Raw genomic sequence first — 57,671 nt, 5'->3', positions numbered from 1 at the left:
TGCACCGGACGATCCGGATTATTGACAATCTCGTTCAAACGATCCAAATTGCTAAACAGAAGATGGGCACGTTTGTAAGTGGCAAAACGCCGGGCAAAACCGATAGTCAAAATATCATCCCGCAGCTTATCTTTAATCTCTACCAACTCTTTCGGGGTAAAATAGGCCGTATCTCCTCCATCGGCTAAACGACGTTTAATATGACGTATCAACCGGCTCCTCAATACTCCCCGTACTCCCATGATCCGTTCGCTATCCACCTGATATATCCCTTCAAAGCAGGAGCGGTCGTAATGATGGGTTTTAAACTTCTCCCCGAAAACCTCCTGATGAATCGCTTTCCATTCGGGAGCTGTCCAAGTAGGGTAATGGACTCCATTCGTCACATAACTGATATGCAGCTCTTCAGGCATATATCCCGGCCACAAGCCTTTAAAAATCTCCCGGGTGACCTTCCCGTGCAACCAACTGACCCCATTCACTTCCTGGGATAAATTAGCCGCCAAAAAGCTCATGGAGAATTTTTCGTTCGGATCTCCCGCATTGATTCTTCCTAAAGCCAACAACTGTTCCCAAGTTATTTTCAACCGGTCGGGAAAATAGGAAAGATACCCCCTCAACAAATTCTCCGTGAAAGCATCGTGTCCTGCCGGCACGGGCGTATGCGTCGTAAACAGCGATGACGCGCGAACGACCTCCATCGCCTCGGAGAAAGCAAGGTTCTCATTCTCCACGTACTCCCTCAACCGTTCCAACCCAGTAAAAGCAGCATGCCCCTCGTTACAATGGTATACATCAGCAGAAATATTCAGCTTACGCAAAGCCTGAATACCTCCCAACCCCAATAACAACTCCTGCTTCAAACGGTTTTCCCAATCTCCGCCATATAAATAATGTGTTATACAACGATCACCTTCCTGGTTATCCTCGAAGTCGGTATCCAACAAATAAAGCTCCACTCTCCCCACATCAACCCGCCAAATCCGGGCCGATACGTTACGTCCCGGAAAAGCCAGGCTTACCGTCAACCAATTCCCCTCTTTATCCCGTACGGGATTAACCGGAATTTTCATAAAATCTTGCGCTTCGTATTCCGCTTCCTGATTCCCTGCTGCCGAAAACTTCTGTGTAAAATAACCGTAACGATACAACAAACCGACACCCGTGATCCGGGTTTGCTTGTCGCTCGCCTCTTTCAAATAATCCCCTGCCAATACCCCGAGTCCGCCGGAATAGATTTTCAAAGAAGAATGCAACCCGTATTCCATGCTAAAATAAGCGATAGAAGGATCGTTCATTTTCTTTTTTCCCTCCATATAATCCTTAAATTTAGCATAAACTCTCTCCAAACGCTGTACGAACTCCTCGTCCTTCTCCAACTCTTTATAACGGTTCAAAGAGATCTTATCAAGAAGGGCTATAGGATTATGCCGCGTCAACATCCACTGCAAGGGATCTACACTCTTAAACAAATCCACGGCCTCCTCATTCCAGCACCACCACAGGTTATCGGCTAATTGTTCCAAGGCGCGCAAGCGTTCCGGAATAGACCTGTGAATGATCACACTCACCCAGGTCGGCGTAGTGTTAATCATCTGTTTGTCGATAAACGCCACCTCTTCCGCCTCGTTCACAGGCATATCCTCAATTCTTAAAGCTACCTTCTGCAAAGCAATTTCGTATGCCTTATGATAATAAGTAATCAGATGTTCCCATAAAGCAATCCGGGACACCTCTTTTGCATTTTCTTGGTAGTTAAGGTATTTATCCGGTGTCAGTACGGCTATATCCTTTATTTTATCCGCTATTTCGTGCACGACAACTTCATTATTCCGGTCGTCCCGAGCAATAACGTCTATTCCGGGGTGCTCTTTGGAATAATGAGTCTCCACCCATAATCCGAAGCCGGCCAAAGTCGTTGTTATCGTGGGAACCTTAAATGCCAGACTCTCCAAAGGTGTATACCCCCAGGGCTCGTAATAAGAGGGGAACACCGTCAAATCCATGCCCACCAACAGATCATAATAAGGTACGTCGAATACCCCGTCGCTCCCGTTCAAATAGCTGGGACTGAAAAATACTTTTACCCGATCCTCTTCCCGGTTCAACAGTTGTTCCTCGGCAACCTTCGACAATACCGGATCATGATCCGGATCTGTCAACAGATGTGTTACGTAAGGATGTACGACCTCAACAGCCTGATACGGCTTCTCCATGTTATTTATCAGCTCTGCATTCACCCCTTGATGCCCGGCCGGAACCAAGATGAATGCCACGATTTCTCTCGTGTTGCCCTGATCCCGGTTCAAACGTCCCAAAGCCTCGATAAATACATCGATTCCTTTATTCTTAAATTCGTAACGTCCGCTGATTCCAACGATAAAGGCCTCCTCAGAAATAGCCCTCCCGGATAATGCCTGAGCTACTTTCAATAGTCTCTTTCTTCCGGCTTCTCTCTTCTCCGAGTAAATACCATCCGGGGGAGTGAAACTATTTTCAAATCCGTTCGGGGTAATCATATCGACTTTTTTCCCGAGAAAATGAGCACACTCTACAGCCGTAATCTCACTTACCGTTGTAAAACAATCCGCAAATTCGGCCGCCTTGCTCTCCATTGACTGCTTCGCTTCCACCCGAAAACGATGAGCGACCTCAGCAGGATTATACTGTTGTATGTGATCGTACAAAGGCAGTCCGTTTCCCGCAATACTCCGTCCCAACACGGTGGCATGAGTGGTAAAAACACATCCCACCTGTGGAAGAACGTCTTTTAAATAGAGAAGACCGCTGCCCGTCATCCACTCGTGAAATTGAGCAATGACATGTTGGCGGGAAGAGGCATTGTAGCGTACAAAACTCTCTATGACTTTTCCTGCCGTGTAACCGAACAGAACAGGTTCGATATAATCCCATTGTCCGGTTAAGGAGTCCAATCGGAATTTTTCCCAGAAAGAGGTCAATATCTGATCTTTTTGGGCAATGAATGTGGTAAAATCAACTAATATCACCACCGGATTTCCCGCGATATTCCAACGCCCGACTTTTATTCGCAACCCTTCACGGGATACTTTGGCCCTCCACGATTTAAACAAATGCGGATCCTCCGTAAACTCCGGATTCGGTTCATTGTACCTCCATACATCCGGCCCTATCAGGATATGATTATTTTTGAACTCTCGGGCCATACTTAAGGCTTTCGTGGAAATAACAGTGTGTATACCACCAACTTTATTACACACCTCCCAACTCACCTCAAACAAATAGGCGGGATTTTTCAATTTTATATTGTTCATGTTTTAATTTTAAATTACAAATACAGATCGGCATTACTACACCGCTAACCCATACATCGTAGCTTTTGGTTATTTAAGATTATTTTTTCTTTTTAGTTACCGTATTCTTCGTTTTCTTCTCTACTTTTTTCCCCTTATCTTCTAACTCCTTTCCAGCTTTTACCTCCTTTCCAGCTTTTTCCGCAGAAACGACATACGTTTTCTCTTTAGGCTTGGTAGATCTTGCAACCTTCTTTTCGGGAGGTGTTTTACCCTCCTGCATTATTTCTCTCTTCGATACAATATTACTCTTTTTTTCCAAATCATCAACCCTTATGATAAAATCACTCAATACATTCATATAATTAACAAAGGCTTCATAAGGCGATTCGTATGGCGAACTATGACGACGAAAATCTCCATCGGAAAAAAGCTTGGTCCCCATATAATAAAAATGATCGCTTGCCTGCAGACGTTTATAATCCTCATTCAATACGGGATCATTTATACGCTTCACTCTCTTCTGAATCTTATACAACTCTTCAAAAGCCTCGGCCTGCAACTCATTACCCAACCATCCGGTGATATCCCGTTCTTCATCTGCCCAGGATATCGGGAAAGGTACATGCAAAGGAGCTACCGGCTGATGTTTCTTAACAACCTCTTTAGGAGTCAAGAATTCAAAATCAGTCGAAGCAAACACAGCCTCAGGTAAATGCCGCATAAAATCAAAAATACCGCTCTCTTGTGATTGATACTCTCCAAAAGTTTCATAATTCATAAACAAATTGACGATTTCACTCTCCCGGACACTCTCTTTTAACCAACCGGCATACTTTTCCGCTGTCAGAGGCCATTCGCTCCAGCTCCGATCCGAAAAACGCATGGTAATATCATCACTCAACCTGGAGTTTTTCAATAACAATTTTAATTTGGGATTGATCGAATTGGTATATAGAAAATTCGGACTCTTCCATCCCAACACGTGTTTTGCCCCATCCGTCAACATGGCTTCATACCCCATTGCCGCCACTCGCTCGCCAATCTGATCCGAATAGATCAAAGAGGAGTTACGCAAGGTTACCGGACGTTGTCCGAACAACTCTTTTACCTTGCGCGCATGCTGTTTCACCTGGGCTTCGAATTCATCGGTAGAGGACAACGAGGCCAAGGAATGGGCGTAAGTTTCCGCCAGAAATTCAACGCATCCCGTCGCCGCCAATTGCTTAAAACTCTCGATCACCTCCGGAGCATGTAATTCGAATTGCTCCATAGCAGAACCCGAAATAGAAAAGCTTATTTTAAAATTACCCCCGTAACGTTGGATCAACTCTAACATCAACGCATTCATCGGTAAATAACAATTCTCCGAGACTCGGCGTATCGTGGAACGATTGATATAATTATCAAAATAATCACTGCGTTTCCCAATATCAAAGAAACGGTATTTTCTTAGCCGAACCGGCTGATGTATCTGGAAATAGAAACATAATGTCTTTCTCATAACCTTATATTTTATTTATTTTTATTTACTTACAACCTCTTTCATCCCTTTCCGTCCTCAACGTCCCGCGTTAAACTCATTAACAAGCTCTTCATAAATGAATTTAATTTTTAAAGCCGCATTTCTCCATTTCAATTGATTTACTTCACCCAATCCCTCACGGCCTGCTACCACGGACAATGCCGGATAAGCCAGCAGGCCGTATATGGCATCGGCCATAGCATCCACATCCCAATAATCCACCTTTATCGAATGTTTTAATACCTCTGCCACACCCGATTGTTTGGATATGATGGTCGGCACTCCGGAACGCATCGCCTCCAACGGCGTAATACCGAACGGTTCAGATACGGAAGGCATCACGTATACATCACTATAAGCAAACATCTTCGGAACCTCCTCACCATACAGGAAGCCGGTGAAATGGAAATGAGTAGCCATCTTCAATTGTGCCACCCGGCGAATCGAACGATTCAACATATCCCCGCTTCCGGCCATAACGAAACGTACGTTCGGATAACGTTGCAAAACTTTATAAGCCGCCTCTATAAAATATTCCGGTCCTTTTTGATAGGTGATCCGGCCTAAAAAAGTAACGATTTTCTCTTTCACGCCGCGTTCCACCTCGACCTCTTCACGAGACTGAAAATCTACCGCATTATGAACGGTCACCACCTTCTCCGGATTTATCCCGTACCGATTAATGACTATATTCCGGGTCAGATTGCTCACGGTAATCACCCGGTCAGCTTCCTCCATACCCTTGCGTTCAATATCGTACACCTGCTGGTTCACCCGTTCACCGCTACGGTCAAATTCCGTCGCATGTACATGGATCACCAAAGGCTTGCCCGATATCTTTTTGGCCACGATCCCGGCGGTATAGGTCAACCAATCATGGGCATGGATCACATCGAACTGCTCTTTGGCGGCAACCGTCCCGGCAACCATCGCGTAACGGGCCACCTCTTCCATCAAATTAGCTCCATATTTGCCGGAAAACTGAAATTTATTTCGAAAAGATATTTTCTCCTCTTTTTCCCCGACCTTCAACGTTTGATGAACACTTCTTTCAAATGCCTCCGGATCGAGATAAGGAACCAGATTGGAATCAATCTCCATAAAATGAATATTCTTCCAATACTCTTCCAGATCGGAACACGTATTCACGACCTCAACATCACTCGCATTAATAATTCTCACGGCACTTTGATCCTCATCTCCCCCGGCTTTCGGCATCACAAACATTATTTCGACCCCGTATTCGGCCAATCCTTTCGTTAAACCGAAAGAGGCAGTTCCCAATCCTCCCGAAATATGAGGAGGAAACTCCCAACCAAACATCAATACTCTTGTACTCATATCATAACTCGATTTCAAAATTTGAGAATCCAGACACGAAACTTCCGTTCTTATTTCCGTTTTCTCTCAAATTTTTTGATTAACGCTAAACTTCTTAACACCTCTCCGACACTCCATGCCTGAGAGATACATCCACCAGGCCTGTGAATGGGGTCTCCGTCATACACTTCCGCGATAGAACAAACTCCGTAAGTGGTCATATCTTCCTCGAATCCGGCCAGTAGCTCTTTCACCGCAGGCAAAGCCTGCTTCCCCCTCAGTTTCAGACTGGCCTCGATGTAAGGACCGATCAACCACGGCCAAACCGTTCCCTGGTGATAAGCCGAATCCCGTTCATTCTGATCTCCCTCGTAACGTCCCTTATATGAAGCACTTTTAGGCGACAACGTACGTAATCCCTTGGGTGTTAACAACTCGCGGCGTACCACATACAACACCCTCTCTTTCATATCATCGCTAATCGGGGAGTACTCCAAAGAACAAGCTATAACCTGATTCGGACGAACCAAGGTATTCTGACCGGTATGATCTACATAATCGGCAAGGTATTTTCCCTCTTCATACCAGAATAATTTATTGAAGCTCTCCCGAATCTTTTCCGGCATTTCTTTCCATTCTTCCACGAAGCGGCGATCGGCAGCTTCCTCTGCCAGGCGCAAACTGTAACACACGGCATTATACCACAAAGCATTGATTTCTACGGCATAACCACCCCGAGGAGTTACCGGTATTCCTTTCACGATAGCGTCCATCCAAGTCAGGGCTTTACCGGGTTGTTCGGCCCAGATTAAACCGTTCTCCTCCATCTTCACCCAAGGATTCGTACCGTACCGGAAAGCCTTCAATATGGCTTTCATCTTACTCCCGTAATTTTTCCAGATAAATCCCTTCTTTTTCATCGCATCGTCCAATTGCTGAAGCGTCCAAAAAAACCACATCGGAGCATCTACCGAATTGTACGCCGCATCCTGACGCTTTCCGATATTCGGGAACAATCCATTATGCAATTGACGGACCATCGTATCGATCACCTCCTTACAACTTTTTATATCCTGTTCGGCAGCCAAAGTGATTCCGGGTAAAGCGATAAAAGTATCTCGCCCCCAACGCCCGAACCAGGGATAACCGGCTACCACTTCCGTATCCTTACCGTCATGAACAATAAATTGAGAAGCCGAGTATTTCAGACAATTCTCGAAATTATCCCTCGGCATACGCAGATCCACCAACCGTTGAAACTTACGCTTCAGGACGTTCGGATTGACCTCCTCCACAGAAGCCGAGAAAACGATACTCTCCCCTTTTTTGATCGGAACTTCAAAATAACCGGGGACAAATAAATCCTCCCGATAGTCATACCCCCTTGCTTTCTCTTCCAGATATTCGATATTGTAATACCAATCCGGCACTGCCACGAACTCATTCGGTTTACTCAATTGCATATTCAATGAGGGAAACCCAACATATAACCTCGACCTTATCCCGTTAGTAACCGATTCGTATTTCGTATTGGCCATCATATTGGCCTTACTCAAATCATGCACATTCCGATACGCCAAAAAAGGTTTTAAACGCAACAACGTATCCGAATGAGCATCTACCAATGTATAGCGGATCATTACTTGTGCCTCGTTATGCACCATGATCAACTCTTTCTTCAGAACCACTCCTCCTACCCGATAGAGTAACGTCCAAACAGGCTCATACTCACAATCGACAATATACTTATGTCCCCGGGGATCATACACGCCGGGGTATTTATGAATACCCAAATTAAACGATTGACCATGCTGTACGATAGTCTCATCCAACGAAGAGAGCAACACATGGTTCATACCGCCGAATTCTTCGATCGGAAGTATCAGTAGACCATGATACTTTCTCGTATTACAACAAACAATAGTTGTTGACGCATATCCCCCCGCCCGATTGGTCGCTAAAACCTCCCGGTGCAGAGCATACTCTAAATTGACTAACTCTTCTTTATTGAATTTTAAATATCCCATAATCTGCCATTTAATATATCAAAATCAATTATTATTACCTTCTTATCACGAACGATGCATAACAAATGCACTCCGGGCGGGAAGATACAAACTCAGTTGGCTTCTACCGGGAGCGATATAACGCGTAAAATGTTCCACGTTCTCGTCAATCCTTCCGAAACCGTCAAACAACGCACTATCCGTATTCAGTACCGTCATATACTTTCCCGGAGGAGCATCGAATTGATAATCCATAAAAGAAACCTCAGGATTAAAATTAAAGACGAACAAAAAATCTCCCCGGGTAAAAATCAAAATCTGCCTCTCGTTATCCCTCACCAAAGGAGAAGGATATCCCACAAATAGCTGATTCTCTTCAACGAAATGAATCATAGCCCGATCAAAAGCATTCAAAAAACGAAAACGTAACTGCTCATCATCGACCAAGCTCCATAATCTCCGGGCATGATCGTAACTCCAATTATTCCCCTCTCGCGGGAAATCAATCCACTCCGGATGCCCCCACTCATTCCCCATAAAAGAAAGATAACCGTCTCCTGCCGTTCCTATCGTCACCAAACGAATCATCTTATGTAAAGCAATACCCCGGTCAATGTGTATATTTTTATTAAAAACACTCATCGAAGAGTATATAGCCTTATCGACCAACCGAAAAAAAATTGTTTTATCACCGACCAAAGCCTGGTCGTGACTTTCGGCATAGCTAATCGTATGTTCCTCTTTCCGTTTATTGGTCAGTTCGTAAAAAAGATCCCCCACGTGCCATTCTTCATCTTTCCTATCCTTCAACAACTTTATCCAGTAATCCGGCACCCCCATACTCATACGAAAATCGAACCCCAATCCTCCTTCTTCTACCGGAAAAGCCATACCCGGCATTCCACTCATATCTTCGGCTATCGTAATCGCCTCCGGATTTACCTGATGAATCACCCGGTTGGCCAAACCCAAATAAACAATAGCATTTTCATCCTGATCGCCGTCATAATACATCCGGTAATCCGTGAAGTCCCGATTGATCCCATGATCCCAATATATCATACTCGTAATCCCGTCGAAACGAAAACCGTCAAAATGGAATTCATCCAACCAATATTTGCAATTGGATAACAGGAAATTAATCACCTGATGCTTGCCGTAATTAAAACAACGGGAGTTCCATAAAGGATGATATCCCTGTTCTCCGGGGTAAAAGAACTGGTCGTACGAACCGTCAAAACGACTTAATCCCTCCATCTCATTATTGACAGCATGCGAATGAACAATGTCCATAATAACCCGTACACCCATTCCGTGAGCGGCATCAATCAAAGCTTTCAACTCCTCCGGAGTCCCGAATCTGGAACTAACGGCAAAAAAATTAGATACCTGATACCCGAAAGAACCATAGTAAGGATGCTCCTGAATTCCCATCAATTGCAAGGTATTATATCCCAAATCCACCATACGGGGAAGCACAAATAAACGGAACTCCGTAAATGTGGAAACCCTCTTGTGTTCGGTAGACATACCCACGTGCGCCTCGTATATCAAAGGGTGAACAGTACGATGAGGAGATTTATATTTCATGCGATACGGATTCTTCGGGTCCCATACCTGAGCACTGAATATTTTGGTATACTCGTCCTGAACCGCTCTTCTGACATGAGTAGGGATACGCTCTCCCGCTCCGCCGTCCCACTCCACCAACAAACGATAAAGCATCTCATGAGACAAAACACTTTCCGGCAATACGATCTCCCAATCCTCACTATTTATTTTTTTTAAGGCATAGTCCGGATGTTTCCGCCAATCGTTAAATACCCCGATCAAATACACAGCCGTAGCATGCGGCGCCCATTCCCTGAACACCCATCCCCGGTCCGTTTTGTGAAGACCATAGTATAAATAAGAATTACACAGGTCGGCCAATCGCGTTGCCCTACTCGTGAATTCCTTCTCCAAAGCAAGTATCCGTTCATGTCTTTCCTGAATAACCTTCGCAAAAGGCTCCAATAATTTATCTTGATTCACGAGTTCCGGTTTCATATAATTGATCTAATTTAATTTTTTTGAATAATCACTTCCCTGCTTCAAATAAACCATTTTTGCATTACGTTGGGATGTATCTTCTGTTACATTTTTATTACTTAATTACGAAGAATTGAGTCATTTAGTTGTATTATAAACCTTTTTTATTTTGCGGGAATTTTAATTTTACTCCTTTCTTTATTTCCCTGAAGAGTTTTTTTCTGAAATAACCTAAATTGGTTACAAGATAACAATATTTAAGCCAACAAGAGTAGATTATACCAATTTTAACATATTATATTTTAAGAAAAGATTAATATATCCATTTACATATATTTACAATCATTTTTTCATCAAACTCCAAGCTACAATCTTTATTTTTTTATTTTTGTCCCAAAATCGCACGGAATGAAAAAAATCTTATTAAATACGGCTTATTTCCCTCCAATACAATACTTATCTAAAATAAAAGATTACGAAGAAGTTATTATCGAACAATACGAACATTACGGAAAACAAAGTTACAGAAACCGCTGTGACATCATGACCGCCAACGGAGTGATGACCTTATCCGTTCCGGTAATAAAAGCAACGAGTAAAAAGATATTAACCAAAGAAACTTGTATAGATTACTCCACCTCGTGGCAAAAACTTCATTTTAAAGGTATTGAATCCGCTTACAAAAATTCTCCTTATTACGATTATTACATGGACCATTTCACCTCTTTTTTTACAAAAAAAGAGAAATACCTGCTCGATCTGAACATGAAGATAATACACGAAATTCTCGATATCCTATCTTTAAATAACACGATCGCCCTGTCGACAGACTACGTCAACACTCCCGACCATTGCGACGATTTCAGGGATGTCATTCACCCCAAACCGTCCAGGCGCAAATTTAACGATCCTTTTGTTGCCAAACCCTACCATCAAACTTTTGCCGAGCGTTTTCCGTTCGCCCCAAATCTCAGTGTCATGGATCTTCTCTTTAACGAAGGTCCCGATGCCACTCTCTATTTATAGCAAAAAATCCATATACACGGGAACCAAAAATACCCGGCCCAGCGACTCTTCTACCTGCGATGCAATAATACGATATTTTCCACATGATGCGTATGCGGAAACATGTCTACCGGTTGCACTGCCATTACTTTATAATCAGCATCCATCAGGTGAAGGTCGCGTGCCTGTGTTGCCGAATTGCAGCTGACATAAACGATACGCTCCGGCGCAGCATTCAATATGGTATTTACCACATCCGGATGCATTCCGGCACGCGGAGGGTCGGTAATAATCACATCGGGTTTGCCGTGACGGGCGATAAAAGCCTCGTTTAAGACCTCCTTCATGTCTCCCGCGTAGAAAAGCGTGTTGGTAATCCCATTGATGGAAGAATTTACTCTGGCATCTTCGATAGCTTCCGGAACATATTCAATTCCGATCACCTTATGGGCATGACGAGCGATAAAATTAGCAATCGTACCCGTTCCCGTGTAAAGATCGTAGACAGTTTCATCACCCGTTAACCCGGCCAAGTCCCGGGTTTGAGCGTACAGGTTATAAGCCTGTTCCGAATTGGTCTGATAAAATGATTTCGGGCCGATCTTAAACTTCAACTCTTCCATTTGTTCGTATATGTGATCCTCACCATGAAAGCAAATTACTTCCTGATCGGTAATCGTATCGTTCAACTTCTCGTTTATCACGTACATAAGAGAAGTAATTTCCGGAAAAGCCCCGACCAAATGTTGAAGTAAACACTCCCTTGCCTCCCGCTCTTCGTGTCCAAAAGTAATAATAACCATGATCTGGCCCGTGGAGGAGGTACGAATAATTAAGGTACGCAAAAATCCTTTTTGTTCCCGTATATTATAAAAACTCAAACCTTGGGCAACGGCATAATCCCGTATAAAGTTACGAATGGCATTGGACGGTTCCTGCTGCAAATGACAGGTTTTAATGTCCACCACCTTATCGAAAAGCCCCGGGACATGAAAACCTACCGCCGGAGAGCGTTCGATCTCCTGGTCGCAACCGATCTCTTCACGAGTCAAAAAACGCTTGTCCGAGAATGTAAATTCTAATTTGTTCCGGTAATGCCGGGTTCGCGAGGAACCTATAATCGGACATATATTCCGGAGCTCAACCTTTCCGATTCGTTGCAGATTATCTACGATCTCCTGTTGCTTAAAATCCAATTGCCGTTCGTAAGGCAGATTCTGCCACTTGCAACCGCCGCATATTCCGAAATGAGAACAGAAAGGCTCTGTCCGGATATCGGCATATTTCTTCACATTCACCACGAAACCTTCCAAAAAACTTTTTCGTTTCCTGGTTACCTGAACATCGACAACATCACCGGGAACGGTATTGGGAACAAATAACACTTTTTCATCCACGTATGCGATGGATTTACCTTCCGCTGCAATTTTTTGAATTTCGATATTTTCCAGTAACGGTTTCTTTCCTCTACCCATAAACTTAAAACACTTCAAACTTCAGATTAATACTCTCAAAATTTTGAAGGGCAAATATACAAATTAAAATGAAACAGAAGACCGGAAAGGCAAAATAGCCCGATCTGTTACGACATTAGTTTCTCTTTCAATATCCGAACTCCTTCGGACGCTCCTGTCTCTATAAATTCGATTCTGCTGTTTTTCACGCTCTCCGGAATCTTAGGATCGATAAGCAAAATACGACATCCGGCCGGAGCGTAATGCAACAAACTCGCCGCAGGATATACGGCAAGAGAGGTCCCGATAACAACCAATATATCAGCCCGGGATACTAATTCTATCGCCGGCTCGATATTCGGCACGGCTTCCCCGAACCAAACGATATGCGGACGAAGAACGGATCCGTCTTCTCCTTTTGTTCCCAATTTCAACTCCCAACCTTCCAGATCATAAATAAGAGTCGGGTTTTTGCTACTTCTGACTTTTTTCAATTCACCGTGAAGATGTAGTACTTTCGAACTCCCGGCCCGCTCGTGCAAATCGTCTATATTCTGGGTAATGATTTGAACATCATACTCCGTTTCCAATTCAGCCAATCCGTAATGGCCGGCATTGGGTTTTGCCTCATAAAGTTGTTTCCTGCGTTCGTTATAAAAACGATTGACTAATTCGGGATCACGCTCCCAAGCTTCCGGGGTACACACATCCATGACATTATACTCTTCCCAAAGACCGTCGCTATCCCTGAAAGTCCGAATGCCACTCTCCGCACTCATTCCTGCCCCTGTTAAAACTACTAACTTCTTCATGATCAAATCAATTTTACGATTCATAATGTCATGCAAGTTAACTAAAAAAATCATTTCATTATCTCGAAACTTTCTCTATTTTCGCGATAATTAATACGAACTGGAATAAAAGTTCATTTTTCAGTTTCTCAATTTTATTACGATGGAGTTTGGTATAGCTGATTTGAGTATAGTGCCCGTGAGGCGGGAAAAATCGGAACGAAGCGAAATGACCTCCCAAATTTTATTCGGGGAGATCTACGAAGTTTTGGAAAAGGAGGATAGCTGGCTGTATATACGATTATCGCATGATAATTGTGAAGGTTGGATCGATCGGAAAATGCATAAGGAGGTAAGCCCATCCTACGTCGAATCTTATCGTTCGTCCGATCAATTGATTATGGAAGAAGTATTCAACTTGGTACTAAAAGAAGGGGATTGGGGCAATAAGTTAATCGTAGCGGGCAGCGTATTGCCTTTATACGACGCCTACTCGAAGAAAATGAAATTGGGAGAAGACGAATACGCGTTGATCGGTACATTGAAAGAGATAGGCATTGACAACTTGAGGGATCTGCTTATCCAATACGCATTGATGTACTACAATACCCCCTACTTATGGGGAGGGCGTACTCCGTACGGAATCGATTGTGCCGGATTGTCTCAGATCGTCTACCGAATGATCGGTATGAATTTACCCCGAGAGGCGGAACAACAGGTCATGAAAGGACAAACTCTTTCTTTTATCGAAGAGTCCTTACCGGGGGATCTGGCCTTTTTCGGCGACGAGGCAGGAGCCATTACCCACGTGGGAATCTTATGGGAACCTGGACGCATAATCCATGCTTCCGGCCGGGTACGGGTCGACAAAATCGATCACCATGGTATTTTTAACGAAGAAACCAAACGCTACACCCACGCGCTAAAGCTGATCAAACGCTACATTAATTGACAATTGCAAACTAAAAAATTGAGGGATTAAGCGATTCGGCGATTGAATGATTCTTTGATTTAGCGATTAAAAAGATTGACGATTATTAGATTTTTATCTTCAACTTATGACCGGGTTTTAAATTTTTCACGGTTTTATCGGTAAGCCCGTTCCACCTCATGATATCCTTATTCGTGATCCCCGGATATTTCTTGGCTATATTCCACAGGTTATCTCCCTTCTTCATCACGTAGATTTCATATTCTCCTTCAATCAAGGGCTCCGTCTCCACCTCCGCGTTGGAAGCCATTCCAGCGTATTTCGCATCAGCCTTGTTCTGGTAAGTTTTCACCTTATCCTTAGGCACATAGACGACCAATTTCTGACCTACACGGATTAAATTTCTGCTCATATTGTTCCAATACTTCAAATCCGCCAAACGTACATGAAAGGTATTGGCAATCCCCCCCAGCACATCCCCGCTCTTCACCACATAAATCAATTTCGCTTTATTACTGGGAGGAGCATAGGCATAGTGTTTAATCCGATCTCTCGGGTTAGCCGTCCGGTCGCTATCATCGAAATAATAAGAGCGATTATAAGCAAATATTGTATCCTGTTTATCGATAAACTCTCCGACATAGTTATAAGGCATTCTTAAAGCGTAAGATTTTCCGTATCCTGCAGGGATAACATCCCGTCTATATTGAGGATTCAAATCCCGCAACTGCTCGATCGAAATATCCAAAAGTTTGGAAATCTGTTCAAAATGCAATCCTTCGTTTATCATAATACTGTCGCACATCACGGGCAACTCGTTAGCGACAGGATAAATCTGATGCGCTTTATGATAGTTAAACACGTACATCGCCGCTATAAATGCCGGTACGTATCCCCTGGTCTCACGAGGCAGACGATAATAAATATCCCAATAATTCTTCTTCGCCCCGGAACGACGAATAGCCTTATTCACGTTTCCGGGACCGCAATTATAAGCCGCGATAACCAAAACCCAATCTTTGTAAACACTATACAGATCCTTCAGAAAACTGACTGCCGCTTCCGTAGATTTTACCGGGTCTCTCCGTTCGTCCACGAAAGAGTTTATCTCCAAACGATACATCTTTCCCGTCCCATGCATGAATTGCCATAACCCGCAAGCACCGGCACGAGAGAAGGCCCTGGGGTTCAGTGCACTTTCTATGACCGGAAGGTATTTCAACTCGAGCGGTAAGCCTTCCCGGTCCAGAATCTCTTCAAAAATGGGGAAATAATATTCGCTTAATCCCAACATAGCACCTACCTGAGCCCGGCGTTTTAGCGTGTATAACTCGATATAGTTCTTTACTATTTCATTAAACGAAACCCGTATAGCCGAATTCATGGAATCCAATCGACTGAGATAAATGGAATCGGGCAAAGAAGAAAAAGCCTCCTTTTGCTCCAACATGTTCAAGGTATCTCCCAATTCCGGTTTACTCACATACCACTTCTGGTATAATTCGTCTAATCTCCGGACAAAAGTTCCCGGAATGGAATCTGTAAGTAAAACCAAAGGAGGATTTAATAATTTAGGAGCTTCCGTTTGAATCTTCACGGAATCCCTATCGTGTCCCTTCACGGTAAGAACACCACACGATAAGATACATAACCACAAGAACACCCAGCGCATGCTTTTAAAAATTAAATGTTAATGATATTCCGACATTTCCCCCGGTTACAGGCGAAAAACCGGTAGTAGGACGAATCGACATAGACAAATCGTCATTGATTTCATAATCATAGAAATGAGCAAAAACCGTAGCATCGATAATCTGAATGATATAGATAGCTCCCGAAACGATGTACAGCAAATCTCGATTTCGTTTATAGTAATCTTTCTTATTTTTCAACTGATCTTTCAATCGTTGTTGTTGAGAAGGAGTAAAATCCGCCGCCGAATTTCCTGCAATCATCAATTTATCCCAGGTATTGTCTGTAGGGTAAGGTGTTTCGGGATCCTCGCTTTTTCTATCTAAATAATTCGTGTAATCCAAAAAAGCCGTCTTATACTTTCGGAAATATTTCGAATTCCAAGAGAGTCCGTAGACCGTCGCCCCGATACCCCCGTATAAAATGGGCACCTTCCACCATTGTCCGTTGTAAATCTGAGCCGATCCCGGCAGAACCATCGCCATAATCGTCGCCTTATGCGGGGAATGAGGCTTTAAATTTTTCATTTTCTTCTTATAAACAAATGCCTCCTCACCTCCGACACGTACGGAATCCTCACTGATAATAGTATCGGTTACCTGTGTTAACAGGTATACGCTCTCTCCCCGGGCATCCGTACCCAGAAGAAGTAAAATCCCACATGCGATTAAAAATATTTTTTGTAAAACAGCCTTCACGATATAAACTTATTTCGCACTCAGTTTATCCAGTAAACCGACAATGCGTTCCAACTCACCATCCGACTTAAAAGATATGACAATTTTTCCTTTTCCTTTCTCGTTTCTCTTTAAATCAACCTTCGTCTCGAAATAACGAGAAAGATGACTTTGCAATTCGTTATAATCATCGATTGTTTTTACCTTCGACTCTTTTTTATCGACCTCTTCTTCTTTTTTGGGATTCATCAGTTCCCGGACTATCTCCTCGACCTTTCTGACAGAGAAATCATATTTCATAATCTGTTCGAACACCATATATTGGGTATCGGAATCCTCTATATTCACAATAGCCCGGGCATGCCCCATACTAATCTTTCTCTCTTTAATCGCCAATTGTATCGGAGCAGGTAATTTCAACAGGCGCAAATAATTGGATATGGTCGTTCTCTTCTTGCCGACCCGTTCGCTCAAAGCGTCTTGGGTCAGCCTACACTCTTCCAGCAAGCGTTGATAACTGATCGCTATTTCGATGGCGTTCAAATCCTCCCGCTGTATATTTTCAATCAAAGCCAGTTCCAATACCGTATCTTCCTCCGCTTTCCGAATATAAGCCGGAATGGTCTCCAATCCGGCAATCTTGGATGCCCGGTAACGACGCTCTCCGGCGATAATCTCGTACTTCCCGTCACCGATCTCTCGCACGGTAATCGGTTGAACAATCCCGATAGATTTTATAGAAGCTGCCAATTCATTTAATGCTTCCTCATCAAAAGAGGTCCTCGGTTGATGCGGATTAGGACGGATATCACTTAATTTTAACTCCTCTTGCATAGACGACCCGCTTCCACCCCTCGGCTTAATCTCTTCCGCCGCATCCTGAAGCAAAGCCCCTAATCCTTTTCCTAATGCATTTTTTTTTGCCATCAGCTTATTATTTATGATTACACGTCCAAACAATTTAAAACTTCACATGAATTCCTTTTCGGCTAAGCTCTTCTATTCTTCTCCAGCAATTCGTTTGCCAAACTCAGGTAATTCACCGTCCCTCGACATTCGGCATCGTACAGTACGACCGGCTGTCCGTAACTGGGAGCTTCCGCCAGCTTCGTGTTTCGCTGGATCATCGTATCGAAAACCATATCTTCGAAATGTTTTTTTACCTCGGAAGCCACCTGATTAGACAACCTCAAACGAGCATCGTACATGGTTAACACAAATCCCTCGATCTCCAAGGAGGTATTCAAACGCTTTTGAATGATCTTTATCGTATTCAACAACTTACCCAATCCTTCCAAAGCCAAATACTCGCATTGCACGGGAATAATCACCGAGTCGGCAGCGGCCAGCGAGTTCACGGTCAACAACCCCAGTGAAGGCGAACAATCGATCAGTATGTAATCGTACTTCTCCCGAACACCGGCCAATACCCTTCCCATAACACTCTCTTTATCTTGAAAATTCAACATCTCCAATTCGGCTCCGACCAGGTCGATGTTAGAAGGCAATATATATAAATTCTCAATTTCCGTATTTAGAATAGCCTTCTCCGGCTCTATCCCCTCCACCAAACATTCGTAGATAGTGGCCTTCAACTCTTTTAAATCATACCCCACGGCCGTCGTCGCGTTTCCCTGCGGATCAGCATCCACCAACAAAACCTTTTGCTCCAAAACAGCCAAACTCGCTGCCAAGTTCACAGAAGTCGTCGTCTTTCCTACCCCCCCCTTTTGATTCGCTATAGCTATTATTTTTGACATAAGACTATAATTTTCGATTGTGTGGTAAAAATACAATTAAAATAAATACACTACCGATTTTTAACGGATTTTTTAATAACAACCCGAACTTTTTTATTAACAATCATTACCTTTACAGCCCATAAAAAAAATCGCTTTATCATGAAAGATTCCTTAAAAGAGATAACAGAAGCACTTAATAGACAAAAAAATACACAAAAAGCCCGCGATCTTGCCCGTTTTTTTAAAACCGGTAAAGGAAAATACGGGGAAGGAGATCTTTTTATAGGAATCCCGATACCGCAAATCCGAGACATCGTAAAAATATACCAGCATACCCCCCTGCCCGTAGTACACGAGTTGTTACTCTCGCCTATTCACGAATACAGGATGACAGCCGTCTTGCTCCTGGTCCATCGTTTTGAAAAAGAGAAAGATCAACAGAAAAGAAAAGAGTATGTCGATTTCTATATTCAACATGTCGATCACCTGAACAACTGGGATTTGGTCGATTTAAGCTGCTATAAATTACTGGGACGCTGGCTCGAAGACAAAGAGAAAACATTACTCTATGAATGGGCCCGAACCGGCCACCTGTGGAAACAACGTATCGCCATCGTCTCTTGTATGTATTTCGTGAAAAGAGGAAAATTCGAAGAGTGCTTAGAGATCGCGGATATTTTGCAATTCCACTCCCATGACCTGATCCACAAGGCAGTAGGCTGGCTTTTGAGAGAGGTCGGTAAAAAGGACCGGCAAATCCTTACCGATTACCTCACGCCGAGGTACCGGCAAATGCCGAGAACCATGCTGCGTTACGCGATCGAACACTACCCGGAGGAGAGCCGGAAAGCTTTTTTAAAGCGGGAAAATTAAAACTTATTTGACTCTTTTTTATAACTCGTTATATCTTAAACTCGAATTTACTCATGATTAGTTTTTTACAAGTAAATAATTTAAGCAAACGTTTCGGCGAACAACTTCTATTCGAAAACCTCTCTTTTGGTATCGGCAAAAACCAAAAAGTTGCTTTAATCGCTAAAAACGGCATGGGTAAATCCACTATGCTAAAAATCATTGCCGGGAAAGAGATCGCGGATGCCGGCACGATTATCTTCCGCAACGATATTACGGTCGGTTATTTAGAACAAGATCCCCAGCTGGAACCCGAGAACAACGTGTTCGAGGAGGTCTTCAATTCGGACTCTCCTTTATTGAAAGCGATAAGAAATTACGAAGAAGCCGTAACCAATAACGATTCTGAAGCCATAGAGGAACTAATCCCGCAAATGGATGCGTTAGCCGCATGGGATTACGAGACACAGGTAAAGCAAATACTTTCCGAACTTAAGATAAACAAGTATAGTCAACGCATCAAAGAGCTCTCCGGCGGACAGAAAAAACGAGTCGGCTTAGCGAAGATACTGATCAGCAATCCCGATTTCCTAATCTTAGACGAGCCTACCAATCATTTAGACGTGGAGATGACCGAATGGTTGGAGAGCTACCTGGAAAAATCGAAAGTAACCCTGTTAATGGTCACCCACGATCGTTACTTTCTGGATCGAGTATGCGACCTGATTATAGAAATCGACGATTTCGGCCTTTACGCGTACAACGGCAATTACTCCTATTATCTTGAAAAAAGAGAAGAACGTATCGATGCCCGAAACGCTTCCATCGATAAAGCTAAAAACTTGCTCCGAACGGAGCAGGAATGGATGCGCAGGATGCCGCAGGCCCGAAGCCATAAAGCACAATACCGAATAGATAATTTTTACAAGCTGAAAGAGGTCGCCGATCAACATACCGAACAACAACAACTGGAACTCGATATTCGAGGAAAACGGCTGGGTAAAAAAATCCTGGAATTGGAACATGTCGACAAAAGCTACGGGGATCTTTGCATTCTAAAAGATTTCTCTTACAAATTCGTTCGAGGAGAAAAAATCGGAATTATCGGAAAAAACGGCATCGGCAAGTCGACATTTTTAAATATCATCACACAAACGACTAAACCGGACTCCGGACAAATTGAAATCGGAGAAACCGTCGTTTATGGCTATTACAAACAATCCGGAATCACCTTCAAAGAAAACGATCGTCCGATCGATATCGTCAAAAACATCTCTGAAAAAATAGATTTGGGCAATGGCCGAATCATGTCGGCCTCCCAGTTTCTGGAATATTTTCTATTTTCCGATAAACTACAGTACTCTCCGGTCTACAAATTAAGCGGAGGAGAAAAACGTCGTCTCTACTTGCTAACCGTATTGATGGGTAATCCGAATTTCCTCATACTCGACGAACCAACAAACGATTTGGATATCGTAACTTTAAACGTTTTGGAAGAATACCTGAAAGCCTTTCAAGGATGCCTGATCATTGTTTCACACGATCGTTTTTTCACCGACAAAGTAGTAGATCGGGTATTTGCATTCGAAGGCAACGGTATAGTTAAAGACTTTCCCGGCAATTACACCCAATACAAAAATAAAAAAGAGGAGGAAGAACTGCTCCAGAAACAGGAAGCGAAAAAGAGCGTTCCTAATGCAAAAACCGTCGACCGGGAAAAAGAGAAAAAACGTAAACTCACGTTTAGCGAAAAGAAAGAGATGGAACAACTGGAAATCGCTATGGACCAACTGAATGCAGAAAAAGCAGAACTGGAAACAGCATTAAATACCGGAAAACTAACCACGGATGAACTGATCAAATTCTCTCAACGCATTTCGGAGATTATAAACCTATTGGACGAAAAAGAGATGCGCTGGTTGGAACTCAGCGAAATACCCAATTAGTAAGATTTTCCCCATCAAGGGGCTTCCGACATCATCGCTATTTCAAAGGATTCGTTGTGCAAAAATTCCTTTTTAATATTTTTGGAAAAAAAATATTACATTTGTCCGTTGTGCAACAAAAATTCACGTTAATTGAAATAGGTCATGGAATACATCCCAACGATTTTACAACATTTCGGTATATACTCGGAAAGCATCACTAAACTAATACAATTTCTTATTCAAGCCTTTATTATGGGATTAATTGGATGGTTCGTCTACATTATATCCAAAAAATGGCTGGCTAAAATCATCCTGAAGATCGTACATCGCACGGCAACTCAATGGGATGACCTATTACTGGACCAACACTTTTTCAATCGCTTGGCATTATTAATCGTTCCGGTCGTCATTCAGTTGATTTCCACTCAAATCGGATGGGAATATGCCGATATCATAAACCGCCTGATAAACGTGTGGATTGTCATCTCCATTTTATTGGTATTATCCTCTATCATGGACGGGATCAATCGCATATACGAAAGTTATCCCATGGCTCGAAACCGTCCGATTAAAGTCTTTATTCAGGTCATCAAGATATTTTTCTACAGCATGGCCACCATCATTATTATCAGCATATTACTAAATAAATCACCACAAGCTCTACTCGTGGGATTAAGCGCCTTTGCCGCCGTACTGATGCTGATCTTCAAAGATTCCATCCTCGGATTCGTGGCCGGCGTTCAGCTGATTGCCAACCGGATGGTTCGCATTGGAGACTGGATCGTTATGCCCAGCCATAATACGGACGGCGAAGTCTTGGAGATCAACCTGACCACGGTAAAAGTACAGAACTGGGACAAAACCATATCCACCATCCCGACTTATAAATTAGTTTCGGAATCCTTTACGAATTGGAGAGGCATGGAAGAATCCAAAGGACGAAGAATCAAACGTTCCGTGAACATCGATATTTACTCTATCCATTATTTGAGCAAAGAAGAGTTAAACACCCTGAAACAATCCCAGTTACTGAAATCCTACATAGAGAAAAAAGAGGCCGAACTTGCCGTTCATAATGCCAACCGTCATAATCTTCTGGACGAAAGACGCCTGACCAATATCGGCACGTTCCGGGAATACATGGAGTCATGGATCAACGCCAACCCGGACATCAACATAGAAATGACGCATATGGTACGCCAACTTCAACCGGGTCCGACGGGAGTCCCCCTCGAGATTTACTGTTTTTCCGCCAAACAGAGTTGGGTGGAGTACGAACGGGTACAATCGGATCTTTTCGACCACCTGTTTGCCATACTTCCGCTATTCAATCTGAAAGTATTTCAGTACCCCGGTAAATTAGACTACCCGGCAAACTAAGTCAGAATCTTTTCCGGAAACAAACATAAACAGAGAGATACCGATATGTTTTATTGAGAACAATCGACACCGGATATCGAACGGGAAAAATCCCGCGGCCGATAACGTGAAACGGATAAAATTATTTAAAGCGTAAGGGTAAAAGTCGTCTCTCTACCGTATATGGAATTAACCTTTATATTTCCACCGTGAACCCGCATGATTTGCCGGGCGACACTTAAACCGATACCGGAGCCTTCCGTTTTCGTCGTGAAAAAAGGGACAAAGATTTCATTCATGACTTCCGGTTTTATTCCCGGTCCGTTATCCTTAATCTTAATCCACGCACATCCCTCTTCTCCTTTTCCCGCCGACACGAGAATACGCCCGTCGGAGCGTTCCCTCAAAGCATAAAAGGCATTCTTCAGCAAGTTTAACACCACCTGTCCCAACAGATTCGGATCCGCATATATTCTCAAACCTTCGGGTTGAATCGTAACCTCCAGCCTTACGGCTGAAAAATTAATCTCCATACTACATAAAATAACCATGCGATGGATAAATTCGTTCAAATCGACCAACTCTTTTTCCGGTTTCGGGATCCGCGTAAATTTACGATAGGATTCCACGAAAGAGATCAGTCCTTTCCCGGTCTCCCCAATCACTTTCAAACCGTTCATGGTATTGCGTTTTAACTCTTCGTCCGGCATCTCTCCTTCCCGATACAAAGATAACAAGGTATCGCTCAAGGAAGTCACCGGTGCGATGGAGTTCATGATTTCATGAGAAAGTACCCGGATCAAACGGATCCAGGAATCGATCTCCTTCTCATCCAACTCGTTCTCTATATCATTTATAACCAATAGCATGATCGGTTTATCACGCAATACGATTCGGCTTGAACGAACCAACAGCTGAATTCTCCCCCGTTCCGTAGTATATGCTACTCTCCGGCTCTCTCCCGGCTGAATATTCCGGAAAAGTTCCTGCAAATCCCAAGAGACCTTATGCAATTGATCGATATGGGTAAACACCTCCAAACCGATCAATTTTAAGGCCACTCGATTGCAATCGGTAACAAACCCCTCTTTATCCATCACCACGATCCCGGAACTGACACTGTTAATAATCAACTCATAAAACTTTTCACGTTGTTGTACCTCCAACCGGGTATTTTGCAAAATATCCTTCATCCGGTTCAACATGACATTCAACATACGCTCCGAAGGCAAGCCCTCTCTCTCCGGGAAATGAATGGTAAAATCATCGTTCTCCAAAGAACCGAAAAAATAAGTCAACTTACGATTAACATGGTTTATTGAATTAAATATCGAAACGACACACAACACCATCAATCCGGTTACAAATGCCGCCCCGACATAACTCTTTTCCGATATTAAAATATACGTCCCGACGCTGGAGATCAACGCTATCAGCAAATAAAAAAACAGACGAAAAGAGTAATACCGGGACATTCCGTTACAAGTTAAATTTTTTTATCTTATTGTATAATGTCTGTCGGGTAATCCCTAACTGTACGGCTACCGTCGATAAATTACCGTCGTTGCGTTCGATTGCCCGGCGAATCATCTCTCTCTCCATCTCCTCCAAAGTAGAAACCGTGTTCTCGAGCTGATCCGTCGTAGGTTTAAACAAAAAATCTTCCGGACGTAATCCCTCTTCGTCACACATAATTACCGCTTTTTCAATAGCGTGTTGTAACTCTCTCACGTTTCCGGGCCAAGCATAATTCAACAAACGAGCCTTGGTTTCTTCCAGCAGATACAATCCCCGTTTACCGTATTTGGCCTCGTATTTCCGCAAAAAGAAATCGGACAATAAAAGGATATCCTCCCCCCGTTCCCGCAAAGGAGGAACCACGATATGAATCGTGTTGATCCGGTATAAAAGATCTTCCCGAAACAACCCTTTTTCCACCATCTCCTGCAAATTACTATTTGTGGCACAAATCAACCGGATATCGACATCTATCGGTTTATTGGAGCCCACCCGGGTGATCTTTCTGCCCTGTATGGCCGCCAGTAATTTCGATTGCAAGGCATAGGAGAGATTACCGATCTCATCTAAAAACAACGTCCCTCTATGCGCCGCCTCGAATTTACCGGAACGATCTTCGCGGGCATCCGTGAAGGCACCTTTTACATGACCAAACAACTCGCTTTCAAACAAGGTTTCCGTGACGGCTCCCATATCCACGGAGATCATTACCTCCTCTTTTCGATTCGACAAAGCATGCAGTTCCTTGGCGATCATCTCCTTACCCGTTCCGTTCTCTCCGGTAATCAATACATTGGCATCCGTGGCCGCAACTTTCACGATCAGATCGTGTACCCGCCGCATGACCGGAGAATCTCCCCATACTCTCTCTTGGTCTCCGTCCAACTGACGTTTCAATACCCCCTCCTTCTCCCGAAGTTGTTTCACCTCCTGCCGGGTTTGGTTCAACCGATAGGCAGCCAATAACGTCGCCACCAACTTGGCGTTATCCCAAGGCTTGACCACAAAATCAGTAGCGCCTTCTTTCACCGCTTTCACGGCCAACTCAATATCCGCATACGCGGTGAATAAGACCACCGGCAAATCCGGAAGTCGTCTTTTAATCTCCGTCAACCAATACAAGCCTTCGTTTCCGCTATTTATTCCGGCAGCAAAATTCATATCCAATAAAACGACATCCACATTTTCACTCTCTAATATAGAAAGAATCCGGTTAGGGTTACCAGTAGGAATTACTTTTCGGAACACCCCCGCCAACAACATCTCGATTGCCGTCAAAACTCCTTTATTATCATCTACAACTAATATCGTTCCCTGCTTGGTCATATCCATAATTTTACATCACATTACGCTTCCGTATTCTCCATTCTATTTGCCGTTTCGGTGACGACCTGACCGTCGAAAAGGTTTACCACCCGATGAGCGTAGGATGCATCGTGCTGGGAGTGGGTCACCATAACAATAGTCGTTCCTTCCCGGTTCAATTCGGTTAGCAGATTCATAACCTCCGCCCCGTTTTTGGAATCCAGATTACCGGTAGGCTCATCGGCCAGAATCAACTTCGGATCGGCAACCACGGCACGGGCAATGGCTACCCGCTGTTGTTGTCCTCCCGACAACTGCTGGGGAAAATGTTTGGCCCTATGGCTGATATTCATTCGCTTTAAAATAGTCGTTACCAGCTCTTTTTTCTCCGAACTTTTCTTTTTCAAATAGATCAAAGGCAGTTCTACATTTTCATAAACATTCAATTCATCGATCAGGTTAAAACTTTGAAATACAAAACCGATATTTCCTTTACGTACCTTGGTTCTATCTTTTTCCTTAAAATGTCCCACCTCCTGGCCGTTAAAATAATAATTTCCCTCCGTAGGATTATCCAACAAACCGATAATATTCAATAACGTTGATTTACCGCATCCGGAAGGACCCATGATGGCAACAAATTCTCCCTCTTTCACATGAAGAGAAACTTTATTTAAAGCGGTCGTCTCTACCTCCTCGGTACGAAAAACCTTACTTAAATTCTCAATCTTTATCATATACATTTACTTACGAATAAAACATATTCGAAAGATTACCATAAGCATGCCAAAACAGACATACATCTTATTATCAATACATTAACTTACGAGTGATTCTCCCAAGTGTAAAAAAAATAGACAGCACTGTCCTATTTTTTTACAGGACGACATCTCCCATGAAAATATATACTTCTGATTATAAATACGTTACATCTATGGCATAAGTTTAGCATCAGGGAGGACAAAATAAAACAAAAAAATATGATTCTGAAATTATACCTCTTGTTATTCCTCTGCTTTCTGTTAAAAACTTACAGAATGGAAGCTCAAACCGTAAAATGGAATCTTCAGGAATGCATTAATTACGGAGTGGAACACAGTCTAACGATGCAACAAAAAAAACTACAAAACGATAACAATCGTCTGGAAGTAAGGGATGCCGTTTTAAACCTGCTCCCCTCCGTAAGCGGCATATCCCCGGGATTAAGTTATAGCTTCGGAAGAGGTATTGATCCCGAAACCAACACTTACGTAAATACCCGTTACATGTCGTTCGGCGGTTTCGGATTCGGAACCGGAATAACGGTTTTTGCAGGATTTAGCGGTATTAATCGGATAAAAATCGCTAAAATAAGCCGTCTGATGGGACTGAAAGAGACAGAGAACCAAGCCAATCAAATCGCGATCCAGATCATGCATGCTTTTTTCAACTACCTCTACATGAAAGAAGAGGTGCATATCACGGAAGAACAAGTCGAAAACTACCGGATGCGATTGAAAAAAATAGAACGGGAATGCGATTTAGGCAAAAAACCGAAAAGCGATCTTTACGAGATGCAGGCACAACAAGCTTCTATGGAGTTTTTACTGGAATCTTCCCAGAATAACCTTCAAAATGCACTGGTTAACCTGAAATATCTGATGAATTATGAAGAAGAGGATGAGTTTATGGTAGACACTCTTTCATTTGAAGATTTTTCCCTCGAACAACACTGTTTTGATATCGATGACATCTATCACAAAGCCATGGAGGAACTTCCGGAAATCACCATCGCTAAATATTCTGTCCGTACAGCTAAATTAAATCTGATGACGGCACAAGCTAACCTCTATCCCTCCATAAGCATGGGGGGAAGCATCTCTTTCGGAAGCTATTCAGATCATGTAAGTGAATCTTTCTGGAATCAGATCTTCGACCGGAACAGAATAGGAAAAGGTTTTAGTATCAGTATGAGCATTCCGTTCTATTCCGGCTTAAGCAAACGCTCAGGACTAAAAAAAGCCAAGAATTCGTTAACGGCTACGGAAATTCAATTTCTTCAAACCCAAAGAGAATTGTACAACGAGATCCAAAAAGCGTTGCAGGAATTGGAATCTTGTGCTCAGCGCTACCGGATATCCCTCCAACGGGAAAAGTTTTCAACCCTTTCGCAAAGTGCCGCTCAAAAACGATACGAACAAGGCCTGATCACGATCATCGATCTTAACAACACTTCCAATAATCAATTAGAAGCCAGATCGGAAGTACAGAAAAGTAAATTCAATTATATCATGCAAAAAAAGATGATCGATTTTTACCGGGGGATTCCATTACAAACCCAAGTGACCTCCCCCGATAATTTTAATTTTAGCAATTACAAATAATAGGAAACAAATACATCATGGACAGACCCATTGAACAAAAAAAAGGTTTAAAGAAAAAACATATACCTTACCTGGCCGGAGTCGTTTTTATACTGCTATTTATCGGTTGGTCCATATTCGGGAACCACCAATCCAGTCTGAGAGTGGATAAGGACAAAGCCACCGTTGAGGAAGTTACGCGCGGAGTATTCAACGATTATATCCGTATTATGGGAAACGTGGAACCCCTTAACTTTTCACAACTCACAGCCATTGAAGGCGGAAGAGTGAAAGAGCAGTTTAAAGAAGCCGGAGAGATGGTAAAAGCCGGGGAGATCATTCTCCGCTTAGAGAACCAAAGCCTCGAAACCGAAATACTGAATAACGAGGCCGGATTCGTGGAAGAACAGAACAATACCCAAAATGCCCTTTTGGATTTGGAAAAAGAAACCCTCAACCTACAACAGGAACGCCTGAACACGGAATTGGATACCGAACGGAAAAAAAGAAAATATTTACAAAACGAACAGCTTTACAAAGAAGACCTGATTGCCAAAGAGGAATACCTCATCGCCAAAGAAGATTATGAATTTGCTATTAAAAGTCAGCAATTGATTTCGGAAAAACAAGCCAAGGACTCCATCCGACGCCACAGGCAGGCCATTATCATGCAAAACAAACTGGAAAACAGAAAACGTAATCTGATATTGACCCGGGAACGGTATGCCCAATTGGAAGTATGTGCCCCTATCGACGGGCAACTCGGAGAACTGAGTATCGAAATCGGACAATACATCAGCTCCGGTACGCAAATCGGAAAAATAAACGTTTTAGGCAAATATAAGGTAACCGCTCTGATCGACGAACATTACATCGACCGGGTACGCCAAAATTTGGAAGCTACCCTGGAACGACAGGGGAAAGATTTCAACATGAAGGTAATAAAAGTATACCCCGACGTAAAAGAGGGGCAATTCAAAACCGACTTGGAATTCACGGAAGAGATCCCGGATAACATCCGGACAGGACAGACATACCATATCAATCTACAATTAGGAGCTTCCGACGAATCGATATTGATTCCCCGGGGAAGCTTTTACCAAAGTACCGGCGGACAATGGATATACGTGCTTACGCCCGATGGTAAAGAGGCCTACCGACGGAAAATCAAAATAGGGAAACAAAATCCCAGGTATTATCAGGTTCTGGAAGGAATTCAGCCCGGTGAAAAAGTGATCACGTCCGGCTACGAAATGTACGGGGATAACGAAAGACTGATCTTTAAATAAAAAAAATCTTTTTATACATTGCATTCAAATAAACCGTAAAAAGAAATCCGTTTCCCATGAATCAGCTCAAATTCATATTCAGAAACTTGTCCCGCCACCGTCTCTATACCGTTATCAATATAACCGGATTATTCATTGCCTTTACCGCAGCCTTACTCATGTACGGATTCGTGGTAAAGGAGTGGAGAACTGACCGCTTTCATGAGAACAAAGAGGATATCTATCGCGTTACCTTCCAGAAGGCGGGAAATGAATTCTGGGAGAGTGAATTTTGCAGCCCCATGGCAGAACAGGCCCGGCAAGAGATTCCCGGTGTCAAAAACTTTGTCCGGGTAACAGCTCCTCAAACTCTTTTGGTAAAACCGGAAAACAGTCGGGAATATACTCCGGAGAATCAGTGTAGATACGCTGATTTCCAACTATTCCAAGTCTTCTCGTTTCCCCTCGTTCAGGGAGACACCCAAATACCCCGGAAATATTGGATCGTTATTTCGGAAAAAATGGCCCGAAAATATTTCGGCAAAGAAAATCCGTTGGGAAAAGAGATCACGATAAAAAAAACAAATGACGATTTGGGTATTCCTTACCACATTGCCGGTATCATGAAAAATATTCCGGACAGATCGTCTATTCAGGCGGACTTTATACTTGACTTCTCTGTTATCGAATGGACCTATCGGTATACTCAGGGTAATTCATGCAATACTTTTTTACAAATCGATAAAAACGTATCCGTCTCCGACATAGAAAAAGCCATTCCGGATCTGGAACTCAGGCTCTCCGGCGATCCGGAATATTACTCAAATCGGATCACCAGGCTCCAACCCTTGAAAGAACTGCATCTGCATTCCGGCCATATCCGGGAATTCGAACCGGCTTTCATACTCGGATCACCCCAATTCAACCTGACCCTGAGTGGGGTCACCTTACTCATCCTCTTCTTGGCGGCATGTAATTATCTGATGATTAAATTAGCCCAAATTCACAGGCAGGCCAACACCTTTACACTACAAAAATGCCTGGGAGCCGAAAATCGCCATATTTTACTGAGAATCATGCAGGAAACCGGAATACATCTCTGTATTGCATCACTCTTTACCCTGATCGGAGTCTATCTCCTTCATCCCCATTTTGTCCGGATCATCTCCCCAATTCACGTGTATACCTTTCATTTATCGATAGTCGAATCTGTCGGGTTTCTAATCATACTCTTTTTGTTTACCATCTGTGTCGGAGGTATTCTTTACCTCCATTATGCCAGAGAGATCCGAGAACAAAAAATAAAGAAAGAAAACTCTTCTTCCATCGATTTGAAAAAAATGCTCATGTTTATTCAAATCTGTATATTCGGGGCTCTCCTGTTTTGTTCCGTCGTACTCTTTCGGCAAATGGCTTTTATACGGAACAAACCGATGGGATTCGATTCTCAAAATGTATTGTGTATCGAATGGGAAGGTTATAAAGGGACAAGCAGTATCAAAGAAGAGCTTTTACGTCATCCGGACATACTGTCGGTAAGCAACGGCCGGCCGCTTCCGATCGGAAATTGGTCTTCATTTAAAACATTTGCCGCAGAACGTCCCGAAACGATTATCGACGCGTATGTACTATTAGGAGACCTCGATTATATCGATACATACCGGATCGAGTTGGTCGAAGGACGGAAGTTCCTTTCCAACTTAAAGGCGGAAGAAAGATTCCGGAACAGTCCGGTTCAGGAGGCAGAAGTAGTTGTCAACCAAAAGCTCGTTAAACAGCTCGACCTGAAACAACCGATCGGGTCCATCCTGGATTACGGTTTTTCCACGTTAAAAATTGTCGGGATCGTAAATGACTTTCATTACGAATCCCTCTATCAACCGATCAAACCGGTCATTATCGGATGCGATCTTTTAGGCTTCGATTGGAATCTAAGCATACGTTACCGGGAAGGAAAACGCAACGAAGTCATCGACCACGTCCGTAAACTTTATCAGGAACGTTTCCCTATTACCCGATTCCACTACACGGAATATCCCTACACTCAACTCTATGAAAAGGATATCGCTTTCGTCCGGTTGATCTATATTTTTACCGGCCTCGCCTTATTTATCGGAGGAATGGGTATCTTCGCCTTCTCCGTGTTTATGGCGGAAAATAAAAGAAAGGAGATTGCCTTACGAAAAGTAAACGGAGCCTCGGAAAGAGAGGTCATAAGATTATTAAATTCCATTTTCCTGCGACAAATTATCGGGGCTTGCATGATCAGTCTGCCCATCGCTTATATCGGATGCCAAAAATGGTTGGAAGGATTTGCCTACAAAACAGAAATTACAGTCTGGATTTATATTTGCGCTGTTACGGTCACGGTCCTTATCGTCATGCTGACCACGAACTGGCAAATCGTTAGGGCAGCCCGTGCCAACCCCGTAGAAACGCTTAAAAAAGTATAAAACCATGTCTCGACAAGAAATTAAATTCATATTTCGGAAACTACTTCGTAACAAAAGCTACACCTTAATTAATTTGTCAGGATTGGCCATTGCCTTTACAGCCGCACTATTGATCTTCAAACACATCAGCAGGGAATGGGAAAGCGACCGTTTTCACCCCGGTACGAAAAAGATTTATCGCGTAACCCATAACGATCAAAATTCCCCTCAATGGTCCGGCCGGACCTACGGTATCATCGGTCCCTATGCTAAAAAGGAGATTCCAGGGATAGAAAACTACGTACGGTGTTTCTTTCCTCAATCCCTCGGTATTCAACCGGAAGGAGACACGGAGATATTCCTTGAATCAGCTTGCATGTACGCCGATCTTTCGCTTTTCGATCTATTTCATTTTCCTATTTTGACGGGAGATGCTCATATTCCCGATGTCTCCAATTGGGCGATACTCTCCTCCCGAAAAGCAGAACAATTTTTCGGGACACAAAACCCGATCGGAAGAATCATTCGAGCCAAATATACTTACCGGGAAGATTCGGGTAAAGAGTTCCAGATCATTGCCGTAATGGACAATCTTCCCCCTACCTCCTCCATTCAAGCAGATATCATCCTATCCCCCGTACACGAGAAAGATATATTTGAGAGATGGGGTGTCATCGGGACTCATCTCTTTCTGCAACTGGACGACCAGGCTGATCCCGCGGAGATCGAAAAAGCGATTCCCCTGCTGACTGCCAAACATTTTCCCGCGGGAACCCTCGGCAACGAAGCGTTTAAACTTCAACCGTTCCGGGAGATCTATTTTCATTCCGGCCATATCGTTCCCGATAATATGCTCCGGGGTTCCTGGCTTTTCACACTCCTACTATGCGGCATTACCCTATTGATTCTGTTTTTAGCCGCCTCCAATTATATCATGATCAAAACAGCACAATTCCAACAAAAGGAGATCGCCGGATTCGCTTTACAGAAATGCTTCGGGGCCGACTCCGGCTCTTTTAAGCTTCAACTGTTTGCGGAAATCGGATTACAAATCCTTGTTGCTCTCGGAATCGCCATCGTAGCCGGCTATCTGCTTCATCCTGTTATTAACCGTATATTATCGCCCCATCATCCCTATGCATTTACTTTCGGTGGAAAAGAAATGCTCCTGTTTCTTCTCATAATCACGATTACTGCCGGGATGATCGGGTCATTTTTATACTTTTACATCAGGAAAAGACTGGGAAGGAACGGACTTTACCGTTCCCTCCGGTCCGCTCCACCCCGTTCGAATTTAAAACAAGTACTGACCATAAGCCAAATAGCCATCTTTTGCGCCCTGTTGTTCTCCTCTATCATTATTTACCGGCAAATGGACTACATTAAAAATAAAAATTTAGGGTATAGCACTCAAAATACGCTCCATTTCCTGATACCCAATCGCATCGGTTTATGTAAGGAAGAACTTTTGCGGAACCCGGATATCGTAACCGTCAGCAACGGAGAATCCCTACCCATATCCCCTTCGTTCTACATAGACCTTTACCCCGAAAATAAACCCGATCATCAAATAAAAATACAAACCCTTATCGGGGATAAAGACTATCTTTCTATTTACCGAATCAAGCTGAACGAGGGACGTATGCCTCAGGAACTCTCTACCGAATACGACCCCGACAATCCCAATTCTTATTACGGGGAAGTTATCGTGAACAAAGCTTTGGTACAAACACTGAACTTGCATTCCCCGCAAGATGCCATCATAAATCTGTACGATACACGTGTCAAGATAGTCGGAATAACGGAAAATTTCCACTTTAATCCCTTGTACCAACCCATTCAACCCGTTGTTATATATAACGGCCTGTACATGCGAAGTATGAATCTGATTGTCCGTTACCAACCCGGTAAACGTCAGGAGGTCATTGATTATATAAAACAAGTATATACCCGGATCTATCCCGGCACTCTTTTCAGTTACCATGAATACGCGGATTCCGATTTTTATGACAAAGACATAGCGACCGTCAAAATGATTACGATTTTCACGATCATCGCTATCCTAATCGGAGGTATGGGAATTTTCTCCTTTTCGACATTTGTGGCTAAAACAAAAAGAAAAGAGATCGCTCTGAGAAAAATAAACGGGGCTTCCGAATCCCGTATCACCCGAGAATTAAACCGGAATTTCATGAAAAAAACACTGACGGCTTGCACCTTAAGCATACCGATCGCCTATATCCTGTCGAACAAGTGGTTGGAGGGTTTCGCCTACAAAACAGAAATTTCCGGATGGATCTTTATCTTTGTTCCAGGAATCGTTGCCTTGATCGTACTCGGAGTGACTACCTGGCAAATCAGGAAGGCCGCCCGGACCAATCCGGTAGAGGTATTAAAAAACGAATAACCCAAACTGTACAGCCATGCGAAAAACAAGCATCAAGATTATACTCAGAGGATGGAAACAAAACAAAATATACACGTTCATATCCATCGTCAGCCTTATCGTCGGATTGACGGCAAGTATGCTGCTTGCAGGATTTGTCATGCATGAATACCGGATTGCCCAAGCTATCCCGGCAAGTGAAAAATGTTACCTCATCCAAACAAAAGAAGAAATATCCTATAACACTCTTTTTTCGGGAGAGATCGCCGATTACCTGCAAAGAAGTTATCCGGAGATCAAATCCCATGCTGTTTTTCGAAACGAACCCGTCAACCTCTTTCCGGGAAAAACAGAGATTCCTTACGAACAGGCTTACTCCGTGATACCCGAGACCGTAGATTTTTTTCATTTTAGAATGTTGTCCGGAGACCTGAAATCCACTCTCGCCCATGAAAATGAAATAGCCGTTACCCGCTCTTTCGCCCGGAAGTACCTCGAAAAAGAAAATCCCGTCGGGAATACGCTACGCCTTACCCGCTATGCGATTAAAAATATAGAAGGCAAAATAACTTATATTCCGGTAGAAGAGGAATTCCGTATCACCGCGGTCATCGACGACCGTCAAAAGACATTCCTCTCCTTCGGGATATTATGGGGCATTGCCGAAAATAAAATCAACGAAGCTCAGGGATCGAGTCAATTCTACGCTTTCGTTAAACTAAACGAGTCGGTCAACCCGCAAACCCTTCAGCAAAAAATCAGTCAGGATACCCTGATTCAAAATTTAAATGCCAACAGGGGTAAGGTCGTATTAAAACCGAGCAATCAACTCTATTTCTCGGAAAAATCTTATCTCTACTATAATGAGCTGATCGATAAACGGGATCCGACATTCATCTACACGAGCCTGAGTGTCGCCCTTCTTATCCTGATCGTATCCTGCTTCAACTATATCAACATCTATATGACCCGCACGTTCAAACAATTACAAAATACCAGTATCCAACTGGTACTCGGGGAATCGAAAAACGGCATTTACAAGCAATTGATCGGAGAATCTGCCATGCACACCCTTCTCTCTTCGGGTATCGCCCTGATGCTTATTTACAGGTTACTCCCCGTCTTTAACAGTTTTGTCCAAAGCGATATGCAAATATCGGACTTCCTATCCGGACAAACCCCTTTGATATTGCTTTTTCTGTTAACGGTGATTATATTTATCCCTATCATTTACATCGGTTTAAAACTGAAAAACAGCCTGTTAAGTCCTATTTTAAAACGAAAACTCTCACGACGGAACCGACTGACCCGGGACATTGTTATCGTACAGTTCTCCCTCTCCATTATTCTGTTTATTCTAATGTTTAATATCCGGAACCAAATGAACTATATCGTTCACAGCCGCCCTCATTCGGAAGAGATTATAGCATTATACGGAGGAGTTTTTGTTCTGGAAAAAGGAGAATTCCGGAACTTCAAGGAACAACTCCATGCCCTACCGGAAATCCTGAATATTACAGGTTCGGCCATGCATCAGAATTTTACCTATTCTCGAAAAGATACCATCATCAACATAACCGACGCCGACGATTCATTTTTCGAATGCTATGATATTCCTCTCGCGGAAGGAAAAGGATTTTCCCCGGACCCCAAAGCCTACCACGAGGCCATCGTGAACGAATCTTTCGTCCGGAAAATGGGATGGCCGACTCCCATCGGGAAAACTTTCACCTACAATTATAATGAAAGGTATACAATTATCGGGGTCATTGCCGACTATGCCACGAATAAATTCACCGAAGGCATCAAACCCATGCTGATCCGCTATTCACCCGACGGTTCCGGCCGCCTTACCATCCGGATAAAAAAAGGTTCCCGGGAAGTAACCGAGACCAAACTTCGGGAATTATGGCAAAGCAACTACCCGACTTTCCCTCCACTCCTCACGCAGAGTATGAAAGAGATGTACCTGGAGTTTCATCAGGAAGAAGTCCGGATCATGGAAACCCTTACGGTTTTCTCTTGGCTAAGCATCCTACTGAGTGCCCTCGGTCTCTTCGGACTGGCGTGGTTCTCCGTGGAGAGCCGACAAAGGGAGATCGGATTAAGAAAAATCAACGGAGCTACCGAAAATCAGATCGTTATATTACTATGCCGGAAATTCATAAAATGGATTCTGATCGCTTACGGAATCGCTATCCCCATCGGTTACTACTTTTCAGAGCAATGGCTCACCCGATTTATTTATAAATCTTCCCTCTCGCCAGGAGCCTTTATCATGGCCGGGATCTCCGCCTTGGCAATCGGCCTGTTAACGGTAATTTGGCAAACCGTCAACGCCGCACGGGAAAATCCGGTAAATGTCCTAAAGGGGAACGAGTAAAAGCTCTCGTCTAATATAATTTATGCCTGTTTTATGGAAAGCCCGATCCGTTTTCTGACTTTATCCACCTGAATTACTTTGACGCTCACATGTTGATGCAAAGAGAGTATCTCCGTGGGATTCGAGATAAATTGATCGGCAATCTCCGAAATATGGACCAGACCGTCCTGTTTTACACCGATATCCACAAAAGCTCCGAAATTAGTCAGGTTAGTCACGATACCCGGTACGACCATTCCTTCCTGAAGATCATCGATGGAATGAATCCGCTCGTCAAAACTAAACACCTTTGCCACAGACCGGGGATCCCGTCCCGGTTTTTTCAACTCCTCGATAATATCTTTTAGGGTAGGCAAACCGATCCGTTCGTCCACGTAGCGATTCAAATCGATTTTACCGCATACCTCCTCATTTCCGATCAAAGACTTCAGGGGAAGTCCCAAATCTTTTGCCATCCGTTCTACCACAGCATAGGATTCGGGATGGACAGAAGAGTTATCCAACGGATATTCCGCATCGGCTATACGCAGAAATCCGGCACATTGCTCGAATGCCTTCTCCCCCATTCGTTTCACCTTCCTTATCTCTTTGCGGCTTCTGAACGGACCGTTCTCTTTTATGTATTCTATGATATTTTCCGCCAAAGCAGGTCCCAAACCGGAGACATGTGTCAAAAGGTACTTACTGGCCGTATTCACATTTACACCTACCCGATTTACGCAAGACTCCACCACCCGGTCTAAACTCTCCTTCAACTTCACCTGGTCGACATCATGCTGATATTGTCCCACGCCTATCGACTTCGGATCTATCTTTACCAATTCAGCCAAAGGATCCATCAACCTACGCCCGATCGACACGGCTCCGCGAACGGTTACATCATACTGGGGAAACTCGTCCCGGGCTATTTTAGAGGCCGAATAGACGGATGCCCCGCTTTCACTCACCACGAAGACCTGAATCTTACGGTCATAACGAAGATTTTGTATAAAACGCTCCGTTTCCCGTCCTGCCGTACCGTTCCCTATAGCGATAGCCTCTATTTTATAAGCACTCACCAATTGAGTGACCTTATTAGCCGCCTGTCGTACTTCGTTTTGAGGCGGATGCGGATAGATGGTTTCGTTATGCACGAGGTTTCCCGTCCCGTCCAAGCAAACCACCTTACAACCGGTACGGAATCCCGGATCAATACCCAATACCCGCTTGCTGCCCAACGGGGGAGCTAACAACAATTGGCGCAAATTTTCGGCAAAAACGTTAATAGCCTCTTCATCGGCTTTTTGCTTGCCTGCCACGCTGTATTCAGATTCTATGGAAGAGACGAGTAAGCGTTTATAACCATCCCGTACGGCCTCCCTCACCTGCTCCGCACTCTCGTTACCGGCTCTTACGAATTGCTTTTCCAAGGCCTCTACGGCTTCTTGGTCGGGCACACCTATGCTTACCTTCAAAATACCCTCGCTTTCTCCCCTCCGGATAGCCAACATCCGGTGAGACGGACAACGACGTAAACTCTCCGTATAATCGAAATAATCCTTATATTTTTCTCCCCCCTCCTCTTTTCCTTTTATCACTTTAGAGGTAATCGTCGCTTCCCGGTCAAAAAAACGCCGGGTCGTATTCCGAGCCCGCTCACTTTCACTGACCCATTCGGCTATAATATCCCTCGCCCCCTGCAACGCCTCCTCCTCATTCGCCACCTCTCCTTTCACGAAACGGGTAGCTTTCGTCCATACCTCTCCCCCCTCCTGTTTCATCAACATGACGGCCAAAGGCTCCAGACCTTTCGCTTTTGCTTTGGAAGCCCTGGTTTGTTTTTTAGGTTTATAAGGAAGATAAATATCTTCCAATTCCCGAAGTTCCCGGCAACTCTCAATCGCCTTCCTCAGTTCGGATGTCAGCTTTTCCTGCTGTTCGATACTATCGAGCACCGTCTTTTTACGCTTCTCCAATTCTTTAAACTGCCCGTAAATCTCCTGTACTTTTCCGACCCCCACTTCATCCATACTTCCGGTCATCTCTTTCCGGTAACGGGAAATAAACGGAATCGTCGCTCCTTCATCCAGCAGATTCAACAAATTTTTCACGTATCGACTGCCGAAGCCACTCTTTTCCGCTACAAACACAACAGGATCTATATAATATTCCATAAATTCATATTTTAATCCGCTAATATACGGCTTCTCCACATTTATCACTATCTTTAAACCGAAAAAATAGCGAATCATCGTATGATTGAAATCAAAAATATAACTAAAAACTACGGAGAGTTAGAAGTATTAAAAGGTATCGACCTGACGATTAAGGAGAAAGAAATTGTCACTATCGTGGGAGCCAGCGGAGCAGGAAAAAGCACGTTATTACACATTCTCGGTACGTTAGATACGCCGGATCGGGGGGAACTCTATTACGACGGCATTAACGTGGCGAAACTCTCTTCCAACAAACTTTCCATCTTCCGCAACCAAAACATAGGTTTCGTGTTCCAATTTCATCATCTGCTACCTGAATTTACAGCCCTGGAAAACGTGTGTATACCGGCATGGATCAAGGGAGAAGGAAAAAAAGAAACGGAAAAACAAGCACTGAAACTCTTAACACTTTTAGGGCTGTCCGACAGAATCCATCATAAACCTAATCAGCTTTCCGGAGGCGAGCAACAACGGGTTTCCGTGGCCAGAGCCCTGATCAACCGCCCCAAAGTGGTATTGGCAGACGAACCCTCCGGTAACCTGGACACTCAAACCAAAAACGAATTGCACCAGCTCTTTTTCTCTTTACGGGAAAAATTAGGACAGACATTCGTGATCGTCACCCACGATTCGGAATTGGCAGCCATGTCGGATCGACAAATAAAATTACGCGACGGGAGAATCACTTCGGATTAAATCTTTCCGTTTATTTCACGTACTGCAAAAAATGGCTCAAACCTGTTTGTGATTTCACGCATTGTTTTTACATTTGTCAATTAGAAAATAAAATATTTATTCATTAATCAACCTTTAAATGAAGTATACTGAAGAGTTAGACAAAGTGAGTTATTGTTTCGGACTAAGTATCGCAAGTAACCTCCTTTCATCCGGTGTTAATCAAATAAATACGGAAGCGTTTGTAGATGCTTTACGTACTGTATACGCTGGTCAGATGCCTGAAATCACCCCGGAAGAAGCCAATCAGATTTTACAGACTTATTTTGAAAAATTACAGAACGAAAGAGGAAATGCGGCAAAAGAAGCCGGAGCTTCCTTTCTGAAAGAGAATAAAACAAAAGAGGACGTCATTACCCTGAATAGCGGCCTGCAATATAAAGTGATCTCCACCGGAAACGGAGCAATCCCCAAAGCGGGAGACACGGTTAGATGCCACTATGAAGGACGTTTGATCAACGGTACCGTATTTGATTCCTCTTACCGCCGCGGAGAACCGGCAGAGTTTCCCGTAAACGGGGTAATCCCCGGTTGGGTGGAAGCTTTACAATTGATGCCCGTGGGTTCCAAATGGCAACTATTTATCCCGTCAGAACTGGCTTACGGGGCACACGGAGCAGGACAAGCCATCGGTCCCAACGAGACTTTGATTTTTGATATAGAATTACTGGATATCGTATAATTTTAATTAATAAAACTATGAATACTAAGAATTTGATCTTAATGTTATCTGTTGTTGTTCTCGGTTTTACCAGCTGTTGTAACAACGCGACAAAAACTACCGCTACTCTAAAAACAGAAGCTGACACGGCATGTTATTATATCGGTTATATGAACGGTACCATGTTAACCAGAAACGGTTTGGATAAGCCAAACGTAGAGGCTATTATTGCCGGTATGAATACCGCTTTACAGAAGAAAAAAGCTCCGGCAGATTTAATGGAAATGCAACAATTCCTCGGTAACTACATTCAAAAAGTTATGACTGCAAAAGCTGAAGAGACTTTGAAAAAAGGAGAAGCTTTCCTGACTGAAAACGCCAAAAAAGAGGGTGTAAAAACAACCGAAAGCGGCTTGCAATACAAGATCGAAAAAGAGGGTACAGGTGCGATTCCGTCCGACACAAGTATTGTGAAAGTTCACTATAAAGGAACCTTTATCAACGGAGAAGAATTCGATTCTTCGTACAAACACAACAAACCCGCGGAGTTCCCGGTAAACGGAGTCATTCGCGGATGGACTGAAGCATTGAAGATGATGCCCGTAGGTTCCAAATGGACGCTTTACCTCCCTTCCAAATTGGCTTACGGCCCGAGAGGAACGAACGGCGGCCCCATCGGTCCGAATGAAGCATTGGTCTTCGAGGTTGAATTACTCGAGATCGTTTCCCCTGCCGCAAAGTAAATAATTTATCACGCTGTATGAAAATAAGTAACAAGCCCAAATGAATTGGGCTTGTTTTAATTATAAAGATATGAACTACGAAGTTATTGGAAAATTAATTTATAAAGAAGATACCCAAAAGATTAGCGATCGTTTCCAAAAACGGGAATTTGTCATTGAGGTGGAAAACGAGAAAAATTCCCAATGGAACGATTTCGTGAAAATCCAATTGATACAAGATAGATGTGATCTGCTTGAAAACATACACCTGAACGAAGACATCAAAGTCTATTTCAACCTGAGAGGAAGAAAATGGGAAAACAACGGACAAATCTCCTATTTCACCAATCTCGAAGGGTGGAGAATCGAAAAAATCCAGGCAGAGCCGCAAATGGCCGGTACCCCCGCTCCCCAATACCGGGTGGAAGATATCCCTCCTATGCCAGAGGCCGACGATCTGCCGTTCTAATCGACGACTTAATCAAAAATAAAATGACGGGGTAAACCCCGTCATTTTTTATTTTTCAATTAAAACGGTAACGTCTCAATCCATAATCGCCAATCCAATATAAATAACACACCCATTCCCCGGATTATAATTATTTTATCTGCCCTATCACAACCAATAACGTCAAAAGCAACGTACTTAAAGAAAGAAATCTTAATTGAGGATCGAGGGCTCTCCCTTTTCCATAATACACTTTCGCCAAATGAATTCCGAACAGGGGTAAAGTTAATGTAAAAAGATACCCGAACCAGCCGTTAGAATGCAAAATAGTATACAGCCCCATACAAACGAGAGCCATTACGATCATGATAAAATGGTATATTTTTGCTCCTCTTATTCCCAACATGACGGGAATCGTTCGTTTTCCGCAAGTTTCGTCATTTTCCATATCCCGGATGTTATTCATATTCAATACCCCGGTGGAGAGAAGCCCGATCGAGACTGCCGGAAAAAGGGCAATCCACGGCAAACGGCCCGCCATGGCAAAATAACTACCCAAAACACTTACTATCCCGAAAAAGATAAAAACGAACAAATCACCCAGGCCACGGTAACCGTACGCATGATCCCCCACCGTATATTTCACGGCAGCCACAATAGAGGCTCCCCCGGCAACGAACAAAATAATACTTTTCAGATCCAACAGATCCCCAAAAGCATCGTATACCAACAAACTTCCGGTAACGACCGCCATACCTCCGAAAAACAACATGGCCCGGATCATCTCCCGTTTACTCAACGCTCCGCTCTGTGCGCTTCGGATAGGCCCTAACCGTCTTTCGTTATCGGTTCCCTTCTCCAGGTCGCCTACCTCGTTAGCCAAATTGGAGAGTATTTGTAACGCCATTGTCGTCACGATCGCCCACGCAAAAGCCCACGGCTTAAAATAACCGTCACTCGCGGCCAACATAGCTCCCAATAAAACCCCGGATACGGATAAAGGCAATGTTCTTAATCGAAGACTTGTAATATAGGCTTTACTCTTAGACATTTTCTCCTCCGTATTCAAAGACCTATCATCGAATTAATTTCAATTCATGTTCTCCGATCTCCACCCGGCGTTGCTTAAACAATCCGCCTACTGCCTTTTTGTAGTTTTTCTTACTGCAACCGAACAAACGATAAATATCTTCCGGCGCACTCTTATCGGAGACGACTAAAACCCCGCCGTTCTCTTCCAACTTGGTCAAGATCAATTGAGACAACCGATCCACTTGCTGGTGACCGTCATTCTTTTGCAGGATACAATCGATTTTCCCGTCTTCCCGCAAATTCTTTATATATCCCGTAACCCGTTCACCCACGGTCAAAGGTTGAAAAATTTCGTTCCGATAGATCACGGCCTCGTGTTTGCCGTTTACGACGACACTATATCCCAAATCGGTCCGCCGGGCAATCAAAAGCTCTACCTCCTCTCCTTCCTTGTAATCCGCCGGCTCTTGATTTAAAAACTTATGCCATTTCGAAGAGGCCACGATGCGGTCGGTCACCTGATCCACGTAAACATAAACCAAATACTCCCTCCCCACAATCATATTTTCTCGTTGTTCCCGAAACGGCACCAATAAATCTTTACGCAATCCCCAATCTAAAAAAGCACCTACCTTACTCGTTCCTACTACCTTCAACAAAGCAAAATCACCCACGATGGCTTTGGGTTTATTCATGGTTGCGATAATCCGGTCCTCCGAATCGAAATAGATAAAAACTTCCAACTCATCCCCCTCTCTGACCTCTTTAGGAGCATTCTCACCCCGCGGCAACAAAATCTCGCCCCAATACTCCCCTCCATCCAAATACAACCCGAAATCGACCTCTTTAACGACCTTCAATATATTATACTCTCCTAACTTTATCATCTCTTGTTATTTATTTGGGCACAAAGATAGGAATTAATTATAAATTGTAGATTTTAGATTGTAAATTAAAAATTCAGCACCCGATTTACAATCTAAAATCAATAATAGTCAATCGCTTAATGACCCCATCGCCAATCACTTAATCACAGAATCATTTAATCACAGAATCATTTAATCACAGAATCACTTAATCACAGAATCACTTAAATGCCCTCTCCGCTAATCCCGGTCCGTTTAGTTTGAGCTTATCGAAATACTCCGGAACAGGGCGGCCCATCAATTTATCCACGTACATCTTGGCGATATATTGCGACAACATAAACCCGTGCCCGCGCATGCCGACAAACAACCCCAACTCGGGATCGACGATATAACGGGGTTCCGTGTAATAACCAGACCAGGTAGCCTGAATCCCGACCCCGGCCAAATCGGGAATCCAATCCACAAAGAATTCCCCTATAATCTCCAAAAATTCTTTCGTATTCAACATCAAGTCCTTATCCGTTCGCAAAGCATCCACCCGCGGAGAAGCACAACCGATAATCTGTCCCGTATAAGCAATCTGTTGACCGTAGACGGCCGAGAAACCTTTGTACTCTTGTCGATCGATCAGCATATCCAAACTATTCCCGTTTTTTCCTAACATCGGTAATCGACGGGTTATAAAAGCTTGATGCCTTACGGGATAAAGTCCCGCCTGAATACCCAAGCTCTCACAAATCTTTCCGGCCCCGGCTCCCAAGGCATTTACGAAATTCTCTGTCCGGAATTCCATGTATTTTTTATCGTGAGTCAATACCAAGACAGAATAGGTAGAACCTTCGCAAGCCACCTCGATCACCTTACAATCTTCTATGACCCGGCCTCCGGCAGCTATCCCAATATTGCGTATCAACTCAACCACCTTCCCCGGGGTCGCTTGCCAACAATTATTCGTGATCAAAGCTCCTATATAACGTTTGGATTTCGTGCAAAATGCCGGAGAAATCTCTTTTTTGAAATCTTTCGGATCGACCATATAAGCATCGGACCATGCCTTACTGGCTTCCAATGCGTTATAAGTAGCTTCATCGTGAGCAAGATTCACGTAACAGGTAGCCTTATAATCGATATTGGATATTCTTTGCAGATCCTTAAATAACTGATGATTACGTTCAGCGATTTCTGCTAATTCCGGTAAAGAGAATGCCGTACGACCACCCCCGATGTTTCGCCAGGAAGATCCCCGATCCGCATTTACCAGAACAGGATTCATTCCCGCTTCCGCCATATAACGGAACAAAGCACTTCCGGCGATACCTCCTCCCGCTATCAATGCCCCTACTTCAACTTTTTTAAAACCTTCCCGATTGGCCACCAAATAAACATCCCCGGCTTTAGAAGGATAGATTTCACCTAAAGTCAACGGATTGGATAACGGTGCCCGCGGTGTGGCATCCCCGACAATTTCAATTCCTTTGGCCCTTAATGCCGTCCTCAAGCGCGGGATACAGCGTTTTCCCCGACAAGGTCCCATGGCCAGATGGGTAGAATGCTTTATCTCGTCGATAGAGATAAAGGTACGATCGCCGACGATCTGCAAAACGTCGTCCAAAGTCACATCGTCACAATGACAAATAAAAGTAGCCTCTTTCTTATCCTTCAACAAAGGCTCCATCTTCAAATTCTCGGGGTAACGATTCTTTACGACGAAGCCTCGAACTTTTACCAACTCTTCCCCGTGAATATCCAATGATCTTACCCTGACTATATTGGTTTTATTCGGTTTATGCAACACTTTCTCGATGATTCCCGATCCTAACTTTTCCCCGTAATTGTTAACTAAATATACCTCTTCCTTTTCCGCCACCTCATATTCGATAGGTAAGAAAAGGGTATCCTTACGCATATCATACCCGAATATGGCTAATCCGGGACATTGATACACACATTCCATACAACCGATACATTTGTCATAATCGACATAAGGAACTGTAAAAGTAGCATCTTTTGTTATCGCTCCGTGAGGACAAGCAAAAGAACACGGATTGCATGCAAAACCATACAAACAATCCATCTGCACGAATCCTCTTTGCTGCATTCTCGTAAGATCCGGCAAACGTGGTTCCTCCAATACTCGTACCGGATGCTGCTGCGAATCGATATACTCTTTGGATAACACCAAATAATCATCGTAATTGACCCGGACTCCCAAATCGATCATGATTTCTACCGCTGCCTGTTTACCGCGAAGCACGGCACTCGTTCCCTCCCCAATTCTTACCGCATCCCCGGCAGCATAACAATTAGCGCCGAATACAGCTTTACCCTTTGTCAATAATTGATTATCCGGTATCAATCCGGTACAGATATTAATGACATCTATTCCGTCCAATATCTTTTCCGTACCCGGCACCGGTTTGAAATTTTCACATTCGGCGATGACAGCTCCGGTGACACCGGTATAATCGGCATTGGGAATAGCTTTTAATAACATATGAGACGTCATGATGGGAATCGCCAACCGACGTACCCGATTCGCCTGCACGGGAAACCCGCCCTCCTTCGGCATAGCTTCTATGATGGCTTTCACGTGGGCTCCTGCCTGCATCAGTTGGTAGGAGGTAAGATAACCGATATTCCCGGCTCCCACGGTCAACACGTTTTTTCCTAACAACGTAAATTCATTGTTCATCATTTTCTGAACCACGGCTGCCGTATAGACACCCGGCAGATCGTCATTCTCAAAAGCAGGCATAAAAGGAACGGCACCCGTGGCCACAACTAAATAATCCGCATCGACAAAGAAAACCGTGTCTGTCTCTAAATTTTTCACAGCTACCCGTTTCCCTTCCAAAATATCCCACACGGTAGAGTTCAGGTAAATGCCATCCATATTCTCTCCGGCCAGAGTCTTCGCGATATCGAATCCCCGCATCCCTCCAAACCGTTTCTCCTTTTCGAAAAAGAAAAATTGATGCGTTTGCATATTAAACTGTCCGCCGATCTTGTCGTTATTATCGATAACGATATTATCAACTCCCCGTTTTTCAAACTCCTCTCTAACAGCCAAGCCAGCTGGCCCGGCACCGACAATCACTACCGTCGTACGTAATATTTTCCGGGATATCTCGGGAGCTGGCTCCTTTATTTTAGCCATCTCTCCGGAGGCAATCTCCCGTACCTCTTTCACCCCATCTACCTTCGTCACGCAAATCCGCTTTACTTTTCCGTCTACCAACATCTCACAAGCACCGCATTTTCCAATGCCGCAGGCCAACGAACGTTTACGCCCATCCAAACTATGACTATGTACCGGATAACCGGCTTGATGAAGAGCTGCCGCAATCGTTCCTCCACACTCCCCCTCTATTTTTTTCCCGTTAAAAGTAAAAATTACTTTATCACGTTTGGGAACATCTAAAATCGGATGATGATTAATTTTTGACATAAGATATAGGTTTTAGTAGGTTATTTTTCATTATTTCCTTGGCAATGTATTCTATTACAAACAAAAAAAAGCTGACTTTCGTCAACTTTTTAAAATACGCGCTAAATTTCTTCCGCCTGTTTTATAAAAAACTTATCCCGTCCATATCCAAATATAAAGATCCTCACGTTACTTTCTCAAAGCTGAAATTTCCTTCCACTCCCTGCGCATCGACACTTACTCCCATAATGGTGACATCATCAACCAGCACCCCGAACCAACTGTCCAATTCGTAATAAATTTCATGTTCCGAATGAATAATATCTACCTCCACCGCATCCAACTTCACCTTATGTTCCTCGATACGCCCTTTTAAAAATTCTTGCAGCATATAAGGTTCTTCTTCCTTCGGTTTATCCGTAAATATGATCCGGCCCGAGAGTTCACTTCCTTCCTGTTTCAAAAACAACTCCCCTTCCGTAATGCCGTAACCGTAATTTTCCCTATATTTCCATTTACCCGTTAAATCTATCATACCCATACGATCTGGACTTTTTTTATTTATCTGTTTTCTCCCGTCTCTTGGCCTCATTCCAATACCCATCCATCTCCTCCAAAGACATATCGGCAAGTTTTACTCCCGCTTCGTTTGCCTTACTCTCCACGTAAGAAAAACGACGAATAAACTTCCGATTCGTCTTCTCCAATGCATCTTCCGGATTAATACCGTATAAACGGGCGGCGTTGACCAAGGCAAACATAAAATCACCGAATTCCTCTTCCATTTTTTCCGTATCTTCCCGTTGCATCTCCGCTTGTAACTCATCCAGCTCCTCTCTTACTTTTTTCCATACATCTTGCTTTTGTTTCCAATCGAATCCAACACCCCTTACCTTATCCTGCACCCGAAAAGCCTTAATCATTGCCGGAAGAGCAGACGGGACTCCTTCCAACACCTTATGGTGCCGACCTTTTTCCTTCAATTTCAACTGCTCCCAATTCCGCAACACATCATCCTCATTCTCCACCTGTACCTCCCCGTATATATGAGGATGGCGGTAACGCAATTTCTCACAAATCTCTACCAACACATCCTCTATATCAAATTGCTGTTGCTCCTCACCGATACGAGCATAAAAAACAATGTGCATGATCAGATCTCCCAACTCCTTCTTTATCTCCTGCATATCCTTTTTCAAAATTGCATCCCCCAATTCATACACCTCTTCCACCGTCAAATTTCGTAAACTCTCCAACGTCTGTTTTTTATCCCAGGGACACTTCACCCGTAGGGTTGCGATGATATCCAACAAATCGGCAAAAGCCTCTTTTCTCTTTTCAATATCTTGACTCATTACAATTTAAAATTATTAATAACGGTATCGTCAAAACCTCGAAATTTTCTCGGACAAGGCCGTGAATCCTCAATGGATAAACCCTATTTTTATTTTCAATTCTCGATTGTTTTAACTACTTTGCACCTGCAAAAATAAGTTATTTATTTTAATTTCACGATGGAGAGAAGAATAAGTATCGGAAACATTGATCCCATTGACTTTTACGGCATTAATAACGCAAAATTCATTACACTCAAGGAGTTTTTCCCCAAATTAAAAATCACAGCCAGAGGTGACGAAATCATCGTTCAAGGAGAAGAAAAAGATATCGAAATCTTAAACGCTAAGGTAAACGCCTTACTGGAACACTATAACAAATACAATATGCTGACGGTCGCCAACCTGAAACGGATCATCCTGGAAGACGACATTGTTGAAGACCCGGAAGATCCGGCATCCATAATCGTTTTCGGAAACGGGGGAAAAATTATCAGGGCAAGGACAGCCAATCAACGCAAATTAGTAGACCTCTCCAAAACCAACGACCTGCTCTTTGCTACCGGACCCGCTGGATCAGGGAAAACATACACAGCCATAGCCTTAGCCGTAAAGGCATTACGCAATAAAGAAATAAAACGGATTATACTCAGCCGACCGGCTGTTGAAGCAGGAGAAAGTTTAGGATTTTTGCCGGGAGATATGAAAGAAAAAGTAGATCCCTATCTACAACCCTTGTACGACGCTTTGTCCGATATGATCCCGGCTCGGAAGCTAACCGAATATTTAGAATCCGAAGTCATTCAAATCGCACCTTTGGCCTACATGCGCGGACGCACTTTAAACGATGCCTTTGTTATTTTGGACGAAGCTCAGAATACGACCCGCAATCAATTGAAAATGTTCCTTACGCGAATGGGAATCAGTGCTAAATTTGTCATCACGGGAGACATGAGCCAAATCGATCTTCCGAAACAAAACGATTCAGGTCTGATTCATGCTTTCAAGATACTAAAGGACATCAAGGGCATCGCCTTTGTAGAATTCGACACGAACGATATCGTTCGCCACCGTCTCGTAAAAGAGATCGTGAAAGCTTACAACAATGAAAAAAAATCCATATAACAGATCATTAAAGCGAATAACATGGAAGCGATTGTAAAAACAAATTTCAAATTTCCGAAACAAAAAAATCTATATGTCGGAAAAGTTCGGGATGTGTACAACATCAATGACGAATACCTGGTCATGCTCGTCTCCGACAGAATTTCTGCTTTTGACGTGGTCCTGCCCAAAGGGATTCCTTGCAAAGGACAAGTATTGAACCAGATTGCGGCGAAATTTCTTGATGCCACTTCCGACATTGTTCCCAACTGGAAAATCGCCACTCCGGACCCGATGGTAACAATCGGCCACATGTGCGAACCGTTCAAGGTGGAGATGGTTATCCGCGGTTACCTGGCAGGCAGTGCATGGAGAGAATACAAAGCGGGGAACAGAACGCTTTGCGGGATAAAACTCCCCGAAGGAATGGTTGAAAACCAGAAATTCCCCTCCCCCATTATCACGCCGACGACCAAAGCCATGGAAGGCCATGATGAAAACATATCCAAAGAAGAGATCATCTCCAGCGGTTTGGTCAGCAAAGAAGACTACGAAATGCTCGAAAAATACACGTATGCACTTTTTCAAAGAGGCTCGGAAATGGCGGCTAAAATGGGACTTATCCTCGTGGATACGAAATACGAGTTCGGAAAGAAAAACGGACAGATCTTCTTAATAGATGAAATCCACACACCGGATTCCTCCCGTTATTTCTATGCTGACGGATATGAAGAAAGATTAGCAAAAGGAGAAAAACAACGCCAGCTTTCCAAAGAATTCGTTCGCGAATGGCTGATGGCAAACGGCTTTCAAGGAAAAGAGGGGCAACAAGTACCTGAAATGACTCCGGCGGTGGTGAAAAACATTACCGACCGGTATATCGAACTTTATGAAAATATAACGGGAACCGAATTCATTAAGGCCGAAAATACAAACATACTGGAACGTATCGAGAAAAACGTGAACGAGTACCTCGATAAACTGTCGAAATAAAAAATATTCAAACAATACAAACCCCGAAAGTCAGATATCGAAACTTTCGGGGTTTAATTCTTTTTGATTCATGATTTACGATTGAATACTGCTCTTACCCTCTTTCAAGCGTCAACTCTTCTTCAATCACTGAATCTCCCAATCACCAAATCCTATAATCATTATATCTCAGCATCTTTTAATTTACCATTTTAAAATAGCATATGGTACCCGTTTCAATGGGTTATTTCAATGCATCGAGCAATCCTTCAACCCCGTCTTCCAAAAGGTCCAACACCAACTCGAAACCGGCCTCTCCACCATAATAAGGATCCGGTATTGCCGTTCGACAGGAAAAATGCCGACAGAAATCAGTCATTTTATGTATTTTCCCCAACTCCTCCTCCGTATCGGCCAAAGCCCGTAAATCCCGGATATTTTGATCGTCCATACCGATGATCATATCAAATTCTTTAAAATCGGCCGGAGGATAAAATTTACGGGAACGACTGGTCAACTCGTAACCTCTGTTTTCAGCATGCTGTCGCATCCGCTCATCTGCCGGTTCTCCGGAATGCCATCCGCTCAATCCGGCGGAGTCGATAAAAAATCGATCCTCCCATCCTCTCTCTTTCACATAATACTTCATTACCGCCTCCGCACTCGGAGAACGACAGATATTACCCAAACAAACAAAAAGAATCTTTTTCAATTGAAATGCAAGAATTTTAAGTAGACAATAGTAAATTAAAATTCAGAAATCAGCAGATATGAATTCAATCTCTCAATCACAAAATCATTGAATCACGGCATTCCTTACAACTTACAATTAAATCATTCGGCCTAACTAAATAGAGAATCGACAAACTCTTCCCGGTTAAACACTTGCAGATCTTCCATTTTTTCTCCTATACCGATATATTTCACCGGTATCTTAAATTGATCCGAAATACCGATCACGACACCCCCTTTAGCTGTTCCATCCAATTTGGTTATGGCTAATGCATTTACTTCTGTCGCTAACGTAAATTGTTTTGCCTGCTCGTAAGCATTTTGTCCGGTGGAGCCATCCAACACTAATAAAATCTCATGAGGAGCATTCGGTATTACCTTCTGCATTACCTTTTTAATCTTTGTCAACTCGTTCATCAAGTTGACTTTATTGTGTAAACGTCCTGCCGTATCGATTATGACCACATCCGCATGATCGGCTTTCGCCTTGCTCAACGTATCGTAAGCAACAGACGCCGGATCTGCTCCCATAGCCTGTTTTACAATAGGTACTCCGACCCGCTCGGCCCAGATGACCAACTGATCAACGGCAGCAGCCCTAAAGGTGTCGGCAGCACCCAATACCACGGATTTTCCGGCTTCTTTGAACTTATTGGCGAGCTTACCTATCGTAGTTGTCTTTCCGACCCCGTTCACTCCAACAACCATTATCACGTAAGGTTCGTCTCCCGGCGGTAAATCGAATGAATTGTAATCCGATACGTTATTCTCCTTCAAGAGATCCACGATCTCTTCTTTCAAGATCCGATTCAACTCTTCTACACCGACGTATTTATCTCGTTCGACCCGATCTTCAATCCTGCGAATAATTCTGACAGTAGTCTCCACTCCTACATCCGAAGTAATCAAAACCTCTTCCAAGTTATCGAGAACTTCATCGTCTACTTTCGATTTTCCGACTATTGCCCGAGAAAGCTTTTTAAAAACGCTCTCTTTTGTCTTCTCTAAACCTTTATCAAGGCTCTCTTTTTTCTTTTTATTAAATAAACCGAATAATGCCATTTCCTAAATCTTGTTTCAAACCACGAATATATAAAATTAAAACCTATTCCCCACGCTCATCAATCATTTCTTCAATATCTGCTCAAAAAAGGCCTGATCTTTATAAGCCAACGCATCCAAAATCAAACCGCAGGTATAAGTCAAAGTTGCAATAACAAACAATGACCCGGCCAATATAGCCGAAGGGACCTTATATATATATTGGTAATCTATATACTCCATGATTACCGGGATGCCGAAAATAAAAGACAGTATCATACAAAATAAGGCGATAACGGTAAAGAAACGCAAAGGTTTATAATGCCGATACATATTGAAAATACACATGATAACCCGAAAACCGTCAGAAAAAGTATTCAGTTTGGAAAAACTCCCTTCCGGTCTCTCAGAAAAGTCTATCGGTACCTCTACGATTCTGAAATATTTACTTAAGGCAAATATGGTCATTTCCGTTTCCAACTGGAACCCTTCACTAATTACAGGAAAAGTCTTCACGAAATTCCGACTGAAAACCCGGTATCCTGTCATAATGTCTTTCAAATCCGTACGAAAAAAGTAGTTAATAAAAAACTTAACCAAATTATTACCGAAACCATGGAAAGACCTCTTGTTTTCTTTAAAATAAGTACCGTTGCTCAAACGATCTCCGATCGCAATATCTGCCTCTCCCTTTTCAACGGGTTCCAACAGCGACTTAACCGCCTTGGCCGGATAAGTATCGTCCCCATCCACCATAATATAGATATCGGCATCGATATCCCGAAACATGCTTCTTACGACATTCCCCTTCCCCTGCCGACGCTCTTTACGTACGATAGCTCCCGCCGATAATGCCTCTTCCACGGTATTGTCCGTAGAATTGTTATCATATACATACACCTCTAAATCAGGCACCTCTCTTTTAAAATCATCCACTACTTTACGAATCGTCAATCCTTCATTATAACAAGGAATAAGCAAACAGGTTTTCATCATATTACTTTTTTTGAGGATACTCCATATACAACATGTTCGAGAAATTTTGTACCACTTTCGAAGTGGCAAAATAGAAGAGAAGTAAAGGCAAGAAATTAAAAAGTCCTCGCTTATAACCATAACTGATATAACCTTCAAAGATATCAAGAGAAGGTACATCGATCTGATAATAGACCCACAAATAAATACACCATGCCGCAACGATCAACGACAAGGTTATTCCATTGAAAAACAACCATTCCCGTTTATACATCAAGTAAGTCAGATTCAACACGAAAGCCGTGATCCCCAAATAAATAACCCAACCGTACAATTGAGAAGAAAAACTGATCTCTTCAACGATACGCATCATAAAGTCGAACTTACCTTTCAACTCTATAATTCCCAGCTTAAAAGGTTGTTGCAAATCAGAGGCTTTCAGTACGTATTTCAGATAGATTTCCCATGTTCCGTAAGCGACACAAGAAGGTATACCAAACCATAAACACCTCTTTACATTTTCCCGGGAAAACAACGACCGCTCCCGACATTCCCGTATCAGTCGATAAGCCAAAGCAAAACAACAGGGAATAAAGAATACAACCCCTTCCGTTCGTCCCCAGACACCCAAGGTCAAGGTAATTATACTAAGGGCAAAATAACGCTCTCCTTTATGATTAAACCAACAAATAAAACCGATCACTCCGATCAAAGTATAAATAGTTTGCGGCATATTCGTCATTAAGAAGGTCGATTGTGCCGCAAATTCAGGTGTTGCCAACAAAATCAATACCATCAACATCGATGATAACGGATTCACATAACGACGTAATAAACCATAAAAAGAAAAGGCAATCGAGACATAATACAAGATGGGAATAATCTTTACCGACATTTCCCCGCAAATATATGCGTAAGCAAAACTTAAAGGAAAAAGAGGAGGATAAATACTACGGTAAGAAACCAAACGATGGGCCGGATCGAAAAGAGAATTATGGAGCGTTCCCTCGTGGGCAATCGCCCGAGCTAAAAAATCATACCCGGCAATCGTATCGTAATGAATAGCAGGCCAGTATAAAGCCTTTACCGTTACCAGATAAATCAAATAGATCAATACTCCCGACAAAAATAAAACTCCGGCATTTTGTTTGTGTAAAAGTCTACTGATCTCTCCCTTACGGACGTACCGTTTTATAGGTGCAAAAATATCCTGATCTTTCTTGAAATAATACAAAAGAAAATATAAAAACGCCACCAATAAAAAAGTACCAGACAAAACAGTCCCGCGTATCAAAGAGATCCCCAAAACATCCATAAGAAACATCCATACCGTCACACATCCCATACCGACAGGAAAACCGAAACCTAATGTTTCCGATAACGACCATTCCCGGCTGATCAATCTCAAAACAATCATCCCTATCAAGTACACCGATACGATTGAAAATAAAGCTATCATAAATTATCTTTTTATGGGTATAACCGAAAAAGCAGGAGCGGTAGCCAAATCGACGCTATCTTTTACATATTCGTACCCATGTTTGTCGATAACGGCAATATGAGTCACTTCTGCCGGACACCCTTTCAAACTATCGGCATATATAATCTTACGAGGATATACAAAATAAGACGCCCATATTCTATTTCTCAAAGAAGCACTATTGGAGGGCTTATCTTTAAAAAGCTTAACATGTAAGAGCGTATCCTTCGGAGGAAACAGAATAACCGCATCCGGCGGAGTATTGGTCTTTAGAAAATGTAAATAATTAAAATTCGCTCCATGTTTAATCTCGTTCTTCTGCTCTGTACTCATCCGGGGGTAGCGTTTTATCATCTCCAGATTTCCCTCCAGCATAGAAAAAACCCAATTATACCCGCCGTTATCGCGAATCGCAGTCTGTACGACAAAAACCATCAAAAACAAAGCCGCTATATTTTTAACTACAAAAGAAGTCGTATTATTCATTATATCGTCCTATTTTTGACAAAAATATTAAAAAAAATTGACAATTGAGAATTATAGATTAACGATTGGAGACAAAATGATAAGAGATTAGGAGATTAAAGGATTAGGAGATTAAAGGATTGACGATTGTAGATTGTAGATTGTAGATTTTAAATTGTAGATTGAATTCCGTTTTTAATTTACAATCTACAATTTAAAATTTAAAATAAAAAAGCCACGATCTCTCGTGGCTTCTCTCTAAATTCGGCATCGACCTACTCTCCCACCTCGCGGCAGTACCATCGGCGCTAACGGGCTTAACTTCTCTGTTCGGAATGGGAAGAGGTGGATCACCGTCGCTGTAGATACCTTTTAATACCTTTTAAATACCTTTAAAAAAATTCAACGTCTATAGCGTCAAACCTAAAGCTAGTTGAATGGAGAGGGACATCGAACATAGAAATGAAACAACCGACAGAGTCTATCGGGTTATTAGTACCGCTCGGCTGTGCCGTCACCGGCTTTACACCTGCGGCCTATCAACGTCGTCGTCTACAACGACCCTAAACGGAGATCTCATCTTGAGGCCGGCTTCGCGCTTAGATGCTTTCAGCGCTTATCCGATCCGCGCGTGGCTACCCGGCGGTACGACTGGCGTCATAACCGGTTCACTAGAGGCGCGTCCAACCCGGTCCTCTCGTACTAGAGTCAGGACCTCGCGAATCTCCAACGCCCACGACAGATAGGGACCGAACTGTCTCACGACGTTCTGAACCCAGCTCGCGTGCCACTTTAATCGGCGAACAGCCGAACCCTTGGGACCTTCTCCAGCCCCAGGATGTGACGAGCCGACATCGAGGTGCCAAACCGCCCCGTCGATATGAGCTCTTGGGGGCGATCAGCCTGTTATCCCCGGAGTACCTTTTATCCTTTGAGCGATGGCCATTCCACGCTGGAACCACCGGATCACTATGCCCCGCTTTCGCGCCAGATCGACTTGTGTGTCTCCCTGTCAAGCACCCTTGTGCCATTGCACTCTACACTTGATTACCGAACAAGTTGAGGGTACCTTTGGAAGCCTCCGTTACGCTTTTGGAGGCGACCACCCCAGTCAAACTACCCACCACGCGGTGTCTCTATCTCTAGATTAGATCCCAGACAAGGGAAGGGTCGTATTTCAACGATGACTCCATGATTCCTGACGAAACCACTTCTATGTCTCCGACCTATCCTACACGTCCCGTGACCGGGAACAACGCGAAGCTGCAGTAAAGGTTCACGGGGTCTTTCCGTCCCGTCGCGGGTACCCGGCATCTTCACCGGAACTACAATTTCACCGAGCTCGTGGCCGAGACAGTGCCCAGATCGTTACACCATTCGTGCAGGTCGGAACTTACCCGACAAGGAATTTCGCTACCTTAGGACCGTTATAGTTACGGCCGCCGTTTACCGGGGCTTCAATTAGGAGCGTCGATCTCTCTTACCCCTCCTCTTAACCTTCCGGCACCGGGCAGGTGTCAGGCCATATACGTCATCTCGCGATTTGGCATAGCCATGTGTTTTTGGTAAACAGTCGCCTGGGCCATTTCTCTGCGGCTCTATCACTAGAGCGTCCTTTATCCCGAGGTTACAGGACCATTGTGCCTAGTTCCTTGGCCACGATTCACTCGAGCGCCTTGGTATACTCTACCCGACCACGTGTGTCCGTTTACGGTACGGGTCCTTCACGGTTGAAGTTTAGCGGGTTTTCTTGGGGGTGAAATTACGGGTACTATCCGCTTGACCGGGGTCTCGCGGTACTATCGCCTTTCGCCTCGGCAGGCGTGCTTTACTACCTGCCTCAAAGGGTACGGGCTTCAACGTGCCATTCCGTCGGCACGCGACCCTGTCATCGCCCCGTCACCGCGTCACGCCGTGAAGAAGTACGGGAATATTAACCCGTTCGCCATCGGCATCCCCCATCGGGTTAGCCTTAGGGCCCGACTGACCCCCGGGTGATTGACATTGCCGGGGAATCCTTGGTCTTGCGGCGTGGAGGGTTCTCGCCTCCATTATCGTTACTTATGCCTACATTTGCTTTTCCTGACGCTCCACGACACCTCGCGATATCGCTTCGACGCTGACAGGAATGCTCTCCTACCGACGTACCATTTTAGTACATCCTATAGCTTCGGTTGACGTTTTATGCCCGTGTATTATCCACGCGGGAGCGCTCGACTAGTGAGCTGTTACGCACTCTTTAAATGAATGGCTGCTTCCAAGCCAACATCCTAGCTGTCTAGGCGATCCCACCTCGTTTATTCAACTTAAACGTCAATTCGGGACCTTAGCTGATAGTCCGGGTTATTCCCCTCTCGTCCGCGGACCTTAGCACCCGCGGGCTCGCTCCATCGATTTAAAGTTACCGCATTCGGAGTTTGGCCGGATTTGATAGGCGGTGAAGCCCTCGCGTCCAATCAGTAGCTCTACCTCGGTAACGAAACTCGACAGGCTGCACCTAAATGCATTTCGGAGAGTACGAGCTATTTCCCAGTTTGATTGGCCTTTCACCCCTACCCTCGCCTCATCCGAAAACTTTTCAACGTTTACCGGTTCGATCCTCCAGATGGTGTTACCCATCCTTCAACCTGGACAAGGGTAGATCACAAGGTTTCGCGTCTAGCGCCACTGACTTTACGCCCTATTAAGACTCGCTTTCGCTTCGGCTCACGGGCCTAAAAACCCTTAACCTCGCCAGTGACGACTAACTCGTAGGCTCATTATGCAAAAGGCACGCCGTCACCACATCACGTGGCTCCGACCGCTTGTAGGCGCGCGGGTTCAGGGTCTATTTCACTCCCCTGCTCGGGGTGCTTTTCACCTTTCCCTCGCGGTACTGGTTCACTATCGGTCTCTCGGGAGTGTTTAGCCTTACCGGGTGGGCCCGGTGAATTCAGGCAGGATTACTCGTGTCCCGCCCTACTCAGGATTCCGTTATCAAGAAAGGGGACCAGGCGTACTGGGCTATCACCATCCACGGCGTCGCTTTCCAGCGACTTCTGCCATCGCCAATCCTCGATTTTAATCGGTCCTATAACCCCGCTAGCGCCTCGACGCCAGCGGTTTGGGCTACGCCCCGTTCGCTCGCCGCTACTGGGGGTATCACTGTTGTTTTCTTTTCCTGCGGGTAATGAGATGTTTCAGTTCCCCGCGTTCGCCTGCTAAATATAGCATGACACGCGTCCAGCGTGCCGGGTTGCCCCATTCGGAAATCCCCGGAT

At 43.7% G+C, this 57,671-nt stretch carries 41 protein-coding genes and 2 rRNA genes (1 of these 43 running past the window's edge); 16 read left to right on the top strand and 27 right to left on the bottom strand.

The genetic code is table 11. The features are described 5' to 3' along the window. From glgP to BN3283_RS04480, 5 genes are all read right to left on the bottom strand, one after another. A protein-coding gene (glgP, locus tag BN3283_RS04500) for an alpha-glucan family phosphorylase (RefSeq protein ID WP_059025805.1) crosses the window boundary here: on the bottom strand, nucleotides 1-3,293 show its 5' portion. The gene continues 952 nt to the left of window position 1, outside the view; the window shows 3,293 of its 4,245 coding nt (coding positions 1-3,293); it begins with the start codon at nucleotides 3,291-3,293; its stop codon lies off the left edge, out of view. A 79-nt stretch (nucleotides 3,294-3,372) separates the two neighbouring features. Beyond that, entirely contained in the window at nucleotides 3,373-4,776 is a 1,404-nt protein-coding gene (locus BN3283_RS04495; protein ID WP_041504572.1) for a glycoside hydrolase family 57 protein, read from the bottom strand. Nucleotides 4,777-4,833: 57 nt separating this feature from the next. After that, nucleotides 4,834-6,138 (bottom strand): glycosyltransferase family 4 protein, encoded by a 1,305-nt coding sequence (locus tag BN3283_RS04490; RefSeq protein WP_059025804.1) that lies wholly within the window; start codon nucleotides 6,136-6,138, stop codon nucleotides 4,834-4,836. Nucleotides 6,139-6,188: 50 nt separating this feature from the next. Next, nucleotides 6,189-8,144 (bottom strand): amylo-alpha-1,6-glucosidase, encoded by a 1,956-nt coding sequence (locus tag BN3283_RS04485; RefSeq protein ID WP_059025803.1) that lies wholly within the window; start codon nucleotides 8,142-8,144, stop codon nucleotides 6,189-6,191. Between the two features lie 45 nt (nucleotides 8,145-8,189). Further along, nucleotides 8,190-10,172, bottom strand: a complete 1,983-nt coding sequence (locus tag BN3283_RS04480; protein WP_059025802.1) for an alpha amylase C-terminal domain-containing protein — start codon at nucleotides 10,170-10,172, stop codon at nucleotides 8,190-8,192. A 390-nt stretch (nucleotides 10,173-10,562) separates the two neighbouring features. On the opposite strand from BN3283_RS04480, the gene BN3283_RS04475 reads away from it, so the two are divergent. Further along, nucleotides 10,563-11,180 carry a WbqC family protein gene (locus BN3283_RS04475; RefSeq protein ID WP_041505601.1) on the top strand — a complete coding sequence of 206 codons (618 nt, stop codon included), beginning with the start codon at nucleotides 10,563-10,565 and terminating at the stop codon, nucleotides 11,178-11,180. Between the two features lie 50 nt (nucleotides 11,181-11,230). Here the strand turns inward: BN3283_RS04475 and rlmD are convergent, their stop codons facing one another. Both rlmD and BN3283_RS04465 read right to left on the bottom strand, forming a co-directional pair. Beyond that, nucleotides 11,231-12,634: a 23S rRNA (uracil(1939)-C(5))-methyltransferase RlmD gene (gene rlmD / locus BN3283_RS04470; protein ID WP_059025801.1), complete on the bottom strand. Its 1,404-nt coding sequence runs from the start codon at nucleotides 12,632-12,634 to the stop codon at nucleotides 11,231-11,233. 107 nt (nucleotides 12,635-12,741) lie between these two features. Further along, complete coding sequence (locus BN3283_RS04465; RefSeq protein ID WP_059027159.1) at nucleotides 12,742-13,425, bottom strand: SIR2 family NAD-dependent protein deacylase; 684 nt, start codon at nucleotides 13,423-13,425, stop codon at nucleotides 12,742-12,744. Between the two features lie 142 nt (nucleotides 13,426-13,567). On the opposite strand from BN3283_RS04465, the gene BN3283_RS04460 reads away from it, so the two are divergent. After that, the gene (locus tag BN3283_RS04460) at nucleotides 13,568-14,356 is read left to right on the top strand and encodes a C40 family peptidase (protein ID WP_059025800.1); all 789 of its coding nucleotides are present in this window, start codon (nucleotides 13,568-13,570) and stop codon (nucleotides 14,354-14,356) included. A gap of 85 nt (nucleotides 14,357-14,441) precedes the next feature. Here the strand turns inward: BN3283_RS04460 and BN3283_RS04455 are convergent, their stop codons facing one another. The 4 genes from BN3283_RS04455 to BN3283_RS04440 form a co-directional block, all read right to left on the bottom strand. Continuing rightward, nucleotides 14,442-16,007: a lytic transglycosylase domain-containing protein gene (locus BN3283_RS04455; RefSeq protein WP_059025799.1), complete on the bottom strand. Its 1,566-nt coding sequence runs from the start codon at nucleotides 16,005-16,007 to the stop codon at nucleotides 14,442-14,444. 4 nt (nucleotides 16,008-16,011) lie between these two features. Beyond that, nucleotides 16,012-16,725 carry a DUF5683 domain-containing protein gene (locus BN3283_RS04450; protein WP_052634894.1) on the bottom strand — a complete coding sequence of 238 codons (714 nt, stop codon included), beginning with the start codon at nucleotides 16,723-16,725 and terminating at the stop codon, nucleotides 16,012-16,014. A 9-nt stretch (nucleotides 16,726-16,734) separates the two neighbouring features. After that, nucleotides 16,735-17,631, bottom strand: a complete 897-nt coding sequence (locus tag BN3283_RS04445; RefSeq protein WP_059025798.1) for a ParB/RepB/Spo0J family partition protein — start codon at nucleotides 17,629-17,631, stop codon at nucleotides 16,735-16,737. 62 nt (nucleotides 17,632-17,693) lie between these two features. Next, the gene (locus tag BN3283_RS04440; RefSeq protein ID WP_041504581.1) at nucleotides 17,694-18,464 is read right to left on the bottom strand and encodes a ParA family protein; all 771 of its coding nucleotides are present in this window, start codon (nucleotides 18,462-18,464) and stop codon (nucleotides 17,694-17,696) included. Nucleotides 18,465-18,605: 141 nt separating this feature from the next. Between BN3283_RS04440 and BN3283_RS04435 the strand changes: the two genes are divergently transcribed. From BN3283_RS04435 to BN3283_RS04425, 3 genes are all read left to right on the top strand, one after another. Next, nucleotides 18,606-19,319 (top strand): DNA alkylation repair protein, encoded by a 714-nt coding sequence (locus BN3283_RS04435; protein WP_059025797.1) that lies wholly within the window; start codon nucleotides 18,606-18,608, stop codon nucleotides 19,317-19,319. A gap of 53 nt (nucleotides 19,320-19,372) precedes the next feature. Beyond that, complete coding sequence (locus BN3283_RS04430; protein ID WP_059025796.1) at nucleotides 19,373-21,244, top strand: ABC-F family ATP-binding cassette domain-containing protein; 1,872 nt, start codon at nucleotides 19,373-19,375, stop codon at nucleotides 21,242-21,244. Between the two features lie 234 nt (nucleotides 21,245-21,478). After that, nucleotides 21,479-22,606 (top strand): mechanosensitive ion channel family protein, encoded by a 1,128-nt coding sequence (locus BN3283_RS04425; protein ID WP_286137514.1) that lies wholly within the window; start codon nucleotides 21,479-21,481, stop codon nucleotides 22,604-22,606. 125 nt (nucleotides 22,607-22,731) lie between these two features. Here the strand turns inward: BN3283_RS04425 and BN3283_RS04420 are convergent, their stop codons facing one another. From BN3283_RS04420 to BN3283_RS04410, 3 genes are read right to left on the bottom strand one after another with little or no spacing between them, the layout of a single operon-like run. After that, on the bottom strand, nucleotides 22,732-24,060 hold the full coding sequence (locus BN3283_RS04420) for a sensor histidine kinase (RefSeq protein ID WP_059025794.1): 1,329 nt from the start codon (nucleotides 24,058-24,060) through the stop codon (nucleotides 22,732-22,734). Between the two features lie 4 nt (nucleotides 24,061-24,064). Next, entirely contained in the window at nucleotides 24,065-25,429 is a 1,365-nt protein-coding gene (locus BN3283_RS04415) for a sigma-54-dependent transcriptional regulator (protein WP_059027157.1), read from the bottom strand. A 20-nt stretch (nucleotides 25,430-25,449) separates the two neighbouring features. Continuing rightward, nucleotides 25,450-26,145 (bottom strand): ABC transporter ATP-binding protein, encoded by a 696-nt coding sequence (locus BN3283_RS04410; RefSeq protein WP_059027155.1) that lies wholly within the window; start codon nucleotides 26,143-26,145, stop codon nucleotides 25,450-25,452. Nucleotides 26,146-26,388: 243 nt separating this feature from the next. Between BN3283_RS04410 and BN3283_RS04405 the strand changes: the two genes are divergently transcribed. Genes BN3283_RS04405 through BN3283_RS04385 form a run of 5 tightly spaced genes read left to right on the top strand, consistent with a single transcriptional unit; the run spans nucleotide 26,389 to nucleotide 36,219 of the window. Next, nucleotides 26,389-27,771, top strand: coding sequence for a TolC family protein (locus BN3283_RS04405; RefSeq protein WP_082667068.1), 1,383 nt, complete (start codon nucleotides 26,389-26,391; stop codon nucleotides 27,769-27,771). Nucleotides 27,772-27,788: 17 nt separating this feature from the next. Then, the gene (locus BN3283_RS04400) at nucleotides 27,789-29,039 is read left to right on the top strand and encodes an efflux RND transporter periplasmic adaptor subunit (RefSeq protein ID WP_059025792.1); all 1,251 of its coding nucleotides are present in this window, start codon (nucleotides 27,789-27,791) and stop codon (nucleotides 29,037-29,039) included. A gap of 56 nt (nucleotides 29,040-29,095) precedes the next feature. Beyond that, nucleotides 29,096-31,471 (top strand): ABC transporter permease, encoded by a 2,376-nt coding sequence (locus BN3283_RS04395; protein WP_059025791.1) that lies wholly within the window; start codon nucleotides 29,096-29,098, stop codon nucleotides 31,469-31,471. A gap of 4 nt (nucleotides 31,472-31,475) precedes the next feature. Then, nucleotides 31,476-33,857, top strand: a complete 2,382-nt coding sequence (locus BN3283_RS04390; protein WP_059025790.1) for an ABC transporter permease — start codon at nucleotides 31,476-31,478, stop codon at nucleotides 33,855-33,857. A 16-nt stretch (nucleotides 33,858-33,873) separates the two neighbouring features. After that, on the top strand, nucleotides 33,874-36,219 hold the full coding sequence (locus tag BN3283_RS04385; RefSeq protein ID WP_059025789.1) for an ABC transporter permease: 2,346 nt from the start codon (nucleotides 33,874-33,876) through the stop codon (nucleotides 36,217-36,219). Nucleotides 36,220-36,239: 20 nt separating this feature from the next. On the opposite strand, the gene BN3283_RS04380 is transcribed toward BN3283_RS04385, so the two are convergent. Then, nucleotides 36,240-38,372 (bottom strand): Tex family protein, encoded by a 2,133-nt coding sequence (locus tag BN3283_RS04380; protein ID WP_082667118.1) that lies wholly within the window; start codon nucleotides 38,370-38,372, stop codon nucleotides 36,240-36,242. 81 nt (nucleotides 38,373-38,453) lie between these two features. Here BN3283_RS04380 and BN3283_RS04375 point away from each other — a divergent pair, with 81 nt between their 5' ends. The 4 genes from BN3283_RS04375 to BN3283_RS04360 all read left to right on the top strand — a co-directional run bounded on the left by BN3283_RS04375 (nucleotide 38,454) and on the right by BN3283_RS04360 (nucleotide 41,001). Continuing rightward, nucleotides 38,454-39,110: an ABC transporter ATP-binding protein gene (locus BN3283_RS04375; protein ID WP_041504590.1), complete on the top strand. Its 657-nt coding sequence runs from the start codon at nucleotides 38,454-38,456 to the stop codon at nucleotides 39,108-39,110. Nucleotides 39,111-39,228: 118 nt separating this feature from the next. Beyond that, the gene (gene bamJ, locus BN3283_RS04370; RefSeq protein WP_041504591.1) at nucleotides 39,229-39,831 is read left to right on the top strand and encodes a BamJ family beta-barrel-assembly machinery protein; all 603 of its coding nucleotides are present in this window, start codon (nucleotides 39,229-39,231) and stop codon (nucleotides 39,829-39,831) included. A 17-nt stretch (nucleotides 39,832-39,848) separates the two neighbouring features. Beyond that, on the top strand, nucleotides 39,849-40,553 hold the full coding sequence (gene bamJ / locus BN3283_RS04365) for a BamJ family beta-barrel-assembly machinery protein (protein ID WP_041504592.1): 705 nt from the start codon (nucleotides 39,849-39,851) through the stop codon (nucleotides 40,551-40,553). Nucleotides 40,554-40,623: 70 nt separating this feature from the next. Then, entirely contained in the window at nucleotides 40,624-41,001 is a 378-nt protein-coding gene (locus BN3283_RS04360) for a DUF3127 domain-containing protein (RefSeq protein ID WP_041504619.1), read from the top strand. A 130-nt stretch (nucleotides 41,002-41,131) separates the two neighbouring features. Here BN3283_RS04360 and menA read toward each other — a convergent pair whose 3' ends face one another. The 5 genes from menA to mazG form a co-directional block, all read right to left on the bottom strand. Further along, complete coding sequence (menA, locus tag BN3283_RS04355) at nucleotides 41,132-42,031, bottom strand: 1,4-dihydroxy-2-naphthoate octaprenyltransferase (protein WP_059027151.1); 900 nt, start codon at nucleotides 42,029-42,031, stop codon at nucleotides 41,132-41,134. Nucleotides 42,032-42,056: 25 nt separating this feature from the next. Continuing rightward, nucleotides 42,057-42,899 carry a CvfB family protein gene (locus BN3283_RS04350; RefSeq protein WP_059025788.1) on the bottom strand — a complete coding sequence of 281 codons (843 nt, stop codon included), beginning with the start codon at nucleotides 42,897-42,899 and terminating at the stop codon, nucleotides 42,057-42,059. Nucleotides 42,900-43,098: 199 nt separating this feature from the next. Beyond that, a complete protein-coding gene (locus tag BN3283_RS04345; protein ID WP_059025787.1) occupies nucleotides 43,099-46,329 on the bottom strand; it encodes an FAD-dependent oxidoreductase in 3,231 nt (1,076 codons plus the stop codon). A gap of 163 nt (nucleotides 46,330-46,492) precedes the next feature. Further along, nucleotides 46,493-46,849, bottom strand: a complete 357-nt coding sequence (locus BN3283_RS04340) for a hypothetical protein (protein WP_286137512.1) — start codon at nucleotides 46,847-46,849, stop codon at nucleotides 46,493-46,495. 16 nt (nucleotides 46,850-46,865) lie between these two features. After that, nucleotides 46,866-47,663: a nucleoside triphosphate pyrophosphohydrolase gene (gene mazG / locus BN3283_RS04335; protein ID WP_041504596.1), complete on the bottom strand. Its 798-nt coding sequence runs from the start codon at nucleotides 47,661-47,663 to the stop codon at nucleotides 46,866-46,868. Between the two features lie 159 nt (nucleotides 47,664-47,822). Here mazG and BN3283_RS04330 point away from each other — a divergent pair, with 159 nt between their 5' ends. Both BN3283_RS04330 and BN3283_RS04325 read left to right on the top strand, forming a co-directional pair. After that, complete coding sequence (locus BN3283_RS04330) at nucleotides 47,823-48,767, top strand: PhoH family protein (RefSeq protein WP_059025786.1); 945 nt, start codon at nucleotides 47,823-47,825, stop codon at nucleotides 48,765-48,767. 21 nt (nucleotides 48,768-48,788) lie between these two features. Beyond that, complete coding sequence (locus tag BN3283_RS04325) at nucleotides 48,789-49,739, top strand: phosphoribosylaminoimidazolesuccinocarboxamide synthase (protein WP_041504598.1); 951 nt, start codon at nucleotides 48,789-48,791, stop codon at nucleotides 49,737-49,739. A 223-nt stretch (nucleotides 49,740-49,962) separates the two neighbouring features. Here BN3283_RS04325 and BN3283_RS04320 read toward each other — a convergent pair whose 3' ends face one another. From BN3283_RS04320 to BN3283_RS04290, 7 genes are all read right to left on the bottom strand, one after another. Further along, complete coding sequence (locus tag BN3283_RS04320; protein ID WP_041504599.1) at nucleotides 49,963-50,430, bottom strand: low molecular weight protein-tyrosine-phosphatase; 468 nt, start codon at nucleotides 50,428-50,430, stop codon at nucleotides 49,963-49,965. A 131-nt stretch (nucleotides 50,431-50,561) separates the two neighbouring features. Then, complete coding sequence (gene ftsY, locus BN3283_RS04315) at nucleotides 50,562-51,512, bottom strand: signal recognition particle-docking protein FtsY (protein WP_041504600.1); 951 nt, start codon at nucleotides 51,510-51,512, stop codon at nucleotides 50,562-50,564. A 63-nt stretch (nucleotides 51,513-51,575) separates the two neighbouring features. Further along, complete coding sequence (locus tag BN3283_RS04310) at nucleotides 51,576-52,487, bottom strand: glycosyltransferase family 2 protein (RefSeq protein WP_200889864.1); 912 nt, start codon at nucleotides 52,485-52,487, stop codon at nucleotides 51,576-51,578. 1 nt (nucleotide 52,488) lies between these two features. Continuing rightward, a complete protein-coding gene (locus tag BN3283_RS04305; protein WP_059025785.1) occupies nucleotides 52,489-53,925 on the bottom strand; it encodes a glycosyltransferase family 39 protein in 1,437 nt (478 codons plus the stop codon). A gap of 3 nt (nucleotides 53,926-53,928) precedes the next feature. Next, nucleotides 53,929-54,432: a hypothetical protein gene (locus tag BN3283_RS04300; protein ID WP_059025784.1), complete on the bottom strand. Its 504-nt coding sequence runs from the start codon at nucleotides 54,430-54,432 to the stop codon at nucleotides 53,929-53,931. A gap of 241 nt (nucleotides 54,433-54,673) precedes the next feature. Then, nucleotides 54,674-54,784 (bottom strand): 5S ribosomal RNA (gene rrf / locus BN3283_RS04295). Nucleotides 54,785-54,882: 98 nt separating this feature from the next. Then, nucleotides 54,883-57,671, bottom strand: a 23S ribosomal RNA gene (locus BN3283_RS04290); the annotation flags it as partial.

This window comes from Gabonibacter massiliensis (assembly GCA_001487125.1).
Lineage (GTDB): Bacteria > Bacteroidota > Bacteroidia > Bacteroidales > Marinifilaceae > Gabonibacter > Gabonibacter massiliensis.
The sequence above is the reverse complement of the archived record's forward strand: the minus strand, read 5'-3'. Positions and strand labels throughout refer to the sequence as shown.

Bases quoted from the DNA above. Each gene is read 5' to 3' on its own strand.
- bamJ (WP_041504592.1), top strand. From the start codon at position 39,849: ATGAATACTAAGAATTTGATCTTAATGTTATCTGTTGTTGTTCTCGGT.
- BN3283_RS04460 (WP_059025800.1), top strand. From the start codon at position 13,568: ATGGAGTTTGGTATAGCTGATTTGAGTATAGTGCCCGTGAGGCGGGAA.
- BN3283_RS04400 (WP_059025792.1), top strand. From the start codon at position 27,789: ATGGACAGACCCATTGAACAAAAAAAAGGTTTAAAGAAAAAACATATA.
- BN3283_RS04395 (WP_059025791.1), top strand. From the start codon at position 29,096: ATGAATCAGCTCAAATTCATATTCAGAAACTTGTCCCGCCACCGTCTC.
- BN3283_RS04495 (WP_041504572.1), bottom strand. From the start codon at position 4,776: ATGAGAAAGACATTATGTTTCTATTTCCAGATACATCAGCCGGTTCGG.
- BN3283_RS04340 (WP_286137512.1), bottom strand. From the start codon at position 46,849: ATGGGTATGATAGATTTAACGGGTAAATGGAAATATAGGGAAAATTAC.
- BN3283_RS04465 (WP_059027159.1), bottom strand. From the start codon at position 13,425: ATGAAGAAGTTAGTAGTTTTAACAGGGGCAGGAATGAGTGCGGAGAGT.
- BN3283_RS04330 (WP_059025786.1), top strand. From the start codon at position 47,823: ATGGAGAGAAGAATAAGTATCGGAAACATTGATCCCATTGACTTTTAC.
- BN3283_RS04375 (WP_041504590.1), top strand. From the start codon at position 38,454: ATGATTGAAATCAAAAATATAACTAAAAACTACGGAGAGTTAGAAGTA.
- BN3283_RS04485 (WP_059025803.1), bottom strand. From the start codon at position 8,144: ATGGGATATTTAAAATTCAATAAAGAAGAGTTAGTCAATTTAGAGTAT.
- BN3283_RS04325 (WP_041504598.1), top strand. From the start codon at position 48,789: ATGGAAGCGATTGTAAAAACAAATTTCAAATTTCCGAAACAAAAAAAT.
- BN3283_RS04430 (WP_059025796.1), top strand. From the start codon at position 19,373: ATGATTAGTTTTTTACAAGTAAATAATTTAAGCAAACGTTTCGGCGAA.
- BN3283_RS04350 (WP_059025788.1), bottom strand. From the start codon at position 42,899: ATGATAAAGTTAGGAGAGTATAATATATTGAAGGTCGTTAAAGAGGTC.
- BN3283_RS04410 (WP_059027155.1), bottom strand. From the start codon at position 26,145: ATGATAAAGATTGAGAATTTAAGTAAGGTTTTTCGTACCGAGGAGGTA.
- BN3283_RS04475 (WP_041505601.1), top strand. From the start codon at position 10,563: ATGAAAAAAATCTTATTAAATACGGCTTATTTCCCTCCAATACAATAC.
- BN3283_RS04300 (WP_059025784.1), bottom strand. From the start codon at position 54,432: ATGAATAATACGACTTCTTTTGTAGTTAAAAATATAGCGGCTTTGTTT.
- BN3283_RS04420 (WP_059025794.1), bottom strand. From the start codon at position 24,060: ATGTCCCGGTATTACTCTTTTCGTCTGTTTTTTTATTTGCTGATAGCG.
- BN3283_RS04455 (WP_059025799.1), bottom strand. From the start codon at position 16,007: ATGCGCTGGGTGTTCTTGTGGTTATGTATCTTATCGTGTGGTGTTCTT.
- BN3283_RS04360 (WP_041504619.1), top strand. From the start codon at position 40,624: ATGAACTACGAAGTTATTGGAAAATTAATTTATAAAGAAGATACCCAA.
- BN3283_RS04310 (WP_200889864.1), bottom strand. From the start codon at position 52,487: ATGATGAAAACCTGTTTGCTTATTCCTTGTTATAATGAAGGATTGACG.
- BN3283_RS04390 (WP_059025790.1), top strand. From the start codon at position 31,476: ATGTCTCGACAAGAAATTAAATTCATATTTCGGAAACTACTTCGTAAC.
- rlmD (WP_059025801.1), bottom strand. From the start codon at position 12,634: ATGGGTAGAGGAAAGAAACCGTTACTGGAAAATATCGAAATTCAAAAA.
- BN3283_RS04435 (WP_059025797.1), top strand. From the start codon at position 18,606: ATGAAAGATTCCTTAAAAGAGATAACAGAAGCACTTAATAGACAAAAA.
- BN3283_RS04445 (WP_059025798.1), bottom strand. From the start codon at position 17,631: ATGGCAAAAAAAAATGCATTAGGAAAAGGATTAGGGGCTTTGCTTCAG.
- BN3283_RS04440 (WP_041504581.1), bottom strand. From the start codon at position 18,464: ATGTCAAAAATAATAGCTATAGCGAATCAAAAGGGGGGGGTAGGAAAG.
- BN3283_RS04415 (WP_059027157.1), bottom strand. From the start codon at position 25,429: ATGACCAAGCAGGGAACGATATTAGTTGTAGATGATAATAAAGGAGTT.
- BN3283_RS04305 (WP_059025785.1), bottom strand. From the start codon at position 53,925: ATGATAGCTTTATTTTCAATCGTATCGGTGTACTTGATAGGGATGATT.
- ftsY (WP_041504600.1), bottom strand. From the start codon at position 51,512: ATGGCATTATTCGGTTTATTTAATAAAAAGAAAAAAGAGAGCCTTGAT.
- BN3283_RS04345 (WP_059025787.1), bottom strand. From the start codon at position 46,329: ATGTCAAAAATTAATCATCATCCGATTTTAGATGTTCCCAAACGTGAT.
- BN3283_RS04405 (WP_082667068.1), top strand. From the start codon at position 26,389: ATGATTCTGAAATTATACCTCTTGTTATTCCTCTGCTTTCTGTTAAAA.
- BN3283_RS04385 (WP_059025789.1), top strand. From the start codon at position 33,874: ATGCGAAAAACAAGCATCAAGATTATACTCAGAGGATGGAAACAAAAC.
- bamJ (WP_041504591.1), top strand. From the start codon at position 39,229: ATGAAGTATACTGAAGAGTTAGACAAAGTGAGTTATTGTTTCGGACTA.
- BN3283_RS04380 (WP_082667118.1), bottom strand. From the start codon at position 38,372: ATGGAATATTATATAGATCCTGTTGTGTTTGTAGCGGAAAAGAGTGGC.
- BN3283_RS04425 (WP_286137514.1), top strand. From the start codon at position 21,479: ATGGGATTAATTGGATGGTTCGTCTACATTATATCCAAAAAATGGCTG.
- BN3283_RS04480 (WP_059025802.1), bottom strand. From the start codon at position 10,172: ATGAAACCGGAACTCGTGAATCAAGATAAATTATTGGAGCCTTTTGCG.
- BN3283_RS04490 (WP_059025804.1), bottom strand. From the start codon at position 6,138: ATGAGTACAAGAGTATTGATGTTTGGTTGGGAGTTTCCTCCTCATATT.
- menA (WP_059027151.1), bottom strand. From the start codon at position 42,031: ATGTCTAAGAGTAAAGCCTATATTACAAGTCTTCGATTAAGAACATTG.
- mazG (WP_041504596.1), bottom strand. From the start codon at position 47,663: ATGAGTCAAGATATTGAAAAGAGAAAAGAGGCTTTTGCCGATTTGTTG.